Source organism: Microbacterium sp. ZW T5_56, assembly GCF_044987425.1.
GTDB lineage: Bacteria > Actinomycetota > Actinomycetes > Actinomycetales > Microbacteriaceae > Microbacterium.
Window position 1 is genome coordinate 114395 of the sequence record NZ_JBJDRI010000002.1, and the last position, 57671, is coordinate 172065.

At 67.6% G+C, this 57671-nt stretch carries 47 protein-coding genes and 1 tRNA gene (2 of these 48 running past the window's edge); 20 read left to right on the top strand and 28 right to left on the bottom strand.

Annotated elements, in window-relative coordinates; all coding sequences use genetic code 11:
• A protein-coding gene (locus ACI3KU_RS01920; protein ID WP_404920593.1) for an acyl-CoA dehydrogenase family protein crosses the window boundary here: on the bottom strand, nt 1-1290 show its 5' portion. It extends 357 nt beyond the left edge of the window; the window shows 1290 of its 1647 coding nt (coding positions 1-1290); its start codon is at nt 1288-1290; its stop codon lies off the left edge, out of view.
• Between the two features lie 674 nt (nt 1291-1964).
• Here ACI3KU_RS01920 and ACI3KU_RS01925 point away from each other — a divergent pair.
• On the top strand, nt 1965-3425 hold the full coding sequence (locus ACI3KU_RS01925) for a DUF222 domain-containing protein (protein ID WP_404920594.1): 1461 nt from the start codon (nt 1965-1967) through the stop codon (nt 3423-3425).
• 745 nt (nt 3426-4170) lie between these two features.
• Here the strand turns inward: ACI3KU_RS01925 and ACI3KU_RS01930 are convergent.
• Both ACI3KU_RS01930 and ACI3KU_RS01935 read right to left on the bottom strand, forming a co-directional pair.
• A complete protein-coding gene (locus tag ACI3KU_RS01930) occupies nt 4171-4923 on the bottom strand; it encodes a phosphotransferase (protein WP_404920595.1) in 753 nt (250 codons plus the stop codon).
• A gap of 57 nt (nt 4924-4980) precedes the next feature.
• Nucleotides 4981-5628, bottom strand: coding sequence for an NADPH-dependent F420 reductase (locus ACI3KU_RS01935; RefSeq protein ID WP_404920596.1), 648 nt, complete (start codon nt 5626-5628; stop codon nt 4981-4983).
• Between the two features lie 51 nt (nt 5629-5679).
• Between ACI3KU_RS01935 and ACI3KU_RS01940 the strand changes: the two genes are divergently transcribed.
• The 5 genes from ACI3KU_RS01940 (at nt 5680) to cydC (ending at nt 12541) form a co-directional block, all read left to right on the top strand.
• A complete protein-coding gene (locus ACI3KU_RS01940) occupies nt 5680-6315 on the top strand; it encodes an ArsR family transcriptional regulator (RefSeq protein ID WP_404920597.1) in 636 nt (211 codons plus the stop codon).
• A gap of 176 nt (nt 6316-6491) precedes the next feature.
• Nucleotides 6492-7901 (top strand): cytochrome ubiquinol oxidase subunit I, encoded by a 1410-nt coding sequence (locus ACI3KU_RS01945; RefSeq protein WP_404920598.1) that lies wholly within the window; start codon nt 6492-6494, stop codon nt 7899-7901.
• Nucleotides 7902-7910: 9 nt separating this feature from the next.
• The gene (cydB, locus tag ACI3KU_RS01950; RefSeq protein ID WP_404920599.1) at nt 7911-8921 is read left to right on the top strand and encodes a cytochrome d ubiquinol oxidase subunit II; all 1011 of its coding nucleotides are present in this window, start codon (nt 7911-7913) and stop codon (nt 8919-8921) included.
• 13 nt (nt 8922-8934) lie between these two features.
• On the top strand, nt 8935-10797 hold the full coding sequence (gene cydD / locus ACI3KU_RS01955; RefSeq protein ID WP_404920600.1) for a thiol reductant ABC exporter subunit CydD: 1863 nt from the start codon (nt 8935-8937) through the stop codon (nt 10795-10797).
• Nucleotides 10798-10867: 70 nt separating this feature from the next.
• On the top strand, nt 10868-12541 hold the full coding sequence (cydC, locus tag ACI3KU_RS01960) for a thiol reductant ABC exporter subunit CydC (protein ID WP_404920601.1): 1674 nt from the start codon (nt 10868-10870) through the stop codon (nt 12539-12541).
• A gap of 227 nt (nt 12542-12768) precedes the next feature.
• On the opposite strand, the gene ACI3KU_RS01965 is transcribed toward cydC, so the two are convergent.
• Nucleotides 12769-13371, bottom strand: coding sequence for a GNAT family N-acetyltransferase (locus tag ACI3KU_RS01965; protein ID WP_404920602.1), 603 nt, complete (start codon nt 13369-13371; stop codon nt 12769-12771).
• Nucleotides 13372-13427: 56 nt separating this feature from the next.
• Nucleotides 13428-14657, bottom strand: a complete 1230-nt coding sequence (locus ACI3KU_RS01970; RefSeq protein ID WP_404920648.1) for a multidrug effflux MFS transporter — start codon at nt 14655-14657, stop codon at nt 13428-13430.
• Between the two features lie 402 nt (nt 14658-15059).
• On the opposite strand from ACI3KU_RS01970, the gene ACI3KU_RS01975 reads away from it, so the two are divergent.
• Both ACI3KU_RS01975 and ACI3KU_RS01980 read left to right on the top strand, forming a co-directional pair.
• The gene (locus ACI3KU_RS01975; RefSeq protein WP_404920603.1) at nt 15060-16313 is read left to right on the top strand and encodes a hypothetical protein; all 1254 of its coding nucleotides are present in this window, start codon (nt 15060-15062) and stop codon (nt 16311-16313) included.
• Nucleotides 16314-16511: 198 nt separating this feature from the next.
• Entirely contained in the window at nt 16512-17096 is a 585-nt protein-coding gene (locus ACI3KU_RS01980; RefSeq protein ID WP_404920604.1) for a nitroreductase family protein, read from the top strand.
• Nucleotides 17097-17232: 136 nt separating this feature from the next.
• Here the strand turns inward: ACI3KU_RS01980 and ACI3KU_RS01985 are convergent, their stop codons facing one another.
• From ACI3KU_RS01985 to ACI3KU_RS01995, 3 genes are all read right to left on the bottom strand, one after another.
• Nucleotides 17233-18204 (bottom strand): carbohydrate ABC transporter permease, encoded by a 972-nt coding sequence (locus ACI3KU_RS01985; protein ID WP_404920605.1) that lies wholly within the window; start codon nt 18202-18204, stop codon nt 17233-17235.
• Entirely contained in the window at nt 18204-19526 is a 1323-nt protein-coding gene (locus ACI3KU_RS01990) for a carbohydrate ABC transporter permease (protein WP_404920606.1), read from the bottom strand. Before ACI3KU_RS01990 ends, ACI3KU_RS01985 begins: the two co-directional genes overlap by 1 nt.
• Before the next feature lie 104 nt (nt 19527-19630).
• Nucleotides 19631-20974: an ABC transporter substrate-binding protein gene (locus ACI3KU_RS01995; RefSeq protein WP_404920607.1), complete on the bottom strand. Its 1344-nt coding sequence runs from the start codon at nt 20972-20974 to the stop codon at nt 19631-19633.
• Nucleotides 20975-21262: 288 nt separating this feature from the next.
• Here ACI3KU_RS01995 and ACI3KU_RS02000 point away from each other — a divergent pair, with 288 nt between their 5' ends.
• Entirely contained in the window at nt 21263-22273 is a 1011-nt protein-coding gene (locus tag ACI3KU_RS02000; RefSeq protein ID WP_404920608.1) for a LacI family DNA-binding transcriptional regulator, read from the top strand.
• A gap of 116 nt (nt 22274-22389) precedes the next feature.
• On the opposite strand, the gene rplL is transcribed toward ACI3KU_RS02000, so the two are convergent.
• The 6 genes from rplL to ACI3KU_RS02030 all read right to left on the bottom strand — a co-directional run bounded on the left by rplL (nt 22390) and on the right by ACI3KU_RS02030 (nt 27659).
• Nucleotides 22390-22773: a 50S ribosomal protein L7/L12 gene (gene rplL / locus ACI3KU_RS02005; RefSeq protein WP_404920609.1), complete on the bottom strand. Its 384-nt coding sequence runs from the start codon at nt 22771-22773 to the stop codon at nt 22390-22392.
• A 51-nt stretch (nt 22774-22824) separates the two neighbouring features.
• Entirely contained in the window at nt 22825-23313 is a 489-nt protein-coding gene (gene rplJ / locus ACI3KU_RS02010) for a 50S ribosomal protein L10 (RefSeq protein ID WP_231091777.1), read from the bottom strand.
• Nucleotides 23314-23608: 295 nt separating this feature from the next.
• Nucleotides 23609-24616 (bottom strand): sugar phosphate isomerase/epimerase family protein, encoded by a 1008-nt coding sequence (locus ACI3KU_RS02015; RefSeq protein ID WP_404920610.1) that lies wholly within the window; start codon nt 24614-24616, stop codon nt 23609-23611.
• The gene (locus tag ACI3KU_RS02020) at nt 24609-25724 is read right to left on the bottom strand and encodes a Gfo/Idh/MocA family protein (RefSeq protein ID WP_404920611.1); all 1116 of its coding nucleotides are present in this window, start codon (nt 25722-25724) and stop codon (nt 24609-24611) included. Before ACI3KU_RS02020 ends, ACI3KU_RS02015 begins: the two co-directional genes overlap by 8 nt.
• 4 nt (nt 25725-25728) lie before the next feature.
• Nucleotides 25729-26850, bottom strand: a complete 1122-nt coding sequence (locus ACI3KU_RS02025; RefSeq protein ID WP_404920612.1) for a Gfo/Idh/MocA family protein — start codon at nt 26848-26850, stop codon at nt 25729-25731.
• Complete coding sequence (locus tag ACI3KU_RS02030) at nt 26847-27659, bottom strand: sugar phosphate isomerase/epimerase family protein (protein ID WP_404920613.1); 813 nt, start codon at nt 27657-27659, stop codon at nt 26847-26849. Before ACI3KU_RS02030 ends, ACI3KU_RS02025 begins: the two co-directional genes overlap by 4 nt.
• A gap of 104 nt (nt 27660-27763) precedes the next feature.
• Between ACI3KU_RS02030 and ACI3KU_RS02035 the strand changes: the two genes are divergently transcribed.
• The 4 genes from ACI3KU_RS02035 (at nt 27764) to ACI3KU_RS02050 (ending at nt 31826) form a co-directional block, all read left to right on the top strand.
• Nucleotides 27764-28666 (top strand): TetR/AcrR family transcriptional regulator, encoded by a 903-nt coding sequence (locus tag ACI3KU_RS02035; RefSeq protein WP_404920614.1) that lies wholly within the window; start codon nt 27764-27766, stop codon nt 28664-28666.
• A gap of 52 nt (nt 28667-28718) precedes the next feature.
• Nucleotides 28719-29399, top strand: a complete 681-nt coding sequence (locus tag ACI3KU_RS02040; RefSeq protein WP_404920615.1) for a YqaJ viral recombinase family protein — start codon at nt 28719-28721, stop codon at nt 29397-29399.
• A gap of 201 nt (nt 29400-29600) precedes the next feature.
• Complete coding sequence (locus ACI3KU_RS02045; RefSeq protein ID WP_404920616.1) at nt 29601-31328, top strand: MDR family MFS transporter; 1728 nt, start codon at nt 29601-29603, stop codon at nt 31326-31328.
• Nucleotides 31329-31337: 9 nt separating this feature from the next.
• The gene (locus tag ACI3KU_RS02050) at nt 31338-31826 is read left to right on the top strand and encodes a MarR family winged helix-turn-helix transcriptional regulator (protein ID WP_404920617.1); all 489 of its coding nucleotides are present in this window, start codon (nt 31338-31340) and stop codon (nt 31824-31826) included.
• Nucleotides 31827-31889: 63 nt separating this feature from the next.
• Here ACI3KU_RS02050 and ACI3KU_RS02055 read toward each other — a convergent pair whose 3' ends face one another.
• The gene (locus ACI3KU_RS02055; protein ID WP_404920618.1) at nt 31890-33599 is read right to left on the bottom strand and encodes an AMP-binding protein; all 1710 of its coding nucleotides are present in this window, start codon (nt 33597-33599) and stop codon (nt 31890-31892) included.
• Between the two features lie 77 nt (nt 33600-33676).
• The gene (locus ACI3KU_RS02060; protein WP_404920619.1) at nt 33677-34570 is read right to left on the bottom strand and encodes a LysR family transcriptional regulator ArgP; all 894 of its coding nucleotides are present in this window, start codon (nt 34568-34570) and stop codon (nt 33677-33679) included.
• Between the two features lie 70 nt (nt 34571-34640).
• Between ACI3KU_RS02060 and ACI3KU_RS02065 the strand changes: the two genes are divergently transcribed.
• Nucleotides 34641-35297 (top strand): LysE/ArgO family amino acid transporter, encoded by a 657-nt coding sequence (locus ACI3KU_RS02065; RefSeq protein WP_404920620.1) that lies wholly within the window; start codon nt 34641-34643, stop codon nt 35295-35297.
• Between the two features lie 71 nt (nt 35298-35368).
• Here ACI3KU_RS02065 and rplA read toward each other — a convergent pair whose 3' ends face one another.
• From rplA to ACI3KU_RS02090, 5 genes are all read right to left on the bottom strand, one after another.
• A complete protein-coding gene (rplA, locus tag ACI3KU_RS02070) occupies nt 35369-36055 on the bottom strand; it encodes a 50S ribosomal protein L1 (protein ID WP_404920621.1) in 687 nt (228 codons plus the stop codon).
• Between the two features lie 13 nt (nt 36056-36068).
• Nucleotides 36069-36500, bottom strand: coding sequence for a 50S ribosomal protein L11 (gene rplK, locus ACI3KU_RS02075; RefSeq protein WP_404920622.1), 432 nt, complete (start codon nt 36498-36500; stop codon nt 36069-36071).
• A 365-nt stretch (nt 36501-36865) separates the two neighbouring features.
• A complete protein-coding gene (nusG, locus tag ACI3KU_RS02080; RefSeq protein WP_404920623.1) occupies nt 36866-37930 on the bottom strand; it encodes a transcription termination/antitermination protein NusG in 1065 nt (354 codons plus the stop codon).
• Nucleotides 37931-37994: 64 nt separating this feature from the next.
• Nucleotides 37995-38258 (bottom strand): preprotein translocase subunit SecE, encoded by a 264-nt coding sequence (gene secE, locus ACI3KU_RS02085; protein ID WP_404920624.1) that lies wholly within the window; start codon nt 38256-38258, stop codon nt 37995-37997.
• Nucleotides 38259-38295: 37 nt separating this feature from the next.
• Nucleotides 38296-38368 (bottom strand) — tRNA-Trp (locus ACI3KU_RS02090).
• A 296-nt stretch (nt 38369-38664) separates the two neighbouring features.
• Here ACI3KU_RS02090 and ACI3KU_RS02095 point away from each other — a divergent pair.
• Complete coding sequence (locus ACI3KU_RS02095) at nt 38665-40464, top strand: HSP90 family protein (protein WP_404920625.1); 1800 nt, start codon at nt 38665-38667, stop codon at nt 40462-40464.
• An 18-nt stretch (nt 40465-40482) separates the two neighbouring features.
• Nucleotides 40483-43269, top strand: a complete 2787-nt coding sequence (locus ACI3KU_RS02100; protein WP_404920626.1) for a hypothetical protein — start codon at nt 40483-40485, stop codon at nt 43267-43269.
• A 193-nt stretch (nt 43270-43462) separates the two neighbouring features.
• Here the strand turns inward: ACI3KU_RS02100 and ACI3KU_RS02105 are convergent, their stop codons facing one another.
• From ACI3KU_RS02105 to gabT, 6 genes are all read right to left on the bottom strand, one after another.
• Complete coding sequence (locus tag ACI3KU_RS02105; protein WP_404920627.1) at nt 43463-44833, bottom strand: NAD-dependent succinate-semialdehyde dehydrogenase; 1371 nt, start codon at nt 44831-44833, stop codon at nt 43463-43465.
• 16 nt (nt 44834-44849) lie between these two features.
• Entirely contained in the window at nt 44850-46313 is a 1464-nt protein-coding gene (locus tag ACI3KU_RS02110; protein ID WP_404920628.1) for an NAD-dependent succinate-semialdehyde dehydrogenase, read from the bottom strand.
• Nucleotides 46314-46342: 29 nt separating this feature from the next.
• Nucleotides 46343-47926: an APC family permease gene (locus ACI3KU_RS02115; protein WP_404920629.1), complete on the bottom strand. Its 1584-nt coding sequence runs from the start codon at nt 47924-47926 to the stop codon at nt 46343-46345.
• Between the two features lie 3 nt (nt 47927-47929).
• Nucleotides 47930-48805 carry a universal stress protein gene (locus ACI3KU_RS02120; protein ID WP_404920630.1) on the bottom strand — a complete coding sequence of 292 codons (876 nt, stop codon included), beginning with the start codon at nt 48803-48805 and terminating at the stop codon, nt 47930-47932.
• Entirely contained in the window at nt 48802-50160 is a 1359-nt protein-coding gene (locus ACI3KU_RS02125; protein ID WP_404920631.1) for a flavin monoamine oxidase family protein, read from the bottom strand. Before ACI3KU_RS02125 ends, ACI3KU_RS02120 begins: the two co-directional genes overlap by 4 nt.
• Nucleotides 50161-50264: 104 nt before the next feature.
• On the bottom strand, nt 50265-51623 hold the full coding sequence (gene gabT, locus ACI3KU_RS02130; protein WP_404920632.1) for a 4-aminobutyrate--2-oxoglutarate transaminase: 1359 nt from the start codon (nt 51621-51623) through the stop codon (nt 50265-50267).
• A 173-nt stretch (nt 51624-51796) separates the two neighbouring features.
• Between gabT and ACI3KU_RS02135 the strand changes: the two genes are divergently transcribed.
• The 4 genes from ACI3KU_RS02135 (at nt 51797) to ACI3KU_RS02150 (ending at nt 57258) form a co-directional block, all read left to right on the top strand.
• Nucleotides 51797-53326 carry a PucR family transcriptional regulator gene (locus ACI3KU_RS02135; protein ID WP_404920633.1) on the top strand — a complete coding sequence of 510 codons (1530 nt, stop codon included), beginning with the start codon at nt 51797-51799 and terminating at the stop codon, nt 53324-53326.
• Between the two features lie 139 nt (nt 53327-53465).
• Nucleotides 53466-54251: a DeoR/GlpR family DNA-binding transcription regulator gene (locus tag ACI3KU_RS02140; protein WP_404920634.1), complete on the top strand. Its 786-nt coding sequence runs from the start codon at nt 53466-53468 to the stop codon at nt 54249-54251.
• Complete coding sequence (locus ACI3KU_RS02145; RefSeq protein WP_404920635.1) at nt 54248-55192, top strand: 1-phosphofructokinase family hexose kinase; 945 nt, start codon at nt 54248-54250, stop codon at nt 55190-55192. The genes ACI3KU_RS02140 and ACI3KU_RS02145 overlap by 4 nt, the downstream gene beginning before the upstream one ends.
• 29 nt (nt 55193-55221) lie before the next feature.
• Nucleotides 55222-57258, top strand: a complete 2037-nt coding sequence (locus ACI3KU_RS02150) for a fructose-specific PTS transporter subunit EIIC (protein ID WP_404920636.1) — start codon at nt 55222-55224, stop codon at nt 57256-57258.
• Between the two features lie 260 nt (nt 57259-57518).
• Here the strand turns inward: ACI3KU_RS02150 and ACI3KU_RS02155 are convergent, their stop codons facing one another.
• A protein-coding gene (locus tag ACI3KU_RS02155) for an endonuclease domain-containing protein (RefSeq protein ID WP_404920637.1) crosses the window boundary here: on the bottom strand, nt 57519-57671 show its end. The gene runs 774 nt beyond the window's last position; 153 of the gene's 927 nt are visible here — the last part of the coding sequence; its start codon lies beyond the right edge, outside the window; its stop codon occupies nt 57519-57521.

Consider the following 57671-nt stretch of genomic DNA (forward strand, 5'->3'; position numbering starts at 1 on the left):
GAGGGCGATCACGTTCCCGGACCCCTCCCAGACTGCCATCACCGGCTGCTCTCGGTAACGGCGAGCAAGGGGGAGTGCCTCTGTGTACCCGTTCCCACCGAGACACTCCAGTGCCTCGTACGCATGGCCCGGACCGCGCTTGCAGACCCAGTACTTCAAGACCGCCGTGGCCAGGCGCCGGAACGGCTCATCCGCTGCGGGAGCATCGGCGTCATACGCAGCGGCGATGCGGAGCAAGGCGACCGTGGCGGCTTCCGTTTCGATCGACAGGTCGGCCAGCACCTGCGTCATCGCGGGCTGATCGGCGAGAGTAGCTCCGAAGGCGGAGCGGTGCTGTGTGTGCCATATCGCCTCTGCGGTGCCCTGACGCATCCCGGCTGTCGAACCCAGCAGGCAATCCAGCCGGGTCTGGTTGACCATCTCGATGATGGTCCGCACGCCGCGTCCCTCTTCGCCCACCAGCCAGGCGTGGGTGGCGTCGAATTCGATCTCGCTGGACGCGTTCGCCCGATTGCCCAGTTTGTCCTTGAGGCGCTGAATCGCGAACGGGTTGCGACGCCCATCGGGCAACATCCGCGGGAGGAGGAAACAACTGAGACCGCCGGGGGCTCGAGCGAGGACCAGGAAGCCATCGGACATCGGAGCAGAGCAGAACCACTTGTGGCCGCGCAGCAGGTACTCCCCGTTACCGACGGGGACCGCAATCGTGGTGTTGGCGCGGACGTCGGAGCCGCCCTGCTTCTCGGTCATCGCCATGCCGAACAGCGCCGACTTCTTGTCCGCATGCAGCGCCGGGTCGTACTGACGGGAGAGGAGTCGCGGAAGCCAGGTCTGCTGCAGCTCCGGGGAGGCGAACTGCTGGAGCGCCGGGACTACCGCGTGAGTCATGGAGACCGGGCAGGCGTGCCCGGGTTCGATCTGGGCGAAGAGCATGAACTGCGCGGCTCGAGCGACGTGCGCTCCGGGGCGCGGATCCGCCCACGCTGAGGTGTGCGCTCCGGCGGCCACAGCGGCGCCGATGATCGAGTGGTAGGCGGGGTGATACTCCACGTCGTCACGACGATTCCCCCAGCGATCGAAGGCGATCAGTCGGGGCTCCATCGTGTTCGCAAGCTCGGCGTCATGCTGGAACTCCGCGGTGCCGACGAGCTCTCCCGTCTTCGCGAGCTCATCGCGCGCCCAGTCAGCGCCGAACGTGGTGATGCCCTCGACCAGCGGACGATTCAGCAGGTACTCGTTCAGCCCCTCGCGCGGAGGCGCCTGGTTGGTGACGGTGTGGGTGCTGGCCATGGTGCTCCCTCTCGTTCGGTGTTTCGGACGAGGCTACGCCGGGCCTCCGACGTTGAGTCGGAACTGCTGTGGATGGATTCCTGCGTTACGGCGAGGTGCCGTCGCAGAGGGGTTCGCCGGCATCGGTTGGAGTGCCTGTCACCGTTGGGGCACGGGTGGGTCTTTTGTACGCGGGTCGTTCGGCGATCTCCGGTGCAGTTGTCGCACGATGTCGAGCGTCGTGGGATCGTGCCGTCGAGGCGTCGAGGCGTCGAGGCGTCGAGGCCGTCGAGGCCGTCAAGGCGTCAAGGCGTCGAACGTCCGTGCCGTCGTGGTTCGCGCCGTCGCGTCCCTGCCGTCGAGGTCTGTGCCATCGAGGCGCCGCGGCGTGTTGGCTCACGCGGTCGACGAGGCAGGCCGTCGATGCTCCCCGAACGCAGCGCTAGAGGAACACGACGGCCGATCCTCCCGATCTCCCACGAGTTATCCACACCGCCTGTGGATTCGTATTTTTGTACTATTCCGCAGGCCAGAATGGAGACATGACATTCGAACTCCGCTCGCCGGCTAAGTCCGGGGATGCGCCCCTGACTTCAGGCGTCGGCGCCCAGACACAGACCCCGCCCAGCAGACACAAACTCCGGTCCGCCGTGGGAGAGAAGACGTCAGAGACCGGGCCGCCCCGAGGCTTCGCGATGGCCGACGCGGGTGCTGATGTGGGTGTGGTGCGGGCGTATGTGGATGCGATTGCGGCGGTGACGCGGTCGCGGGCGGCGACGGATGCGTTGGAGGTGGCGTTGTTCGCGGATCTTGTCGCACTGTCGGGCGCGTCGGGGGCGTCGTCCGAGTCAGATCTGGAGTTGCGGTCTCTCGCGGCGGAGGTGGGTGTTGCGATTCGGGTGAGTGATCGGACGGTTCAGCGTTGGATGTCGGATGCGTATCAGCTGGTTCATGATTTCCCGGCGGTGCATGCGGCGTTGTCGTCGGGTGAGATCAGTAGGGGGCATGTTCGCGTGATCTTGGAGCATGGCCTCCCGATCGAGGCCGGCCCTGCGCGTGATGAGTATGTGGAGCGTGCGTTGCCGCTCGCTCGGGCTCAGTCCCAGAATCGGTTGAAGGGCATGCTCGCGCGCGTGGCCGAGGAGGTGCGCGACGTCGGGATCACGGAACGTCATCGTGAGGCGCGCCGCGCCCGGGCCGTGTGGGTCACGGACGACCTGGACGGCATGTCTACGCTGCACGCCTTCCTGCCGTCGGTGCTCGCTCATGGCGTGAAGGATCGGTTGGATCAGATGGCGCACGCGCTGCGCGCCGCGAACAAGGACACCGCACGAACCGGCCCTGGCGCGAGCACCGGTGAGGGCACCCCCACGGGCACCACCACCAATAGCCAGTCGGTCACGGGCGCAGAGGCAGGCATCGCACGCGATAGCCAGTCAGTCACGGATGCGGAGGCAGGCAGCGCCAGCGACGATCAATCAGCCACGGGTACGGGCGCGGGTACGGATGCCGCTGCGTGCTGTGATTCGCGGACGGTGGATCAGATGCGCGCCGATATCCTCGCCGACCTGCTTCTGACGAACACCCCCAGCAGTGTGGACACCGCGATCGGTTCTATCCGCGCGACGGTCGCGGTCACGGTCCCGGTTCTCACGCTCATCGGGTGTGAGGACGATGGTGCGGAACTTGACGGTGCTGTCCCGATTGATGCGGACACCGCCCGCCTCCTCGCGGGAGGTGCGCCCGGCTGGGATCGTGTGCTCACGCATCCGATCACCGGTGGTGTCCTCGCCACCGACCGATACCGGCCGACGGCGGAGATGAAACGCTTCCTCACCCACCGCGACCAACACTGCCGACACCCCGGATGCCGTGTCCCGATCCGCTACACCGACATCGACCACAACCAGGACTGGGCCAATGGTGGAAAGACCGACATCAGCAATCTTGCCCCGCTGTGTCGCCGGCATCACACGTTGAAGACCAGCGCCGGCTGGAAGATCACCCCACACCCCGGCGGTGTCGTCGAATACATCACCCCAGCCGGCTACCACTACACCGAAGACCCCGAACCCCGCACCGTCACCTTCACCATGCCCCTTCAATCTGACGACCGCGGCACCAGTGTCCATGAGGATGGTGAACCACCGTGGTGACGCGCGGCCAGCGCCCGTGGCGCCAGTGCGGGCATCTGCAGACTCCGACGCGCTTCGCATCAGTCGAGCCCGTCGGTCTCAAGAATCCCTGGCTTCAGCCACTGAACCGCACACTCTCCCCGATGCGCGCGCACGTGTTGCGAGAGGTTTCGGGCACCGTCCAAATCGAAACACGGGTGCGAAACTGGGTTGGGGATCGTGTCGTTCGTGGCGATGGTGGGCTCCGGCGCCTGCTTGCGTGGTCAGTGCACGCGGCTGCATCCGGAAAGCTCAAACGCAACCCGATCGTCGGAATTCGGATCGCGAGCACGATGGCAAGCGATGAGGCGCGGCTTGCGGCTCACGTGCGTGCCGAGCGCCCGACCATGATCGCGGCCGCGTCCGCTACGGCCGCCGGGCTCTCCGCACCGCCATTGCTCCCTGCTCCCGCACTCGCCGCAGTCGCACTCACCGGCGCCGTCGTGATGTTGGTGTGCGCCCTTCTTTGCCACCACGGGTCGGCCGCCAGGCTGCCGAGGCGGTCGCTCAAAGTCGGGTAGCCACTGACGGGCGAGTCTCGTTCCACGGCACGCCACGCAAGCGGCGGCAGCGACACTCGTGCCCAGCACCACGGCCACGATCGCACTCAGATTCACAGCCACGATCGCACTCAGCCCCACAGCAGTGGTCGTGTTCAGGTCCGCAGCAGTGGTCGTGTTCAGGTCCGCAGCGGCGCTCGCACTCAGCCCCACAGCAGTGGTCGTGTTCAAGTCCGCAGCGCTGCCTGCCAGACATGCTCGCGCTGACGAATCCACTCCGCGGCGGCTGCCCAGAACGCGCCGTGGCCTTCCGCGTACACCCGCGCCCACGGCATCCTGCCGTCCCGATGAGCGTCCGCGAGCATGTCGTGCATGGCCTGAGCCCGGACGGCGAGCAGGGCGGGAAGCTCGCGCCGCAGCGCTTCGTCGGGATCGTAGCCATCCACGATCGCGCGCAGACGCTGGGCACCGACAACCTCATCCGCCTCCGCATGAAGCCCCGCGAATGCCTGCGCCGAGTAGGCGAGATCCCATGCGCGCGTGCTTGGTCCGGCACCATCCCAATCGATGAACACCATGCGCTCCCCGATCACAAGATTCCACGGAGTGAGGTCGTTGTGGCAGATCAGCTCCGGCACGCCGGGCGGGGGAATGATCGCGTCCCACACGGCGTCGGGTTCGAGGGCGTACGCGAGCGACGCGTCATGGATTCGCCGGACGAGCCGACCGATGTCCCGCAGCTCGCTGAGGTCGGGCTCGCGGTCGTCCGCCAGAGCTCCGGGCACGAACTCCAACACCAACCGCCCGGCCTCATCGACGCCCTGTGGACGGGGAGCATCGATCCCCGCCGCACGCATGGCCGACAGGAAATGCGTGGTCGCCGCGCTCGAGGCCACGACGGGCTTGCGCACGGTGTCCCCCACGCGCACCACCGCGGCCGTCGCATTGCCACCCGCAAGCAGGATCTCCATGTCGGCCATCCCCCGATGCTATGCGCAACGCCCCAGCGCCGTCCCGCCCGCGAGCGGACCGCTACGTCAGCGCGCGGCGTCGATCCGCGCACGCAGCTGCGCCGCAGAAACTGCCGCACCGAACACCGGGCCCCGCGGCTCCAGGACACCACTCTCGGCGAGAGTCCCCACCGGCACCGCGTCAAAACCCAGACACCGAATCACGTCCGCCACCGCATCCAGCGCCGCACCCTCGCCCGCAAGGCCGACGCCGATGCGATAGGGCGAGCCGAGCGGCTTCGCGCCCGCCTCCAGGTCCCGAAAAGCCACATGGTTCAGCGCCTTGACCACGCGTGCGTCCACGAAGCGCTCGGCGACCATGGAGCTTGTCGGGTGCGACGGATCGTCGAACTCCGGACGCACACCGTCGGTCTCGGGCCAGTAGTTCATCGCATCGATCACGATCGCCCCGCGCAGGATCGCAGGATCGATGTCGCCGATCGCACTCAACGGCATCGCCAACACCACCACGTCCGCACCCATCACATCGCCGGCACCCACCGTCTCCGCCCCGGGCGCGAACATCGCCACCACCTGACGCGTGCGGATCGCGGCCCCCGAGCCCGCGACGCGCACCGTCATGCCGGCCGCGAGCGCGAGCCGAGCCACCGCGAGCCCGAGCCGCCCGGCACCGATCACACCAAGGACGGTGCCGGCACACACGGGAACACTCATGCAACCGACACTATCGACCCGTTTCTCATCTTCGTCTGCCATGCTGGAGTCATGGCCACGCCCCATGGCTACAGTCCGATCTCCAGCGAATCGCGCGTTCGCATCCTGGCGATGCTCCTCGAAGGCGCCGATCGCACCATCGACGATCTCACCAGCGCCACAGGCCTGCACCCGAACACGGTTCGCGAGCACCTGCAGCGCCTCATGGAGAGCGGATTCGTTCTCGCCGAGGCCGAACACCGCACCACACGCGGCCGCCCGCGCACGCTCTATCGGGCGGCAACAGGCCAGCGCGGCGCGACCAGCCCGATCATCCGGGAGAAGGCGCGCCAGGCCGCGGAGCACGGCGACCTCATGCGCCGCGTCATGCCGGAGACGATCCCCGAGGGCCTGAGCACCGACGAGCTGCACCAGCTCGACGCCATCACCGAGCACCTCGAAGACAGCGGCTTTGACCCCATCGTCGACGAGGAACAGCTCACCGTCGACCTCACCCCGTGCCTGCACGCGACCGATGCGCTCTCGGCCGCCCGCTGCGGGGTCCACATGTCTCTGATCCAAAGCGTTCTCGCCGAGGCCGGAGGTCCGCTCGTCGTCGAGGGGATGCACCCCGCCTGCAACCCCGGCGACTGCGTGATCCAGCTGCTGCGCACCTCGACGAGCACCGCCGCACCCACCGATTCCTGAGAATCGAATAGACAACCCGATCAGGGGTTTTCCTGATCAGCTGAATCGTTCATCCCGAAATCCGGCTCACTACGGTTATTCACGGCCCGAAGCTGAGAATCCGGTTTGAAAGACTGCCTATCGTGGTCGAAGAGCGTGGGTAAGACACGCCCGCGCACGACACGGAGGTCGTTCCCATGGAACTGCTCGATCCGCTGGCGCTGGCGCGCTGGCAATTCGGTCTTACGACCGTTTACCACTACCTCTTCGTGCCCTTCACGATCGGAATGGTGGTCGTCGTTGCGATCTTCCAGACGATCTGGGTGCGCACGGCGGATGTGAAGTGGCTGCACCTCACGCGTCTGTTCGGCAAGATCTTCCTCATCAACTTCGCGATGGGTGTGGTCACCGGAATCGTGCAGGAGTTCCAGTTCGGCATGAACTGGTCGGACTACTCGCGCTTCGTCGGCGACGTCTTCGGCGCACCGCTGGCGTTCGAGGGCCTGCTGGCCTTCTTCTTCGAGGCGACCTTCATCGGCCTCTGGATCTTCGGCTGGAACAAGCTCCCGGCGAAGATCCACCTCCTCACCATCTGGGCGACGGCCGTCGGCTCTGTCCTATCGGCCTACTTCATCCTCGCCGCCAACTCGTTCATGCAAAACCCCGTGGGCTACGAGATCAATGAGGTCACCGGACGCGCCGAGCTGGTCGACTTCATGGCGCTCATGACCAACCCGGTCGCACTGCGCGCGTTCCCGCACACGATCTTCGGCGCCTTCATGTTCGCCGCCGGCATCATCATCGCGGTCTCGGCCTACCACCTGAAGCACGGCAACCACACGGCCACGTTCCGCTCCAGCCTGAAGTTCGGACTGTGGGGCATGCTCGTCGCCGTCGCCGGGACGGTGCTGACCGGCGACCAGCTGGGCCTTGTCATGGTGGAGACGCAGCCGATGAAGATGGCGGCCGCCGAGGCGTTGTTCAACAGTGCGTGCGGTGCCAACGCCTCCTTCTCGGTCTTCACGCTCGGCACCCCTGATGGATCCAGCGAGCTGTTCTCCGTGCGCGTCCCGTACCTGTTGAGTTTCCTGTCCACCCACACCTTCGACGGCTGCGTGGAAGGCATCCGAGACCTCAACGCCGAGTATGGCGTCCGCTACGCCGACACCGGTCTCACCGACTTCAGCCCGATCCTCTGGATCACCTACTGGGCGTTCCGCTGGATGATCGGCCTGGGTCTGGCACACGCGTTCGTCGCCCTGGTGGGTCTGTGGATCACGCGCAAGAAGGCAAAGCCCGTCCAGAAGTGGATGTGGAACATCGCGATCTTCGCCGCTCCCCTGTCGCTGCTGGCCTCGCTGGTCGGGTGGGTGTTCACCGAGATGGGACGCCAACCCTGGCTGGTGTTCGGGCTCATGACAACGAAGGACGGGGTGTCCCCCAACGTGTCCGGCGTCGAGGTGCTGATCTCTCTGATCGCCTTCACCGCCATCTACGCCGCACTCGCGGTGGTCGAATTCGGACTCATCATCAAGGCCGCCAAGACGGGCATCGACGACACGGAGCAACCGGTCGACGACAAGCCGCTCGCGTCGGTCGTCTACTAAGGGGTCATCATGGATCTTCAGACTCTGTGGTTCTGGATCGTCGCCGCACTGTTCGTGGGCTACTTCGTTCTCGACGGCTTCGACTTCGGCGTGGGCATGTCCCTCCCCTTCCTCGGCAAGGACGACATCTCGCGCCGCCACGTGATCAACACGATCGGCCCGGTGTGGGACCTCAACGAGACCTGGGTGATCGTGGCGGGCGCCTGCCTGTTCGCGTCCTTCCCGGAGTGGTACGCATCGCTGTTCAGCGGCTTCTACCTGGCGCTGTTGCTCATCCTGCTGGCGCTCATCCTGCGCGGCGTCTCGTTCGAGTACCGCCACCAGCGCGACAGCGCGAAGTGGAAGCGCGGCTTTGACACGATGATCGTCGTCGGCTCGGCCGTCCCGGCCTTCCTGTGGGGTGTCGCGTTTGCCAACATCGTGCAGGGCGTGCCGCTGGATGCCGGTCACAACTTCACCGGCACCCTGTTCACGCTGCTGAACCCGTATGCCCTGCTCGGCGGCCTCACCACCCTGCTGCTGTTCTTCACGCACGGGGTCACCTTCGTGGCGCTGAAGACGGATGGTGAGCTGCGGACCAGCGCGCAGAAGCTGGCCACGCGCTCGGGACTCATCTCGATCGTCGTCGCTGCCTCGTTCCTGGTGTGGACGGTCGCTGCGCACTTCTCGATCGCCGGGCTGGTCCTCTCCGCCGCAGCCGCCGTCGCCCTCATCGCCTCCGTGGTGATGAACCTGCGCGGCCGCGAGGGATGGGCCTTCGCGTTCGGCGCCGCCACGATCGCGCTGGCCGTGATCGCTCTGTTCGCATCGCTGTTCCCGAACGTCCTGCCCTCGACGGTCGACCCCGCGACGAACAGCCTCACCATCGAGAATGCGTCCTCTTCGCCGTACACCCTGCAGATCATGAGCTGGGCCGCGCTGGTCTTCCTGCCCCTGGTGCTGCTGTATCAGGGCTGGACGTACTGGGTCTTCCGCAAGCGCGTGACTCGCGCGTCGATCGAAGCGGCGGCGGCGCACTGATGCCGGCACCCCGATGACGGACACACCCCGCCGGGGACCCGTGGACCCGCGACTGCTGCGCTATGCCCGCAGCAGTCGCGGGTTCCTCGCGCTCGCCGGCGCGATCTCCTTCGCCCAGGCACTCTGCACCCTGGGCTTCGCCTGGTTCCTGACGTCGGCGATCACGGGCGTGGTCGATCATGGCGTGACCCCCTCTCTCTGGCAGGATCTCGGGATGCTCGGGGCCGTGGTGCTCCTGCGCGCCCTGCTGGTCTGGGCATCCGAACGAACGGCAGCGGGCGCGAGTTCGCGCATCGGCTCCGAGCTGCGCACCGCGATGCTCTCGGCGATCCGCCGGCTCGGTCCCGCCTGGCTGGCGCGACAGAACACCACGCGTCTCACCGTCACCGCGGGGCACGGCCTCGAAGCGCTCGACGTGTACGTGGGACGATTCCTGCCCCAGCTCATCGCCACAGCCATCGTCACACCGATCCTGCTGGCCGTGATCTGGTGGCAGGACTGGGTGAGCGGGCTGACCGCCACGCTGTGCCTCCCGCTCATCCCGATCTTCATGACCCTCATCGGCTGGGCGACCCAGGCCGTGCAGCGCAAGCAGTGGGACACCCTGCAGCACCTCGCCGCACGCTTCGCCGACACCGTCGAGGGTCTGGGAACGCTTCGGCTGTTCGGGCGCGAACGCAAGGCGGTCGCATCGATGGGGGCGATCTCCGACGGCTACCGGCGCGAGACGATGAAGGTGCTGCGGATCACGTTCCTCAGCGGCTTCATGCTGGAGTTCATCGCGTCGATCTCCGTCGCCATCATCGCGGTCTCGATCGGCCTGCGCCTGCTCGGCGGCGAGATCACACTCGCCGTGGGGCTTTTCGTCCTGCTGCTCGCTCCGGATACGTTCCTGCCGCTGCGGCAGGTGGGTGTGCAGTTCCATGCAGCGACCGAGGGAGTCGCGGCCGCCAACGATGTGTTCGCGGTGCTCGACGCGGCTCAGGCTGCGCCGGCACCGGCATCAACCGCAGGACCCGCAGCAGCAGCAACCGCCACTTCCGCACCAGCCGCAGCAGCAACCGCAGCAACAGCAACCGCAACCGCAACCGCAACCAAAGCTCGCGTCGATCCCGCCGGAACAGCGGGCGCACACCTCGAGCTCCGGCAGGTTCGCGTGAACCGCGATGTGCTCCTGCCTCCCGTGTCTTTCACGGCGACGCCGGGCTCGCTGACGCTCCTGCACGGACCGTCCGGCACCGGCAAATCGAGTCTGCTGGCCGCGCTGCGCGCTGCCGCGGAGTACGAGGGCAGCATCAGCGTCGACGGCACGGATGCGCGAGAGCTCGACCCCACGACCTGGCTCGCGTGGGCAGGACAGCGTCCGGGACTGATCGCCGGGACGATCGCGGAGAACATCGCGCTCGGCGATCACCGAGACAACCACGACAACCACGACAACCACGACAACCAAGACAACCAAGACAACCAAGACAACCAAGACAACCAAGACAACCAAGACAACCAAGACAATTCCATCGTGGCTTGGGCGTTGCGGGTTGCCTGCGCCGACGATCTCGACCCGGATCTCACCCTGGGCGTGCAGGGCGCGGGACTCTCCGGCGGCCAGGCGCAGCGCGTCGCCGTGGCACGAGCGCTGTACCGCTACCGCCGCGGGCACGCGCGCGTTGTCGCCCTGGACGAACCCTCGTCCGCACTCGACGCCGACACCGAAGCCCGCCTCTGGCACCAGCTGCGCACCGTGGCGGATGCCGGTGCGACGATCCTCCTCGTCTCGCACCGCACCTCCGCGGAGGCCATCGCGGATCAGACGATCGGGCTGTCGGCGCCCACCAGCGTGGACCGGGAATCCGTGGATGCGGAGGCGCAGCGATGATGGGCACCCTCCGCCGGACGAACTCCACCTCTGCGGGCCCGAACCCGACGGCGAAAGCGGAGGTGCTGTGATGACCACGACCCGTGACGTGCTGCGCATTGCCCAGCCCCCGCTGCGTCGCTTCCTGCCCGGAGTGCTCTGGGGGCTGGCATCAGCGGCGGCAGCCGTCGCCCTGCTCGCATGCAGCGGGTGGCTGATCGTCAGCGCCTCGGTGACAGACACTCTCGTGACCCTCAACGTGGCCATCGTCGGCGTGCGGTTCTTCGCCGTCTCGCGCGCGGCGTTCCGTTACCTGGAACGTCTCACGGGACACGATGCCGCGCTGCGGCAGCTGGCGACAACACGGTCGGATCTGATGCGTCGACTCGTCCCGCTCGCGCCCGATGGAGTCTCGCGCACGGACCGAGGGTCCGTGCTGTCGAGCCTCGTCGATGACGTCGAAGAGCTGCAGAACCTGCCGCTTCGCGTGGTGCAGCCAGTCGTGATCGGCTCGCTCACGGCGATCGGATCGGTCGTCGCGATCTGCATCATCCGCCCCGCCGCCGGTCTCGCCTTGGCCGTCTGTCTGATCACGGCTGCCGTCGCGGCCGTCGGATGGGGATGGCTGGTGGGCTCCCGCGCTGAGCGCGAGATCGCCCCGGCCCGCGCGCGACTGACCAGCGCGCTCACCGACTACATCGGCAGCTTCGACGTGTTGGTCGCGTTCGGCGCCGAGGAGCGCGCCCGCGCGCAGGTGCTGTCCGCCGATCAGTCGCTGCGGCGTCTGGTCACCCGCACCACGAGCGCGCAGGGGGCGTCTTCGGCCGTGCTGTCCGCGCTGGCCGGAATCGCCTCGCTCGCCGCTGTGGCCGTCACCGCGCCGACAATCACCGACCCCGCGTCCGGTGCGTGGCTGGCGGTGGTGGCCCTCGTCCCGATGGTCGTGTTCGAGACCTTCGCGACGGTGCCGCTGGCTGCGTCCTCCTGGCGACGCGTGCACTCCGCCGCCGGACGAATCGCCTCCCTGCTCCCCGCCGACCTGCCCCCGGAACTGGCACCGGATCTGCCGGACGAATCCGAAGATCGCATCCGAATCGGCATCGGTGTGCGTCTGCGCGACGTCCGAGCCGGGTGGCCCGACCGCACCGGTCGAGATGTGCTGCGCGGAGTGGACCTCGATGTCGCTCCCGGTGAGCGCATCCTGGTGACGGGCCCGAGCGGGGCGGGCAAGTCGACGCTGGCCCACGTTCTCGTGCGGTTCCTGGAGTCGCGCGGCAGCTACACGGTCGACGGCGTGGATGTGCACGATGTCGCCGGCTCGATGATCCGTCGCACCGTCGGAATGAGCGAGCAGCAACCGCACCTGTTCGACGAGGACATCCGCCAGAACCTGTTGTTCGCGCGTCCCGACGCTTCCGATGCCGAACTGGAAGCGGCAGTGGAGCGTGTGGGTCTCGGTGACTGGCTACGGCAGCGCGGCGGACTCGACGCCCGCGTCGGCGAACGCGGCGCGCTCGTCTCGGGCGGTCAGGCTCAGCGACTCGCGTTGGCCCGCGCTCTGCTCCACGATGTGGATGTCCTCGTCCTCGACGAGCCCACCGCAGGAGTGGATCCGGCCATGTCCGACGCGCTGCTGCGCGACCTTCTCGGCGCGACCGCCGGCGAGAGCAATCGGGCCGTCGTCCTCATCTCACACGTCGACGTGCCCGCGGAGCTCATCGACCGCACGCTTCGGCTGGAGGACGGTCGGCTGATTTCGGCGTGATGCAGGACCGTGATGCAGAACCGTGATGCAAGACCGTGATGCAAGACCGTGATGCAAGACCGTGATGCGGGACAGAGCCTGAGACGACGTGCCGGACCCCGGTCCGTCGGGATGATTCAGCAGGGACTGGATGCGTCCTGTACAGCGCACACTCGTACGTCCCGCTCAGTCTCCTCGCCGGGCTCGTCCGGTTCTGTTCAGTCCGGTTCAATTCCGCGGTGTCCGACTCAGTCGAAGCGGCGACCGAACGCCTGCGCTCCCGGTGCCGACGGCAGACGGGTGAAGCCGAGCCGGTCGTAGAAGCCGAGCGCGTTCTCGTTGCGTGACGACGCGACGAAGTGCAGGCCGCGAACGCCACGTCGTCGCAGCTCCGTCTCCATCGCCTCGATGAGGCCGCGACCGAGACCGCCGCCCTGCCCCTCGGGAAGAATGTCGATGTGCAGATGCGCCGGGTACTCCGCCGCATACTCGATCGGCTCCGTGCCGACGCGCTCTGCTCCCGCCAGCATCACCGCGTCGCGTTCGGCGACCTTGTCGCCCGCGTACGTGTCGCGTACCGACGGCCACCACTCGTCGTGGAACCACCGGTTGAACGACTCGGTGTCGTCGGTGGCGATCACGTAGCCGATCGCCCGTCCGTCGCCGTCGTCAATGACGAACGCGAGATCGGGATGGCGCACCACGTAGGGCACAGCGTAGATGTCGCCGAGGAGGGAGTCGCGACGATACAGACCCTCCGCGTTGGCCCCGGAGTCTCCGGTCTTCACACAGATGTCCGACATCGCGGAGCGGTCGGAGTCGCGGTAAGGGCGGATGGTGCGAACAGTCATGCTCTCATCCTTTCAGCACAGGGCGGGAGACGAGGGAATCAGCGGGAAGCCCGGTGTTAGGGCGTCAGCATCGCGACCGTGCGGGGGCGCACGATGAACCACAGCGCGAGAATCCCGATCACCGCACAGCCCACCATCACCGCCGCCATGGTGGTCGGGGTGATGCCGGCGTCGGCCGAGATGAGCCCCACGAGCGGGGACACCAGCGCGGCGATGACGTTGTTCGACATTCCCAGCACGCTCGCCGCCGTACCGGCGGCCTTGCCATGACGATCGAGCGCGAGCACCTGCACGCACGGGAAGGTGAAACCGCACGCGGACATGAAGAAGAACAGCGGGATGATCGTGCCCCACATGCCGAGGTTCAGCATGTCGCACACCACGATGCCGAATCCGCCCAGCAGCATCGCCAGGGTGGAGCCGGCGAGCACCCACTGCGGACCGATGCGTGCGGCCAGCCGCGAGGCGATCTGGTTTCCGATCACGAGACCGACGGAGTTGGCGGCGAAGAGCATGCCGTACTGCAGCGGCTCGAAGCCGTAGGTCTGCTGGAAGAGGAAGCTCGAGGCGGACAGGTAGGAGAACAGCCCGCTGAAGGTCATCGCACCGATGATCAGCACGCCGATGAAGACGCGGTCGCTGAAGACGCTCGCATACCGCTGCCAGATGGTGCTGGATCCCTTGCCCTGCCGTCGCTCCTTCGGCAGCGTCTCGGGCAGGAAGAAGATGGAGCACACGAACATCAGCACGCCGTAGGCGGCGAGGAAGACGAAGATCCCGCGCCACGGCATCACCGTGAGCAGCGCGGAGCCGATCAGCGGCGCGACCACCGGTGCCACACCGGAAACCAGCGCGAGCCGCGAGAGCATGATCACGAGGCGCCTGCCACCGAACAGGTCGCGCACGATCGCCATCGCCACGACACCACCCGCGGCAGCGCCCATCCCCATCACCACGCGGGTCACGCCCAGCAGCAGCAGGGTCGGCGCGATCACGGCACAGATCGACGCGGCAACGTGCAGCGCCGTCACCACGAGCAGCGGAACGCGCCGGCCGACCTTGTCACTCAGCGGTCCGACGATCAGCTGCCCGAGACCGAAACCGAGCATCGTGCCGGTGAGGGTGAGCTGAATCGCCGCGGCCGTGGCATCGAACTCGTGCTCCAGCTGCACGAATGCGGGGAGGTACAGATCGACGGTGAATGGACCGAGCGCGGTCAGCGCCCCCAGCAACAGCACGTAGAGCGCGCGACGACGAGCGGGAATGGCATCGCCGGGGTGGAGCATGATCGGCGCCGTCGCCGGGTTCGACCCCAGCGTCCGAATGGCCGCGGTGGGCGACGACGGCAGACGGATCGACCCGGTCAGCGTGCGAATCGACCCGGTCGGAGTGCGGGTCTCCCCCTCCCGAAGCTCGGATTCGGAGCGCGCGGATTCCGGGGACGCGGAGGCGGGGTCGGTGTGAGAGGTCACGGGAGCTTCCAGCAGGGGGGTGGGCGTGGCGATCGGTCAAACAGCTCGAATCGATTCGAGGTCGACCCATCAACTCTACTCCCCCTGGGCTCTGGGCGTGAGGCGGGCAGGCACGGCGGCGCGCGGATGCGTACGGTGGCGCGCGCGGAGGCGTACGGTCGGAGTCGTGACGTCAGCGCGGTGCAGATCCGCATCGCTCATCCCGGGAGGTTGCTCATGAACGTGATGGTCGGGGCAGCGCGAACGGACATCCCCGTTCCCGCTGGCACAGCCCTGAGCGGGTATGCCGCACGCACGAGCGGAGCTACTGGAACCCACGATCCGCTGACCGTTCGCGCCCTTGCCGTTGGTGAGATCGTGTTCATCGCGGTCGACTGCTGCGCCCTGCACGAGGACTCCTGTCGGCTGATCCGCGATCAGCTCATCGCGGCGGGTGCCGCCGAAGCGGTGATCGCCGCCACCCACACGCACGCCGGTCCCTGCATCGGACGCGGACGCGTCGGCGTGGATGACGCTGCCGTTCGTGTCGCCGTTGAGCGCGCAGCAGTCGAGACGGGCTCGCGTTCGCTCACCACCGCTCGCGCCTGTCACGTCGGTGTGCGTGAAGCGGTGGGGGTCGGGGTCGCGCGTGATCGACGACACCTCGACACCGTCATCGATCCCCCGGTGCAGGGTCTCATCTTCCGCGACGTGGTCGATGAGGCAGCGGTCGCAGCCCTGGTCACCTACCCCTGTCACCCCGTTGTGCTCGGTGCCGCGAACACACGTGTCAGTGCCGACTATGTCGCGGCGCTGCGAGACGAGGTGGAGTCTGCGCTGGAGGGGGCGCTGTGCGTCTTCCTGACCGGCGCTGCCGGCGACGTCAACGACGGACACGCTGCGACGGCATCGTTCCGCGCCGAGGCCGCCACGGGCCGGGACTTCGCCACGGCCGCGGCCCGCGGGGAGCGGATCGCGCGGGCTCTTCTCGACGCGAAGGAGCGCGAGATCGACGTCGACGCCGCCCGATTCTCGGCCGTCCCGGTGACGCCCGCCCTGACCCCGGTCGACCGCGACCTCATCGCCTTGCAGCGCGAGCGCTGGCTGCGTGAGCGACAGTCGGCGACTCCGGATCTGCGCGCGCTGCTCGACATCTGGATCGCGTGGGCCGACTCCGTCCCTGCCGACCCGCCCCATCGCTGGCACGGCCGCGTGAGCTGCACGCGGATCGGGCCGGTGCGCATCGTGGCCCTCCCCGGAGAACCGTTTCTCGTCGCGGCGGACCGCCTTCGATCGAGCACGTCCGATCCGGTGTTCGTGCTGGGATATGCGGACGGTGTGCCGGGCTACTTCCCCGACCGGGCCGCCTACCCCGAGGGAGGCTACGAGGTGGACGACGCACACCGCTACTACGGCATGCCCTCCCCCTTCGCCGCGGGCTCCCTCGAGGAGCTGGTCGCGGCCGCGCACGCGCTGATGCACGCGGAGTGACTCGGCCGGGTCTGCCGAGGCCAGCACCTGGCGCACTCCCTCGCTCGCGCAGCAGACGCATCGTCTCGCGCGCTTCCCGCACGACCGAACGAGCGGGGGCGGACATTCGGGGAATATTCACGCACATGGATCGTTGGAGTCTCCAGACGGACGATGGGGTCCGGTGTCAGAACCATTGATCCGAAAGGCCTCATCCCCATGAGCACACCCACCCCCGGCCGCACCGCAGTCACCGATGCCCCGATCCTCGACATCCTCGCCGAGCGTTGGAGCACCCGTATCTTCGATCCCTCGTCCACGATCGACGAGGAAGCTCTCGCCAGCGCGCTCGAGGCCGCCCGTTGGGCGCCGACTGCCGCCAACACGCAGCCGTGGCGCGTGATCGTGGCCCGCCGCGGATCCGAGGCTCACGCGAAGGTGCTCGGCACTCTCGCCGGCTTCAACAGCGCCTGGGCCGGCGATGCCGCGCTTCTCGTCGTGTTCGTTGCCGAGACGACCCGCGACGACAAGCCCATGACCTGGGCCCTCTACGACACCGGCCAGGCCGCCGCGCACTTCACGGTGCAGGCGCACGCCAACGGCCTCTCCACGCACCAGATGGGCGGCTTCGACCGCGACGCGATCTCCACCGCGTTCGAGCTGAGCGCCGACTTCACCCCGATCTCGGTCATGGCCGTCGGCGAGCTCGGCGACATCCGCACCGCATCGGAGGAGCTGCAGCAGCGCGAGAACGCCCCGCGCGAGCGTCGCCCGATCGCGGAGACGCTGATCGTCAACGACTGAATCCGACAGGTCTCAGTCGTCGCACTGCCCTGATCACGACGACCTCCTGAGCGACCCGCCTGGCTGGCACCACCGGGGAGCAGACGACAATGCCCGCCGGCTCCGAGGAGCCGGCGGGCATTGTCGTTGAACGCGTTCAGCCCTTGGTCGCACCGGCCAGGAGGCCGCGGACGAAGAAGCGCTGCAGGGCGAAGAACACGATCAGCGGGACGATGATCGAGATGAATGTACCCGCGGACTGCAGGAACCACCTGTTGCCCCAGGTTCCCGATAGCGAGTTCAGCGCCTGCGTGATCGGCAGGGCACCCGGCGACGCGAAGATCGTCGCGACCAGCAGATCGTTCCAGACCCAGAGGAACTGGAAGATGCCGAACGAGGCGATCGCCGGCATAGCCAGCGGCAGGATGATCCGGAAGAACACCTGACCGTGACCGGCGCCGTCGACACGCGCCGCCTCCACGACCTCACCCGGAATCTCCGAGATGAAGTTGTGCAGCATGAACGTCGCCAGCGGCAGCGCGAAGATCGCGTGCGCGATCCACACGCGGGCGAAGGAGTAGCTCACGTCGTTGAGACCGAAGCCCGGGAAGATCTGCACGCCGTTGAGCGTGAGTCCCTCGGAGAACAGGCTCAGCAGCGGCACGAGGGCCATCTGCAGCGGCACGATCTGCAGTGCGAACACGAACACGAACAGCAGGTTGCGGCCCTTGAAGTCGATCCAGGCGAACGCATACGCCGCCAGCGCCGCGATGACGATCGGGAACACCGTCGCCGGAATCGTGATCGCCAGCGAGTTGACGAACGCCGATGCCAGCGTGGTGGAGGTTCCACCCGCGGTCAACGCTTCGACGTAGTTCTCCAGCGTGAAACCCGGGTTGGTGAACACGGTCCACCAACCGGTGGACTGGGTGTCTGCACCCGGACGGAACGACGTGACGAACAGGCCGAACGTCGGGATCGTCCAGAAGATCGCGATGATGACCGCCGCGATGGTGGCGCCCTTGGACGTCAGCTTCTTCTGGGCGACCGCCTCGTTGCGACGCGTGTCGCGGGCGACCTGACGCTTGGTCCGGTTGTCTGCCGTGATGACGGCTTGCGTGGCACTCATCAGCGGATCTCCCTCTGCTTGCGCATCGATCGGGCGTTGTAGATGATGAGCGGCAGCACGAACAGGAACAGCACCACAGCCAGTGCCGAGGAGTGTCCGTAGCTCTGGAAGCGCTGCTGCTGGTTGACCATCTCGAAGCCGAGCACGGTGGTGTCATCACGACCACCGGTCATCACGGCCACGATGTCGTACACCTTCAGCGAGGCGATCGTCACCGTGGTGAGCACGACGATCAGCGACGAGCGGATGCCCGGAACGGTCACGTTGGTGAAGCGCTGCCATGCATTGGTGCCGTCCAGTTGCGCGGCCTCCAGCTGCTCCGTCGGAACAGCCTTGATGGCTGCCGAGAGGATGACCATCGCGAATCCGGTCTGCGTCCAGATGAACACGATCAGCAGCATCAGGGTGTTGATCAGCGGCTTGACCGCCAGCCAGTTCACCGGATCTCCGCCGAACATCGTGACGATCGCGTTGAGCAGGCCCAGCTGGTCGCCCTGACGGTAGTCGTACATGAACTTCCAGATGATGCCGGCGCCCACGAACGAGATCGCGACGGGCATGAACACCAGCACTTTGAGCACCTTCTCGCCGCGGGCACGGTCGATGAAGACGGCGTAGGCCAGTCCGATGGCCACCGAGATCGTGGGTGCCAGAATGGCCCAGATCAGGGTGTTGACCACCGAGACCCATCCGGCCGAGTTTGTGAAGACCCACTCGTAGTTCGCCAGGCCCACGAACACGTCGCCCTTCTTGTCGAAGAACGACTTGAAGAACGTCGAGACGGCCGGGTAGATAAGGCCGAGCAGCAACATCAGAGCCGCCGGCGTCATGAACAGGATCAGCTGGAACAGGTATCCGGCTCCCTGACGGGAACGGAAGTCGGCGAAGAAGAGCAGTGCTCCGGCGAGCAGCGCGATGGCGACGACGTAGAGCACCGCGTTGGAGTAGGGGCGCAGCAGCATGAAGCCGAGCACCGGAATCGCAAGGCAGGCGACGAGTCGCATGATCAGATAGCCCCGCCCCGGTCGGGGTGCGAACTCGATCAGCACGAGCACGATGCCGACGACCACGGCGAAGATCACCAGGACGATCGGAATCTGCACGAGCGGGTGAAGTCCACCCATCCAGAGGAAGAGCTGGTTGAGCGAGAACCCGATGGAGATCCGCTGGGGATCCTCCACCGGCGTGCTGAAGATCAGCACCAGGAAAAGCGCGACGATGATGGCGAAACCGATGACGACGAGGGTGCGGGTGAGCGCGCGCCCCTTCGCGTCGGTCCCGTGCGTCGTCGTCGGCGGACTGACGGCGGTCTGCTGGGACATGGAGACCCCTTCTGAGTGCTTCGGCGCACTCGGTCGGTGCTGAGAGATGCGGGGCCGGGCCCCCAGGACCCGGCCCCGCATTCGATCAGCGGGTTGCGATCAGATTAGTTCTCGTAACCGGCCTGGATGTCGCTGAGCACCGACTTGGTGTCCTTGCCATCGATCCAGTCGACCATGCCCTTCCAGAACGAGCCGGAGCCCACGGTGGCCGGCATCAGGTCGGACGCGTCGAAACGGAAGACCGTGCTGTCATCCTGGAGCGTCTTCATGGCGTCCTGCAGGAACTCGCTGGAAGCCAGCGTCGGGTCGGCGTTCTTGTTCGCGGAGATCACACCGCCGAGCTTGACGCGGGCGTCAGCGAACTCGGGCGAAGCCATGAACTCCAGCACCTTCTGGGTCGACTCGTCGGTGGAGAAGCCGGCGACGAACTCGCCGCCACCCTCGACCTGGAGGGCACCCTCGGTCACACCCGGCAGGATGAACGCGTAGACGTCGCCGTCGGGGGCGACCTTCGGCGTCTCACCAGCGGCGTTCTTCACGTCGAGGAAGTTGGCCGACAGGAACGAAGCCTGGTGCGTCAGCGCGCAGGAGCCGTCGGCGACCTTCGCGGCCACATCGGCGAATGCGGTGGAGTTGATGCTCTTCACATCACCGAAGCCGGCGTTGACGTAGTTCGGGTCCTTCAGGATGGAGCCCACTGCGTCGAAAGCCTTCTCGATGTCGGGGTCGGTGAACTTCACGTCACCGGAGACCCACTTGTCGTAGACATCGGGGCCGGCCTGGCGAAGCACGAGGTCCTCGATCCAGTCGGTTCCGGGCCAGCCGGAGGCGTCGCCCGAGGCGAAACCGGCGCACCACGGTGCCGCGCTGGTCTTCTCCTGGATGGTCTTGGTGAGCGTCATCATCTCGTCCCACGTCTTCGGAACCTCGACACCCCACTCCTTGAACTTCGCCGGCGAGTACCAGACGTAGCCCTTCAGGTTGGCGAGCATCGGTGCCGCGTAGAACGTGTCGTCGAACGTGCCGTAGCTCTTCCAGTCCTTCGACCAGTTCTCATCGACGGCCTTCGAGACGGCATCCGGTGCCGCCTCGACCTTGCCGGTGTCGACGAGGGTCTTCAGCAGACCGGGCTGCGGGACGATGGCGATGTCGGGTGCGTCGCCACCGGTCACCTTGGTGACGATGTTTCCCTCGAAGCTCTTGTCACCGGTGTACTCGACCGTGATGCCGGTGTCTTTGGTGAACTGCTCGAACGATGCGTTGAGGTCATCCGCCTCGGAGCCGGTGATACCGCCCGAGATGCGGACGGTCTTGGTCGTGCCGCCGTCTCCGCTGCCGGAGCCTCCTCCGGTGCCGCCGTCGCTCTCGGCGCAGCCCGCAAGTGCGAGACCGAGGATGCCTGCGAAGGCCAGGGGTGCAAGCACCCGACGTCGCTGAGACATGCCCATTCGTTCCTCCTTTGGATCGCGCGGGGAGCCCTTCCTCGCGCTCGGGTTCAATCAGGAACCGCTTCCAGGCGAACGTAGTCCGTTGCGGCGTGAATCACAACATTTGGGAAGTCACAACTCGATAACCCCCCGATACGGTCCGCGGGAGCGCTCCCAAATGCAATTCAACCCTCATGCCACTGGGTCCGGACTCCACAACCGGTTCCACATCAGTGCTGGTATGGATTACAGTTGACCGACACGGGACCGCGGTCGGGGCCTGCGAGCACAGAACACGGAGGGCGTGCCATGAGTGGAATCGCCGAAGTGGCGCGCCGCGCGGGCGTGTCGAAATCCACTGCCAGTCGTGCACTGAGCGGCCGTGGCTACGTCTCCCCCGCCACCCAGGAGCGCGTGCAGCAGGCCGCAAACGCCCTCGGTTATGTTCCGTCGACCAATGCCGTCAGCCTCGCCACCGGCCGCACGCAGACGATCGGCGTGATCGTCCCACACGCGAACCACTGGTTCTTCGGTGAGGTGCTGGAAGGCATCCAGCGCGCGCTCATGGAGCGCGGCTTCGACCTCGCCCTCTACTCCGCGCAGCCCGGAAGCCTGGAACGCTCCCACGTGTTCGAGACCTATCTCGGTCGCAGCCGATTCGACGGGTTGATCACGGTGGGCATCGAGCCCGATCAACAGGAGCTGGAGCGCATCGCGGAGCTGGGGAAGCCCTTCGTCTCGATCGGCAGCTACGACATCGGAAACAGCGCTGTCTCCATCGACGACGTCGCATCGGCTCGAATCGCGACAGACCACCTCCTGGCGCTCGGCCACACGGACATCGTCTTCCTCGGCGGCGAGGACAACAAGACCTGGCTCAGCTTCGGCGACGCGCACCGGGTCACCGGCTATGCGGCAGCAATGCGGGCAGCAGACCTGGAGAGCTCCATCAGACTGGTGCCGTGCGGGGTGTCCATGCCCGCCGGCTACGACGCCGCCGTCGACCTCCTGAGCGACGCGCGCACCCGCCCCACAGCGATCGTTGCCGTCGCCGACGAGGTCGCCATCGGCTCGATCATCGCGGCGCGACGCATGGGGATCTCCGTGCCCGCGCAGCTGAGTGTCGTGGGCATCGACGATCACGAGAACGCCGAGATGTTCGCCCTCACCACCCTCCGCCAGAACCCACGCGAGCAGGCGGCGCTGGCCGTCGAGCTGCTGGAGGAGCACATCGACAGCCCGGACGCTCCCCCGCGGCGCATCTGGGCTCCCACCCGCTTCGTGATCCGCAACTCCACCGCCGCCCCCGCCGACCACTGACTCGCGGGCTCACGCGCGGCGGGTCCCGCGACGGGGCAGGAACGCCGAAGGCCCCCGGAGTGAACCGGGGGCCTTCGTGGAACGGTGTGCCGGCGAGCCGGCGAGCGTTCAAGAAATTACTTGACGGAAACCGTCGCGCCAGCCTCTTCGAGGGCAGCCTTGGCCTTCTCAGCGGCCTCCTTGTTGGCGCCCTCAAGGACAGCCTTCGGAGCGCCGTCGACGACAGCCTTGGCCTCACCCAGGCCGAGCGAGGTGAGCTCGCGGACGACCTTGATGACCTGGATCTTCTTGTCGCCAGCAGCCTCGAGGATGACGTCGAAGGAGTCCTTCTCCTCTTCCTCGACAGCGGCAGCGCCCGCACCAGCGGCACCGGCAACGGCGACCGGAGCGGCAGCGGTGACGTCGAACTTCTCCTCGAACGCCTTCACGAACTCGCTGAGCTCGATGAGCGTGAGGCCCTCGAACTGCTCGAGCAGCTCTTCGGTGGTGAGCTTCGCCATGATGTATCTCCTACTGAGTGTTTGTGGTTTGTGAAAGAGAGCGCGAACCGCTTACGCGGCCTGAGCGCCCTCGAGCTTCTCGCGAAGAGCGTCGATGGTGGCGGCAGCCTTGCCCATCGTCGCCTTCATCATTCCCGCTGCCTTCGCCAGCAGAACCTCACGGCTCTCCAGCGACGCGTACTTCTCGACCTCGGCAGCGCTGAGGGTGTTGCCCTCGAAGACGCCACCCTTGATCACGAGAAGCGGGTTGGCCTTGGCGAAGTCACGCAGAGCCTTCGCGGTGGCGACGAAGTCGCCGTGCACGAATGCCACAGCCGACGGACCCTTGAGGTCGTCGTCCAGAGCGGTGATCCCTGCGTTGTTGGCAGCGATCTTGGTCAGCGTGTTCTTCACCACGGCGTACTGCGCGTCCTGACGGATGCTGTTGCGCAGCTGCTTGAGCTGGGCAACCGTCAGACCGCGGTACTCGGTCAGCAGGACGGCGTTCGAGTTCTCGAAGTTCTTCGTGAGCTCGGCGACCGATGCATCCTTCTGCGCCATGGTCACTCCTTGATGTGCTTGTGACATCACGCGGGTGCGTGGTGTCCGCCTCGACCGCTCGCAGTGCAAACAAAAACGCTCCGGCGCAAGCGCACGGAGCGTGATCCCAGAAGGGAGAATCTCAATGACACCTGCGCGGGCCCCTGCTTTCGCAGTGCTTCGATCCTCGAAAGGACGACCAGCGGTCTATGGCTTCCACCAGCCTAACAGCGCACGACACACCCGCCAAATCGAGGCCGGCCCGACAGATACGAGGGGCCCGCGCAGATGACGCGGGCCCTTCGTATCGTTCACCTCACTGGTTGCTGAACGCGGCGTCGAACGATGCCGTCGGCTGCGGCCACAGCAGCGAGCGGACGAAGCCGACCGCTTCGGCGGCACCGTGCAGGCGGTCCATGCCGGCATCCTCCCACTCGATGGAGATGGGACCGTCGTAGCCGATCGCGTCGAGAGCGCGGAACGAGTCCTCCCACGGCACGTCGCCGTGACCGGTGGACACGAAGTCCCATCCGCGACGCGGGTCAGCCCAGGCCAGGTGCGAGCCGAGCACCCCGGCGCGACCGTTCTGCGGCCGCAGACGCGTGTCCTTGCAGTCCACGTGGTAGATGCGGTCCTGGAAGTCCCAGATGAAGCCGACCGGGTCGATGTTCTGCCACATCATGTGGCTCGGGTCCCAGTTGAACCCGAAGGCGGCACGGCGATCGATCGCCTCCAGGGCGCGCACGCTGCTCCAGTAGTCGTATGCGATCTCACTCGGGTGCACCTCGTGCGCGAAGCGCACGCCCTCGGCATCGAACACGTCCAGGATCGGGTTCCACCGCTTCGCGAAGTCCTCGAACCCGGCGTCGATCACGTCCTGCCCCACGGGCGGGAACATCGCCACATACGGCCAGATGGAGGATCCGGTGAAGCCCACCACGGTGTCGACGCCGAGCTTGCGCGCCACCCGGGCCGAGCGCTTCATGTCTTCCGCGGCACGCTGGCGGACGCCTTCGGCGTCACCGTCGCCCCACACGTAGTCGCGAAGGATCGCCTGGTGGCGGAAGTCGATCGGCGCATCGCACACCGCCTGCCCGGCGAGGTGGTTGGAGATCGCGAACACACGCAGTCCGTGGCGATCGAGGATCTCCTTGCGACTGGCGACGTAGTCGTCGTCTTCGTCGGCGCGCTTGAGGTCGAGGTGGTCACCGGAGGCGGCGATCTCCAGACCGTCGTATCCCCAGGATGCGGCAAGCCGGGCCACTTCTTCGAAGGGCAGATCGGCCCACTGACCGGTGAACAGTGTTACGGGACGCTCAGCCATGCTGTGTCTCCTTCTCATCAACATCGGGGATGCTCACCCAGGCTCGGGTGAGCGCGGATTCCAGGACCGCGGCAGTGACCCGGGCCGCACGCAGCCCGTCACGGAAGGTGGGAAGCGCGTCGGAGGCCGCACCGCGCACGGCGGCGTAGGCATCGGCGACGAAGGCGTTGAACGCATCCTGGTAGCCCATCGGGTGACCTGAGGGAACCAGCGACAGACCGTCGTCGCCGGGATTCTCCGGATCCCGGAGCACGAGCTGCGAACCGCTGAGCGCGCCGATCCACAGCTCCTCGGACCGCTCCTGTGCGAACCGCACAGACTGGGCCGTGCCGTGCACCTCGAGCGTCAGCCCGTTCTTGCGCCCCGGCGCCATCTGCGACACGAGGAGCGTCGCGAGTGCGCCGTTGTCCAATTCGGCGACCACGGCGACGAGATCCTCGGTCGTCACGGGCACTCCCCCGCGTTCGGGGAACACGGTGCGCGTCCGCGCGGACACTGCTCGAATGCGGTGGCCCGTGACGAACTCCAGCAGGTCGCACAGGTGCGACCCGATATCCGCGAACGCCCGGGAAGCCCCGCCCGCTGCGGAATCCACCCGCCAGTTGGAGTCGGTCTCACGCAGCAGCCAGTCCTGCAGGTACGCGCCGTCGACGCTCAGCACCGTGCCGACGGCACCGGAACGCACCAGTTCACGTGCGTGCCGCACCTGCGGGTGGTAGCGGTAGACGAACGGCACCGCACCGGCCACACCGGCGGCGTCCGCCGCGTCCACCACCGCGAGCGCGTCAGACACCGTGGTGGCCAGGGGCTTCTCGCAGATCACATGGCGCCCCGCGGCGAGCAGTGCGATGGTCTGTGCGGCGTGGTCGCGGTTCGGCGTGCAGACGTGGACGATGTCGCTCAGCTCGGCGACCTCCGTCACGTCGACAGCTCCGCGCTCCACGCCCAGCTCGGCCGCAGCCGCCGCGCCGCGCTCCGGCGTGGAGCTGGCGAGAGCCACCAGCCGCGCGCGGGCCGCACGGGCAGCACGGGAGTGGACCGCGGCCATGAAGCCGCCGCCCAGGAATCCGGCGCGGAGCGCGGTGAGTGGCACGTCGTTCATCGACATGTCCCTAGAGCGTCGCCGCGAACGGATCGCGGTCTTCCGGCACGAACGGGATCTCCCCCACCGTGCTCTCGACGGTGACGAATTCGCCCGACGCGACCGACTCCTCGATCGCGGTGAGGGTGTCGAACACGTGGTAGCCGATCTCTCCGGTGGCGATGTGAGCGGTGCCGCCGCGAATGGCGCGAGCCATGTCCAGCACACCGAGCCCACGCCCGGATTCGATCCCCACCGGAGCGAGGGTCTCGTACTGCGGCCCGTCACCCATGCGGTCGATCGAGGGAGCGCGTGTGATCTGCACATCACCGCCGAACGTGTTCGGGTCGGGGATGATGAGGGTGCCCTCGGTACCCGTGATCTCCACCACGCCCGTGCGGGCGAGGGGCGAATCGAAGCTGAACACGCTCTGCGACTGCTGTCCCGACTCGAAGCGCGCGATGGCCTGCACCAGCGTAGGCACCTCCACGGGGAACTCCTCACCGGTGCGCGGACCGACCTGGACCGTGCGGCTCTCGCGGCCCCGCAGACCCACGGCGGCGACCGCGTCGACCGGGCCGAAGAGGTGGACCAGCGCCGTGGCATAGTACGGACCCATGTCGATGAGCGGACCCGCTCCGCGCGCGAACAGGAAGTCGGGGTTCGGGTGGAAGATGTCCGGCCCGATGTACTGCATCGCGGTCTGCGCGGCCAGCGGCACCCCGATGTCGCCGCGGGCGATGGCACGCCGCGCGGTCTGCAGGCCGGGGCCGAGCACGGTGTCGGGCGCGACTCCCACGCGCACGCCCGCAGCATCCGCGGCGGCGAGCATCGCCTTCGCTTCCTCACGACTCACGCCGATCGGCTTCTCACTCCAGACGTGTTTGCCCGCGGCGATCGCGGCGAGACTGACCGGAACGTGCGCCTGCGGAATCGTGAGGTTCAGGACGAGGTCGACCTCCGGGTGGGCGAGCACCGCATCGGGGTCACCGCTCTCCGTGACGCCGTACTTCTCCGCCTGTGCGGCGGCGCGCTCGGTGTCGAGGTCGCCGATGATGACGACGCGGATGTCCGGGAACTTCGTGAGGTTGGTCAGGTACTGGTCGCTGATCATGCCGGCTCCGATGAAGCCGATGCCGAAGGGTGCGCTCATCGCACGCCCTCCTCGCGCAGGAAGGCGGCGCTGGCGTCGATCGCGCCGAACAGATCGCCGTCATAGGTGTCGAACTCCACCACCGCGAACTCGGCAGCGGGCGCGGCCGCGAGCACCTCGCGCAGCGGGACCTCGCCCGTGCCCGCGATGCGCTGCTGCAGAGTGACCGACGTCGGGTCGGCGGCGCGGAACGGGTCCTCACCGAGGATGCCGTCCTTCATGTGCAGAAGGCGCACACGGTCGCCGAGACGACCCAGCAGCGCGGGAACATCCTGTCCGCCGATGGCCGCCCAGTAGACGTCCACCTCGAGCACGATGCGCGGATCCAACAGCGCGGTGAAGGCCTCCAGAGCGCTGACGCCGTCGAAGGAGGCGATGAACTCCTGGGAGTGGTTGTGGTAACCGAGGCGGATGCCGCGCGCCTCGGCAGCGTCGACATAGCTGTTGAGGCGATCGGCGGTCGCGCGGATCGCCTCGATGCTCTTCCAACGATCCGGCGAGACCATCGGGTCGATCAGGGTGGTCGCCCCCAGCGTCTCGGCGTCGTCGAGCACCTGCTCGAACGGCGGGTTGACGATCACGGTGTCGCCGTAACGGACCTCATCCGTGAGGAAGCCGGCGTGCGCGCTCGGGGAGACGAGGCCAGCGGTATCGAACGCCGCACGAAGCTCCGCAGCACGACCGACGAAACCGAACGCCTCCACGTTGCGGAATCCAAACTCGGCCAACCGCGCCAGCGTTCCGGGGGTGTCCTCAGTGAGCGCGTCGCGCACCGTGTAGAGCTGGACCGAGAGTTCCGGTGTGGACATGGGGAGCCTTCCTCGTCTTCGAGAAGCAGTCGTTGAATTCGACCTGTGGTTGGGTTTTGTCAACATCGTAGCCTCAAAACTCGACCAGCGGTAGAGTTTCCGACATGACTTCCCGACCGACACGCGGCGCAGACCCCGACGGCTCTCCCGACGCACGATCAGCACACGGAGTCGCCGCAGACGCAGCGCGAGGGATCGGCGCGGGTGCTGGACGAGAGATCGGGGCAGGTGCCGCGCGAGGGGTCGCCGCAGACACAGCGCACGGGGTCAGCGCGGGTGCGGCGCGCGGGATCGGTGCCGGCATCGCGCACGGGGTCAGCGCGGGTGCGGCGCGCGGGGTCAGCGCGGGTGCGGCGCGCGCGATCGGTGCCGGCATCGCGCAGGGAATCGGGTCGGGCGCAGCGCGCGGACCGTATGCGAAGACGGAGCAGTTCCGCCTCGATGTGCTCGACGCGGCGCTGCGGATCCTGGCCGAGCGGGGCTTCGACGCCACCACGCTGCAGCTCATCGCCGACGAAGTAGGCCGCTCGAAAGCGGGCCTGCTGCACCATTTCGGCTCGCGTGAGGCTCTCATGCTGGAGATCGTGCGGCACCGCGATGCCGTCAACCGCCGCACCTTCCCCGCCGTTCCCGGAGATGACTTCGCCACAACGCTCGACCTCGTCACGCACAACACCACGGTGCCGGGGCTGGTGGCGCTGTTCAGCATCACGGCGGCGCTTGCCGCTGGCGACCCTGACGACACTGACCGCCGCGCGTACTTCCGCGAGCGCTATGAGCGCAATCGCGCGGGTTTCGCTCGCCGGCTCACCGAAGCACAAGCGGCGGGAACGGTCCGTGACGACATTCCCGCGGCAGATATCGCCAGCCTGTTGCTCGCGGCGATGGACGGGCTGCAGATCCAGTGGCTCCTGGACGACGGCGTCGACATGGCCGCACAGCTGTCGTCGTTCATTCGCCTCGTTCAGCCGCCGAATCCTGAACCGGAAACACAGCGCGGGTCCTGACGCGCCGGGATCGGTGTCCGGCAGAGTCGGTGGCGGGGCGTAGCCTCGAGTGGTGACTCCGGAACTTCAGGCGCGCATCATCGCGGACTCCCGCGACCGCGTCGGCTGGCTCCGCGCACGATCCCGCGGCATCACCGCCACGGACGTCGCCACCCTCACCACCGAGCGGTCGATCGCACGCGCCGCGGATGCGAAGCTCGGCGGCGGATCACGCTTCGGCGGCAACGCGTACACCGACCACGGTCGGCGGCGCGAGCCGGAGATCGCGGCCTGGGTCGCGGCGACACACGGCATCTCTCCCTCCAGCGCGCTCTTCTGCGCCGAGGTGGAGAAGCGCCACCTCGCCACGCCGGACGGGATCGGACTGGATGAATCCGGCGCCGTCGTGCTGGCGGAGATCAAGACGACGAACAAGTCGTGGAACTCAATCCCGCGCAACTACCTTCGTCAGGTGTGGTGGCAGCAGCACGTGCTGGGCGCGGAACGCACGCTGTTCTGCTGGGAGGAGCACGAGGACTTCGTGCCGCTGCACGACGAGCCGCGAGCCGTGTGGATCGATCGCGACGACCGCGAGATCGCGAAGCTCGTGCGCCTGGCCACCGGACTGATCGACGAGCTGCATCGTCGCACCCACCCCGACACCACTCTGTTGCCCCCGCGCCCCACGGCGGCCGGCCCGAGGCAGACCCCGCGCGAGCGCGACATCTTCCGCGCCCTCGCCCTCGCCGACTGACCCGAAACACCCAAGCAAGGCCGAGAAACCCCGCGTTGCGGGGTTTCTCGGACTTGCTTGGGTTTCTCGCGCATGAGGACGGGCGTAGCTGGGCGTTTCATCTGAACCGCGGCGACCCGGCGGGAATAGTTGGCGTTCGTCAACCATTTCCCTTATCGTTGACTCTTCTCAACTACTTGAGCGAATTACACGAAAGCCGCAATGTCAGCCATCACCGCACCTCCCGCCGCTCCGGCGAAGATGACACACCGCCAGGTTCTCGAGGCCCTCTCCGGCCTGCTCCTCGGCATGTTCGTGTCCATGCTCGCCAGCACCGTCGTCTCCTCGTCGATGCCCGTCATCGTCTCCGACCTCGACGGCGACCAGACCGACTACACCTGGGTGATCACCTCCACGATGCTCACCACCGCGATCTTCACCCCGATCTGGGGCAAGCTCGCCGACCTCACCAACCGCAAGCTGCTGATCCAGATCGCCCTCGTGATCTTCGTGGCTTCCTCTGCAACGGCCGGCTTCGCGCAGAACCCCGAGATGCTGATCGCGTCCCGCTTCGTGCAGGGCGTGGGCGCAGGTGGTCTTGCCGCGCTCAGCCAGGTCATCATGGCCGACATCATCAGCCCGCGCGAGCGCGGTCGCTACATGGGTCTGTTCGGCGCCGTGATGGCCGTCGCCACGGTCGGCGGCCCGCTGCTGGGTGGCTTCATCACCGACGTCGCCAACTGGCGCTGGAACTTCTTCATCGCGGTCCCGTTCGCCGTTCTCGCGCTCATCCTGCTGCAGACCACGCTGCACCTGCCGAAGCAACCCAAGCGCAAGGTGAGCATCGACTACCTCGGCATCGTGTTCCTGGCGGCGTCCGTGTCGCTGCTGCTGATCTGGGTCACCGAAGCGGGCACGCAGTTCGAGTGGGCCAGTGCCGAGACGGCCTGGATGACCTCCATCGCCGGTGCCGCCGCGATCGCCTTCGTGGTGACCGAGCTGCTCGTCAAGGAGCCGCTCATCCCGCTGTCGCTGTTCAAGAACCGCACCTTCACGCTCTCGGTGATCGCGTCGATCTCCATCGGTGTGGCCATGTTCGGCACCTCGGTCTACCTCAGCCAGTACATGCAGATGTCGCGCGGTGCCACGCCCACCGAGGCGGGTCTGATGAGCATTCCGATGATGGCCGGCGTGCTGGTGAGCTCGATGCTGATCGGTCAGATCATCACCCGAACCGGCAAGTGGAAGCGCTGGGTGGTGCTCGGCTCGATCATGCTGCTGGTGGGCATCACGATGCTGGCGACCATCCGCTACGACACCAACTACTGGCTGCTGTCGGTCTACATGTTCCTCACCGGCGCGGGCGTCGGCATGGCGATGCAGAACCTCGTGCTCGTGGTGCAGAACACCGCCCGCCCGCAGGAGATGGGTGCGGCGTCCTCGGGTGTCGCGTTCTTCCGCTCGCTCGGCGGCACCGTGGGTGTGTCCGTGATGGGTGCCATCGTCGCGTCGAGCGTGACCACCCTGTTCACCGACAACAAACAGCGCCTCGCCGATGCCATCACGACGGTCGCGAAGAACGAGGGCACCAACACCGCGCAGAAGATCAGCGACATCATGACGAGCGGCAAGCTGCCGGTGGTGCATGAGCTGCCCAACCCGTTCCGCGGCGTGTTGGAGGACCTGTACGCACAGGCCATCTCGCACTCCTTCATCATCGGCATCCCGCTGGCCGCGATCGCCGTGGTGGCGATCATCTTCCTCCCGAACATCTCGCTCACGCGCCAGACCACCACCGAACGTCTGGCCGAGGACGAGGCGGGCATGGTGGCCGTCACCACCGGCATGGCCACCACCGGACCCATCCCGGTTGTCACCGGTGCCACGTCGACGGTGGCCCACGACGGCGGGGACCCCCGCTCGTCGCGGTCGGATTCGCCCCGCGACTAGGCAACCACGATGATGGAGAGCGTGACCAGCGAGATGGACCGGCCCGCAGCGGCCGACGTGCGCACCGCGGCGATGCGCGCCCTGGAGTCGGAGTTCAGCGGACTGATCGCCCGCATGCGGCACCTGTACATCGAATACGCGAACCGCGTCTCACCGGGGATGCTCCCCGGCACGTACAAGGTCTTCTCCATCATCGCGCGGCGGGGGCCCATCACGGCCTCCGCCGTCGGCGAGACGCTGATGATGGACAAGGCACAGATCAGCCGCATCACGCGCGAGCTGTCGGAGCTGGGACTCCTCGAGCGCACGCCTGACCCGAAGGACGGCCGCGCCAGCCTACTGTCGGCATCCGAGGAGGGACAACGCCGCATCCGTGCCGCCATGGACTCCGGCGACAACCACCTCGTGCGATCACTCGAGGACTGGGACATCGCGGATATCAGTCGCCTGACGGTTCTGCTCCATGCGCTCGGCGAGGGTCGGCCTCCGGCCCCCTGACGCGGTGATCTTTCGCGCACCGGGCTCCTCTTCGAACGGAAGAGGAGCCCGGTGCGCTGTGGCCTACGGACGAAGCCCGGGGAAGTCTGCGTCGCGGAACTCGGGACCGCGCTCCCCCGCGGCGGCGCGCTCGCGCTCGCGGGCTCGCAGCTCGGCGCGTCGGATCTTGCCGGAGATGGTCTTGGGAAGCTCCTCGACGAATTCCACTCGACGCACGCGCGTCCACGGTGCCAGGTGCTCGCGCGCGTAGCGCAGCACCTGCTCGGCGGTGGCCGCATCCGATGCCGCTCCGGCCACCAGCGTCACGTACGCCTTGGGAACCGCCTGGCGCTCGGCATCGGGAGCAGGAACCACCGCGGACTCCGCGACGATCGGGCACTCCAACAGCACCGATTCCACCTCGAACGGCGAGATCTTGTAGTCCGAAGCCTTGAAGACATCATCGGTACGGCCCACATAGGTGACGTATCCGTCGGCGTCACGGGCGGCGATGTCGCCGCTGTGGAAGAAGCCGCCGGCGAACGACTGTGATGTGCGCTCCGCGTCTCCCACGTATCCGGTCATCAGCGCGAGGGGGTGCTGGGAGAGGTCGAGGCAGATCTCCCCTTCCCCGACTCCGTCCACCACGAGTCCGGTGTCGGGATCCACCAGCACGGAGGGAACACCCGGCAGCGGCATCCCCATGGACCCCGCACGCACCGGCGTTCCCGGCGGGTTGCCGAGCTGCGCGGTGGTCTCGGTCATGCCATAGCCGTCGCGGATCTCGAGTCCCCACGCGTTCTTCACCTGCGCGATGACCTCGGGATTCAACGGCTCGCCGGCACCGACCAGCTCCCGCAGCGACGCGGGTCGCGCACCGAGATCGGCCTTGATCAGCATGCGCCACACCGTCGGCGGCGCGCAGAGGGTGGTCACGTGTCGCTCGCGCAGCTGCGCCAGGAACGCCGCCGCATCGAACCGGGCGTAGTTGTAGACCAGCACGGTGGCCTCGGCGATCCACGGCGCGAAGAAGCTCGACCACGCGTGCTTGCCCCAGCCGGGTGACGACACGTTCAGGTGCACATCGCCGGGTTGCAGCCCCAGCCAGTACATCGTCGACATCATGCCCACCGGGTACGACACCTGGGTGTGCTCGACCAGCTTCGGACGCGACGTGGTGCCGGAGGTGAAGTACAGCAGCAGGCGATCATCCGGTGCCGTGCCCGGGTGCTCGGTCGGCCCAGCCGGAGTTGCGAACGCCTCCGAGAACGAGACCCAGCCCTCGCGTGCGCTGGTGCAGATCCGAACGGCGTCTCCCGCGATGGCGTCGAACTTTCCGGCGTCCGCGTCGTTGCAGATCACCGCGCACGCCTCGCCACGCTCGATCCGGTCGGCAAGATCCGCCGGTCCCGCCGCCGTCGCGGTGGGCATCAGCACCGCTCCGAGCTTGATCACCGCGAGCATCGCCACCCACAGTTCCACCTGGTTGTTGAGCATCAGCAGCACCGAGTCGCCGCGGCCGATCCCGTGCGAGCGCAGGAACGCGGCCACCTGGTCAGAGCGAACCGCGAGCGCGTCGAAGCTGTACGACGCCTCCGAGCCGTCGGCTTCGACGATCACCAGCCCCGGGCGCTCATTTCCCCGCGCGAACGCGTCGAACCAGTCGATCGCCCAGTTCCATCTCTGCCCCACGTCGGGGAAACGGAACTCGGCGGTCGCGCGTGCACGATCGGCGCGAAGCGCGAGCAGCTGATCCCGCGCGATCCGGTACTCGTCGGTGGGCGATGCGGCCATGCAACTCTCCTTCAGGTCTGTGACGATCGTACGCTTCGTTCCTCGAGCGCCACCGGCTCCTGCCGGCTCGGCTCCCGCTAGGAAACGGGGATGAGCACGGCCCGCGCACGGGCGACCACGGCGTCGCCGACTTCGTCCAGCAGCGCGGAGCGCAGGTGCCACTGCTGCCAGTACAGCGGGACATCGATGCCCACGTCCGACAGCGGCCGGATGCGCCCGCTCGCGTGCGGCTCATCGGACTGAAACGGCAGCAGCTGCCCCCACCCCATCCCCATCAGCACGGCATCGGCGAAGTCGGCCGATGCCGGCACCCGCTGTCGAGGCGGCAGCGCCGGATCGACCCCCTGGCGCACCAGCCACCGCGTCTGCAGATCGTCACGCCGGTCGTAGTCCACCAGCGGTGCCCGCTGGAGTGCGCGGGTCGTGACGCCCTCGGGGAACCAGCGATCGTGGAAGGCGACGGTGGCGAACGGGACGTAGCGCATCGCGCCGAGCGGGGTCACCCGACACCCGGCGATGGGCTCGGCTCGCGAGGTGACCGCGGCGATCACCGTCCCCTCCTCCAGCAGCCGCACGGTGAAGTCCTGGTCGTCGCGATGCAGGTCGAACACCACCGGGAGGCGAGCGCTCAGCTCCGCGATCGCGGGAAGAAACCAGGTCGACAGAGAATCCGAGTTGACGGCGATGGGCAGACTCGTGAGGCTTCCCTCCTCGCGAATGCCGATGGCCGACATCGCGTCGGCCTCCAGATGCGCCAGCTGGCGGGCATAGCGGATCACCGCTTCACCGGCCTCCGTCGGGCGGACCGGGCGGGAGCGGACCAGCAGCACCTGCCCGAGCAGCGACTCCAGCGTGCGCAGTCGCTGACTCACCGCCGGCTGTGTGATGCCGAGCACCGTCGCCGCCGGTTCGAACCCGCCCTCCGACACCACGGCGGCCAGCGTGAGCGCGAGATCGGGCGGAATTCTCATATAAACAATGCTAATGATAATGAAGATTTCATGCCTGGTGTTTGTTGTGAGAGATTCCTAGTCTGGAGCCATGCCCTTCCTCACCGGTCTCGGAATCGGACTCTCCCTCATCATCGCCATCGGTGCCCAGAACGCCTTCGTGCTCCGTCAGGGCATCCGACGCCAGCACGTCTTCGTCGTGGCCCTGATCTGCGCGGCCTCCGACGCGGTGCTGATCTGCGCCGGCGTCGTCGGCGTAGGCGCCGCTCTGGAGACGGTGCCCTGGCTCGTCACCGCGGTGCGATGGGTGGGCGTCGCCTTCCTTCTGACCTACGCATTCCTGGCCCTGCGTCGGGCGTCCAAGCCTTCCGGGGATGCGCTGGAGGCTGCTGCCGATGCACCGCCGCACGACGGTCAGGCCGGAGGCGGAACGGCACTCGCCACCCGCACGGCAACGTCCTCGCTGCTCGCCGTGGTCGGCGCGACGCTCGCGATCACGTGGCTCAACCCGCACGTATATCTGGACACCGTGATCTTCCTCGGCTCGGTCGCGCAAGCACAGAGTGGCGCGCGCTGGATCTTCGCCGCCGGATGCATCACCGGCAGCTTCCTGTGGTTCTTCGCACTGGCGTACGGGGCACGTCTGCTCGGGCGCTGGCTGAGCAGCCCACGCGCCTGGCGGATCCTCGACGTCATCGTCGCCGTGTTCATGCTGGTCATCGCCGGCATCCTCGCGTTCGGACACTGACACCCCGCCAGGAGAGCACCAACGACGAAGGCCCCCACCTCGCGGTGGGGGCCTTCGCACGATTCAGCGCATCAGATGGCGTTGACATCCAGCGGGATGCCGGGGCCGAACGTGGTCGACACCGAACCCTTCTGGATGTAGCGACCCTTCGAGCTGGACGGCTTCAGACGAACGATCTCGTCGAGCGCGGCACGCAGGTTCTCGTTCAGGGCGTCAGCCGAGAACGATGCCTTGCCCACAACGAAGTGGACGTTGGCGTGCTTGTCGACGCGGAACTCGATCTTTCCGCCCTTGATCTCCTCGACGGCCTTGGCCGGGTTCGGGGTGACCGTGCCGGTCTTCGGGTTCGGCATGAGGCCACGCGGACCCAGGACCTTACCGAGGCGTCCGACCTGACCCATGAGCTCCGGGGTGGAGACGGCGGAGTCGAAGTCGGTCCATCCGGCGGCGACCTTCTCGATGAGCTCGGTGCCACCGACCTCGTCAGCACCGGCGGCGATGGCGGCCTCAGCAGCCGGGCCGTTGGCGAAGACGATGACGCGGGCGGTGCGGCCCGTGCCGTGCGGCAGCATGACGGTGCCACGGACCATCTGGTCCGCCTTGCGCGGGTCGACCGAGAGCTTGAGCGCGACCTCGACGGTCGAGTTCATCTTCGACGAACCGGTCTCCTTTGCGAGCTCAACGGCCTCGCTCGGAGTGTAGAACTTGCCAGCCTCGATCTTCTCGACGGCGGCGATGTAAGCCTTGGACTTAGCCATGTTGGTCTTCCCCTCAGCCCTCAACCGTGATGCCCATGGAACGGGCGGTGCCGGCGATGATCTTCGAGGCAGCCTCGATGTCGTTCGCGTTCAGGTCGGCCTGCTTCGTCTCGGCGATCTGACGAACCTGCTCCTGGGTGAGCTTGCCCACCTTGACGGTGTGCGGGGTCGACGATCCCTTGGGGACACCGGCAGCCTTCTTGATCAGCTCAGCCGCCGGGGGCGTCTTGAGGATGAACGTGAAGGAGCGGTCCTCGTAGACGGTGATCTCTACGGGGATGACGTTGCCGCGCTGCGACTCGGTCGCGGCGTTGTACGCCTTGCAGAACTCCATGATGTTGACGCCATGCTGACCGAGCGCGGGGCCGATCGGCGGCGCCGGGTTGGCTGCACCGGCGTTGATCTGAAGCTTGATCAGGCCGGTCACCTTCTTCTTCGGTGCCATTTCCTCTTCCTTTCTCCGAACGGACCAGACGGCCCGCTCTCCCGCGGATCCGGCGGTTCCGGAGCGCGGTGCAGGTTCGCGCACGATCGAAGAACGCGCACAAACCACAAAAGTCTACCGCATCCGCCCGACTGCTCCCGCATCCGGTGTGGCGGCGTCGGTGGCCCACCCCGCCTTCGTGGTCTCAGAAGGCGTCGGCGGCCGTCGCTGCGCCGACATCTTCTGAGACCACGACGAGAGGTGGTCTCAGAAGACGCGAGTTCCGACGTCCTGGGCAACCGCTTCTGAGATCAATCGCCGGACGCCGCGGCGAGCAAACACAGAACCCCCGCGGCGATGCCGCAGGGGTTCGTGAAAGACGGTTGTCAGATCATCTTGGTGACCTGGTCAAACGACAGCTCCACGGGGGTCTCGCGCTCGAACAGGGAGACGAGCACGGTGAGCTTGCCGCTCTCGGGCTTGATCTCGGAGATCGTTCCGGGAAGACCGGCGAACGAGCCCTCCTTGATGGTGATGGTCTCGCCGATCTCGAAGTCGATCTCGGCCGCGACGCTGCGCACCGGAGCAGATCCGCCGGCACCGCCGGACTTCGCCGATCCGGACTCGCGTACCTCGACGAGGGACTTCAGCATGTTGAAGGCCTCTTCGAACCGCAACGGGGTCGGGTTGTGGGCGTTGCCCACGAAGCCGGTGACGCCCGGGGTGTGGCGAACGACGGACCAGGTGTCCTCGTTGAGCTCCATGCGAACCAGCACGTAGCCGGGGATACGGACGCGCGTGACCATCTTGCGCTGACCGTTCTTGATCTCGACGACGTCCTCCATCGGGACCTCGATCTGGTAGATGTCATCCTCGACCTCGAGCGTCGCCTTGCGCTGCTCGATGTTCTGCTTCACCTTGCGCTCGAACCCGGCGTAGGAGTGGATGACGTACCACTTACCCGGGAGGGTGCGAAGCTCCAGCTTGAAGGCCTCGTACGGGTCCTCGTTCGCCGCCTCGGCGTCATCCTCATCGGACTCGGCCTCCGCGACTGCGCTGCTGTCCTCGGCGATGGCGTCCACCTCGGCCGATGCGTCGCGCACCGACTCCGTGAACTCCGGGTCGAGCACGGGCTCATCCGGCTCGCCGTTGATGTCGGGACCGTCGTACGGGGTCACGTCCACGTCCTCCTCCAGAGCAGGGTGCGCATCCAAGAACGCGTCGGCTTCCGCCTCCAGCACCTGCTCGTTGTCATTGTCGAAATCATCGCCCGAGGCATCTGCCTCGTCATCGCCGTCCTCGTCGTCGATCACGTGGATCGCGGCGGTCTCGGCGGCATCACTGGCGCGGTCTTCGACCAGATCGATGTCACCGGTCTGGTGTTCGTCAACTTCGCTGGACTGCTCGGCCGCGGGGCCCCAGTCGGCGTCGTCGTGGAATCGTTCGGACACGGACTCTCCTTCGGTCACATCAGCCGGTCATCCGCAGTCGCACCGTGCGGGATTGCTCGGAATCTTACTCCGGCGAGCCGAACACGTACTGGGTGAGCAGCGTGAAGAGCGTGTCGAGGCCGTAGACGAGGGCCATCATGACGACCACGAAGCCGAGCACCACGAGGGTGTACTTGACCAGCTCCTGCCGGGTCGGGGTGACAACCTTGCGAAGTTCGCCGAAGACCTGACGAATGAAGAGCGCGATGCGAGCGAAGACATTCATCTTCTTCTCACGGGTGGCGCCGCTGGTCGTCGCGACATCGTCGCGCGAAGCGTCTTGATCCATCCTGCATGCACCTTTCATTGCCAGCGTGCGCTGAGCGCAGGGCGGACAGGAATCGAACCTGCAACCTGCGGTTTTGGAGACCGCTGCTCTGCCAATTGAGCTACCGCCCTAGAGATCCGGGATCTCAGGGGAGATGTCGGCATCTGCTGTGCGAGGCACAGCGAAACAATGCAGACATCAACTGCGTATCCCAGCATAGGGCATGCACACGGCGGTGGCGAACCGAGGGCGGTTGTAGCCGCGTCCCGCGCGTGTCGCCTGCGCCGCGATCTCCGGCGCGCCGGATCTGTCCGCGCAGCGCGAAACCGCGCGCTGGGACCGGGGCGCAAGGCTCCCTCGCTGATAGGCTCGCCGTTCCGGCGGAGCGGGGTCTCCGTCGCCTGTTTCCGACGAATCCGAGGGTGGCGTGAGCGCAGACGAGCAGCACTTCCAAGTCGACTTGCGCGGTGTGGTCGATCTGCTCAGCCGACACATCTACTCCGGTCCCCGCGTGTACTTGCGCGAGCTGCTGCAGAACGCACGAGACGCGATCACGGCGCGCGATGAGGTCGACGGTGCCGGGGGACGCATCCGCATCACCCCCCTCAGCGATCGCTCGGACGAGTTCGTGATGCGTGATGACGGCGTGGGACTCACCGCCGACGAGGTGGGCGAACTTCTCGCCACGGTAGGACGCAGCTCGAAGCGAGACATCTTCGACCTGCCGCGTCACGAGTACCTGGGCCAGTTCGGCATCGGCCTGCTCAGCTGCTTCATGGTGGCCGACGAGATCGTCATCCGTTCCCGCAGCGCCCGCGGCGGCGAGCCCGTCGAATGGTCCGGTCGCACCGACGGCACCTTCACCGTCTCCCCCGGTCCCGCAGACACGCCCGTCGGCACGAGCGTGCACCTGCGCCCGCGCTTCGGATCCGAGGATCTGCTGCGGACGACATCCGTGATGCAGTTGGCGCAGACGTTCGCGGAGTTCCTCGGCGTGCGCATCGACATCGACCTGCCCGGCGGCGGGGAGAGTCGTATCGATCGCGCGGCGCCGTTCCTCGATGCCCGCAGCACACCGGACGCCGCCGTCGAGTACGGTGCCGAGCTGCTGGGCACCGCACCCTTCGCTGTCGTGCCGATCGATGCCGCAGGCACGGGAACGCGCGGGCTCGCGTACGTGCTTCCCTATGCGCCGCCTCCCGGATCGCACCAGGCTGCGCGGGTATACCTCAATCGGATGCTGCTCAGCGAGCGCGTGGACGACCTGCTGCCGGACTGGGCGTTCTTCGTCCGCGCCGTCGTGGATTCCACCGCGCTCTCCCCCACCGCGAGTCGAGAGTCGCTCGTGGAGGATGACGCTCTGGAGAACACGCGCACCGACCTCGGTCAGGCGATCCGGCGCTGGATCCTGGATCTCGGCCTGTCCGCTCCCGAGCGACTCGCTCAGTTCGTCGCGATTCACGAGGTGTCCCTGAAGGCGCTCGTCCGCCACGACGACGAGCTGGCGCGCTTCATCACCCGCTGGCTGAGCGTGGAGACGACGAGCGGGCGGATGACCATCGGCGATCTCGTCACCCGGTTCCCGTCCGTGCGCTATGCCGCCACGGTGGACGAGTACCGCCAGGTGGCAGGGCTCGAGAGCGGTGTCGGCCCGCTGGTGAACGGCGGCTACCTGTACGACTCCGAGATCATCGAGCTGCTGCCTGAGCTGTTCCCTGCCGTCACCGTCGAGCGCGTCGACGTGCTCACCGAGTTCGAACGACTCGACCCACCCCCCTTCGACGATCGCCCGTCGGCGATCTCTCTGGAGGATCGCGCCACCGCGGCGCTGTCGGATGTGGACTGCACCGTGATCGTCCGCTCGCTCGAACTCGACGATGTCCCTGCCGTCTACGTCGCCGACCCCGCCGTGCTGCGCCGTATCGACCGCGGACGCGCGCGCGGCGCAACCGGCGGACTGTGGTCGTCGGTACTGAACACGATCGATGACGCCACCGCGGGCATGCAGGAGGATGCGGCCACGAGCGCGCGGCTGTGCCTGAACTGGGCGAACCCGATCGTGCAGGGTCTGATCCGCGCCTCGGGCGAGCCGTTCGATCGCACCGTCCAGCTGCTCTACGTGCAGGCGCTGCTCGCTGGTCACCGACCGCTGGCCCCGCGCGATCGGGCCCTCATGACGCGTGCCCTTGGCGCGATGATCGACCTGTCCGCGCGATCCGCGGACTGAACACCACGCAGGAGTGACATGACCCAGGCCAGCACCCGCATCCGCGAACTGTTCGCACAGATCGACATGACCCCGTGGGGTCCCGAGGAGCAGTCGCTTGTTGCGGAAGCGGTGAAGCTGTCGGTCGAACTCGGCGATGAAGAACTGGAGTACCGCGCGCGCATGCGGCAGACGTCGTCGGCGAACATGGCCGGCGACACCGAGCTCACCCTCAGCTCCTTCGCGTGGTGTCTCGCACGCCACGATGCCGATCCGGTGCGCTTCCCCACCGACATCGGATCGGGTGCCGATCTGATGTGGCAGTTCAAGTGGATGGCCGGATCGCTGCGCTGCTCCCCTGCCTTCAGCGAAGAGCAGATCGACGCGGTGCTGGACGACATGGAAGAGCACTACCGTCGTGAAGGTCTCGGCCTCAGCGGCGTGTGGATGGCGCGCTTTGAGAGCTCCTGGTCGCGGGGACGACTCGACGACGCGGAGAAGTACCGCACCCTTCTCACCAGCACGCCACGCGACGAGCACAGTCACTGCGATGCGTGCACGCGCAGCCAGCTCGCCGGATTCTTCGTCGATCAGGGACGTGCGGACGAGGCGCTGGCCCTCATCGATGAGCTGGTGGAGGGGGGCTTCAGCTGCGCTGAGGAGCCGGAGCACGCCCTCGCCCGCGGACTGTTGTCATACCTGCGCGCCGGGCGCCTGAACGACGCGGTCCTCGCCCACCGCCGCAGCTACCGGCTCGCGCGCACCGATCCCGACAACCTCGCGATCGTCATGCTCAACCTGCAGTTCGTCGTGGTCACGGCGAACTACCCGCGCGCGTTGGCGATGGTGGAGCGGCACCTGGGCTGGCTGGCACACGACGGTCTCAACGACGACGCGCACGCTGTCGCTCTCGCGACGATCGCGCTGGCGCTGGAGGCCGTCGACCGCGACGGCCACGGCGACGCCGTGGTGCGAGGTGCGGAAGCATCGTCGCTGGTTCGCTTCTTCGGCGAGCACGAGGGCACCTGGACCGCGGCGGAACTGGCCGAGGCAGCCGGCGGCGGGGCCGATCGGATCGCGCGACTGTTCGATGCGCGCAATGGCAACACCAGCTTCAGTGAGCGCATCGCCGCGATCCGCGACCTCCGCGATGAGCGCATCGAGGTACCGCTGGGCTCCGAGGGATACGCCCCGCAGTCCGCGACGGAGGAGCCGAACAGTCCCGAAGGCCGACTGCACCGCGCCGTGTGCTTGGCGGACTGGGGAGCCGCCCCCGAGGCTATCGCCGCCGCCACCGCCGCGCTGACGGATGGGCTCGATGTCGCGCGACTGCACGGCATCATCGTGGGCGCCCATGCCGCACGCGACGACTGGGACGCGGCCGCGGCGGCTCTGCCCGCACGGATCGACGCGCTGCGCGCCGCTGGTCGCGAGACGCAGGCAGACGTGGAGGCGATCGCGGGGCTCGCCCTGTACGGACGGACCCAGGAAGGCGACGCGGAGAGCATCGCGGCGCTCCTGACCCGTCAGGACCTGCCCGACGAAGCACGCGGCGACCTGGAGCTCGCCGTGGCATCGGAGCGCGTGGACGACGCCGACACGGAGGGTGCGATCACGCACACCCTCTCCGCGATCGGTGCCTTCCACGACGCCGGTCTCGAGGATCGCGTGGCAGCCGCCGAGATGGTGCTGCTGTCGCTGCGCGCCGGCAGCGGCACAGCGGCGCTTGACGACATCGACGCACTGCTGGAGCGACCTGCGCTCACCGCGGGCAGTCGCGGGCGGCTGCTGGAGCTGCGGGCACGGCTGCGCGGAGCTGCCGGGGACTACCACTCCGGAGCGCTCGATGCCGATGAGGCCAGTCGCATCGCGGCATCGCTGGGCATCACGGCGGATGTGTACACGGTCTATGGCCTCGCGGCGATGCTCTTCCACGATGCCGGAGCACCCGCCGAAGCGGCCGTCCGCTATCGTGTGGCGGCGCGGCTTGCGGAGTCCGACGGCAACCCGCAGCAGTACCTGACGCTGCGGTATCAGTTGGGCGTCTCACTCATGAACGCCGGCGACGCCGGGGAATCAGCGGACGTCCTCGCCGACACGCTGAACCGCGAGACGGAGATCGGCGTTCCCGACGCCTCCCGCGGTCAGACGGCGGGAGCTCTCGCTCAGGCGCTGGAGCTCGATCAGCAGTTCGAGGACGCGATCGGCGCCTGGCAGTATGCCGGCGAGCTGTTCGCAGCCGGCGACGACCACGTCATGTCCGCACACTGCCACGTGCACGCCGGTCGGCTCTTCGGGAAGTTCGGCATGCACGAGGAGTCCGTGGAAGAGCTCACGGAGGCCGTGTCGATCGCTCGCGCGCATCCCGATGAGGACGAACTCCTCATGCGCTCCCTGCACCTGCTCGGCCAGGCCACCGGGGCAGCGGGTGACCCCGGGTCGGATGCGCATCTGGACGAGGCGTACGCGATGGCCGAAGCGGAGGGCAATGGCTGGACGATGGCCGACATCACGGACTCCCGCGCCCGCGCCCGCGCGGCCCGTGGGGACGTGGATGGTGCCGTCGCGGCCGCGCTGCAGGCAGCCGACGCCTTCGTCTCGGCGGGAGACTCGGACGGCGCCGCCGGGAGCGAGCTGTTCGCGGGCCGCGTGCTGGCCGGCAACGGTCGAGCCGCCGACAGCGTCCCCGTGTTCCGTGCCGCGCTGGAGCACGCCGATCCCGAGGGTCCGCTGCGTCAGCTGTCGGCGATCGAGTTCGGTGAGGTCCTCGCCTCCCTCGGCCGCCACGGCGAAGCCGCCGAGGTCCGCGGCATCGCCGACGCCTGAGACGAGCAAGACCCAAGGGACGCGAGACGCAGTGCTCCTTGGAAGCCTCGCAACACGTGACGCCACCGTGCATCGGTTGCTGAGCGAGCGCAGCGAGACGAAGTGCCGCCGCAACATGTGCTGAGCGAAGTCACCTGAGCGAAAGCAGCGACGCCCGCCGCGAATGCGGCGGGCGTCGTGCTCGGGAATCGGGTCAGGCGGTGCGGATGAGCTTCTTGTTCACGAACTCGTCGGCGGCGAGGGTGCCGAGCTCACGACCCGTGCCGGAGGACTTCACACCGCCGAACGGGAGCTCGGGGGCGTCGGCCAGCACCAGGTTCACGTACACCATGCCGACGTTGAGTCGGTTGGCGACGCGGTCGGCCTGCTCGGCGTCTGTCGTGAACACGTACGAGCCCAGACCGAACGGCGTGTCATTCGCCAGGTCGACAGCGGCGTTCTCGTCGGCCACACGGTAGACCACGGCCGCGGGACCGAACAGCTCCTCGCGGTACACGTTCATCTCCGGCGTGACGTCCGTCAGCACAGCGGGGTGGAAGTACGCGCCCTCGCGCTTGCCTCCGACGGCCAGCGTTGCTCCCTGTGCCACGGCCTCGTTCACCTGCGCCTCCAGACGCTCCGCCGCGACGAGCGACGACAGCGGACCGAGAACCGTGTCCTCCCCCGTGGGATCGCCCACCACGGCATCGCGCATGGCTGCCGTGAACTTCTCCAGGAACGCGTCATACAGGCCGTCCACCACGATGAATCGCTTCGCGCCGTTGCAGGCCTGACCGGTGTTGTCCAATCGAGCGTCCACGCCGGCTGCGACGACCGCATCCAGGTCATCCGCGGAGAGGACGATGAACGGGTCGGAGCCGCCGAGCTCCAGCGCCACCTTCTTGAGGTTGCGTCCGGCGACCTCCGCCACCGCGGCACCAGCGCGCTCCGAGCCGGTTATCGAAACACCCGCGACGCGGCGATCGGCGATGATGTCCGCCGACTGCTCGTTCGTGGCGCGGATGTTGACGTACGCACCCTCCGGGAAGCCGGCGTCGAGGAAGATCTGCGCGATCGCCTCCGCGGATTCCGGGCACTGCGGAGCGTGCTTCAGGATCACGGTGTTGCCGTTCATCAGGTTGGGCGCGGCGAATCGGGCCACCTGATAGTACGGGAAGTTCCACGGCATGATGCCGAAGATCACGCCCAGCGGCGCCCGACGGATCACGGCGGAGCCCTCACCACCGGAGACGAGCTCGATCGGTTCATCGGCGGTGAGCTTCTCGGCCATGTCGGCGTAGTACTCGATGATGTCGGCGGCGAACTCGGCCTCGCCCACGGCGGCGGCCTTCACCTTGCCCATCTCGCGCACGATGATGTCGCCGAGCTCCTCGGCGCGCTCACGGTGCAGACGAGCGGCGTTGCGCAGCAGTCGCGCGCGCTCCGCAGCGGACGTGGTCACGGTCCAGTCGCGGAAGGCGGTCGAGGCGGCGGCGACAGCAGCGTCGACCTCCGCAGCCGTGGCGGTGGCGTACTCAGCGACGGTCTCACCCGTGGCCGGATTGACGACAGCATATTCGGTCATCGGTTCATCCTTTCGATCAGCTGACGGGAATCAGGGTGTACTTCGTGGACAGGTACTCGTGGATGCCCTCGAGTCCGCCCTCGCGACCCACGCCGGACTGCTTGACACCGCCGAACGGGGCAGCCGCATTGGAGACGACGCCCACGTTGAGACCCATCATTCCGGTCTCGAGCTTGTCGATCATGCGCTGTCCGCGCGCGAGGTCCTGGGTGAAGACGTACGACACCAGGCCGTACTCGGTGTCGTTGGCGAGGCGCACGGCTTCGTTCTCGTCCTCGAACGTGGCGATCGCGAGCACCGGCCCGAAGATCTCCTCGCGGAGGATGTCGGAGCCTGCCGCCACACCGGTGACGACGGTGGGCTGGAAGAACGAGCCCTCACCCGCGATGGCCTGGCCCCCCGTGGTGACGGTGGCGCCGCGCGAGACCGCGTCTTCGACGAGCTCGACGGCCTTCGCGACCGCGTCATCGTCGATGAGCGGACCGATCGCCACACCGTCCTCGGTGCCGCGGCCGATCTTCATCGCCGTCACCCGCTCCGTGATGCGGTGCGAGAACTCCTCCGCCACGGAGGAGTGCACGATGAAGCGGTTCGCGGCCGTGCAGGCCTGGCCGATGTTGCGGAACTTCGCCGCGAGCGCGCCCTCGACCGCCTTGTCCAGATCGGCGTCGTCGAAGACCACGAACGGCGCGTTGCCGCCGAGCTCCATCGACACCCGCAACACGCCGTCGGCTGCCTGCGCGATGAGCTTGCGACCCACCTCCGTGGAGCCGGTGAAGGAGAGCTTGCGCAGTCGCGGGTCGGCAAGGATCGGGGCCGACAGCGCCGACGAACGCGACGTCTGCACGACGTTGACCACACCGGCCGGGAGCCCAGCCTCCTCCAGCAGCTTCACGAAGAACATCGTGGTGAGCGGGGTGAGTGCCGGCGGCTTGATCACCACGGTGCACCCCGCCGCGAGCGCCGGCGCGATCTTGCGCGTGGCCATCGCGAACGGGAAGTTCCACGGCGTGATGAAGAAGCACGGACCCACCGGACGCTGCGAGACCACCATGTTGCCGGTGCCCTCGGGGTTCAGCCCGTAGCGGCCCGCGATACGCACCGCCTCCTCGCTGAACCAGCGGTTGAACTCGTTGCCGTAGGTGACCTCGCCCTTCGCCTCGGCGAGGGGCTTGCCCATCTCGAGGGTCATCAGCAGGGCCAGGTCGTCCGCACGCTCGCGCACCAGGTCGAAGGCGCGGCGCAGAATGTCGCTGCGGGTGCGCGGGGCCGTCGCCGCCCAGGAGTCCTGGGCGGCGACAGCGGCGTCGAGCGCACGCTTGCCATCGGCGGCACTGGCGTCGGCGATGACCTTGATGACCGCGTTGGTGGCGGGATCACGAACCTCGAAGGTGCGCCCCTCCTCCGCCGCTACCCAGGCGCCGTTGATGTACAGGCCGTCGGGAACGTCGGCGAGGAGAGCTGCTTCGCGCTCAGTCATGGGAATGTCTCTTTCTCGTGGGGGGATCGTCAGCGGGCGGCACGCTGGCTGGGCGGTGCATCCATGCTCAGCGTCTTTCCTTGGAAGAACGCGGGAGACAGGGCGCGCTGGACCAGCATGAGCACGCCGCCGAAGACCAGCAGGCCGATGCCGATGAAGAACACGATGCCGATGCCACCCTCACCGTCCGCGTTGGCTCCGATCGCGATCGAGCCGTAGTCGGGTGCGAGGCTGTCGATGGCGGTGATGACGAACAGCACCAGCAGGATCACGCCGCCGACCAAGGGGCTGGCGAACTTGAAGAAGAAGTCCTTGCCCGAGTCGAACCACTGGTGGCGGAAGTACCAGACGCACGACAGCGCGGTGATGCCGTAGTAGAAGCAGATCATCATGCCGAGGGCGAGGATCGTGTCCCACAGCGCATCTTCGCTGAGGAAGCGCATCACCGCGTAGAAGCCGCCCGCCACGATGGCCGAGGCGATCGTCGCGAAGCCCGGGGTGAAGAAGCGCGGGCTCACGCCGGAGAACTTCTTCGGCACTGCGCCGTAGTGGCCCATCGCCAGCAGCGTACGTGCGGGCGAGATGAAGGTCGACTGCAGCGAGGACGCAGACGAGGTGAGCACCGCGAGCGACAGCAGGAACGCCAGGCCGCCCATCACGGGACCGGACAGCGCGAAGAACACGTTGCCGCTGATGTCCTCATTGGTCAGTCCGAGGCCGGTGTCTCCGATGCCGGAGTACATCAGGCTGCTGATTGTGAGCAGCATGTAGATCGCGATGATGGAGATCACCGTGAGCATCGCGGCGCGTCCGGGAGTGCGCTCCGGGTCCTTCGCCTCCTCGTTCATCGTGAGGGTGACATCCCATCCCCAGAACATGAAGACCGAGGCCGACAGGCCCATCACGATCATGGAGATGCCACCGTCGATCGCGAACGGGTTGAACCACGAGAACTCGGGCAGGTGCGGGTCGAAGCCGCCACCGCCTGCCACCTGCACGATGGCCATCACGGCGAACACCACGAGGATGACGATCTGGAAGGCGACAAGACCATACTGCAGCTTCTGTGACGTGGACACGTCACGGTACGACACCCAGGCGGCCAGCGCGACGAACACCAGACACACGCCCACGTTGACGAACGGGTTGCGAGTGATCTCCGCGATGGCCTCGTTGCCGGAGATCTGTGAGATCAGCAGGAAGAGGAAGTCCACCGCGATACCGGCGAGATTGGACAGCACCAGGATGGTCGCGACGATCAGTCCCCAGCCGGCCATCCAGCCGACGTAGGGACCGAAGGCGCGCGTGGCCCAGGTGAAGCTGGTGCCCGAGTCGGGCATCGCCTTGTTGAGCTCGCGATAGCCGAACGCGACCAGCAGCATCGGGATGAATCCGAGCAGCAGGATCGCGGGCACCTGGAACCCGACAGAGCCCACGGCCCCGCCGATTCCTGCGGTGTACGTATATGCCGGCGCGATGCAGGAGATGCCCATGACGAGAGCACCGAGCACGCCGACCGTTCCGACGCTGAGGCCCTTGCGGGAGATTCCCCCGGTGACCGGATCCGGTTCACCGGCGGACTGGGAGAGCTGAGACTTCGTTGAATCGCTCATGCGTCATGCTCCTTCGGGACGTTCGCGGGGCACGACGATCATCGGCACCGGCAGTTCGTGCAGCATGCGCGCTGCGGTGGAGCCCAGGAACAGCCGACGCGGCTGTGCCAGGCGGCTGGAGCCGACGAGAGCGATCTCGTTCGCATCCCAGTCGAGGTGTTCGACGGCGTCCTCGATGCTGCGTCCGCGTGCCACCTCGACGGCGACGGTCTGACCATCGGGCAGGTTGGCCGTCGCCTCGGCCTGGATCTCGTCGGCACGATCGCCGGCGGCGATTCGCGCCTCGTCGGCGGACATGCCACCGGGCAGATCGATGGCGGCCAGGGACAGCAGCCGCAGCTCCGCCTCCAGCGTGCGAGCCAGGGTGACGGAGCTCTCCAGGAGGTAGTCGGCACCGGGACGGTTGCCTACGGCGCAGGTGATGCGGGAGATCGGGTGATCCGCGTCCACGCCGCCGGAGGTGGCCAGCGCCACCGGAACCGGCGAGGAGTGCAACAGCTGCTGAGCGACGGAGCCCAGCGTGTAGCGGCCGAACCGCCCATCGCCCGCGCCACCGATGACGATCATCGAGGCGGCGAACTCTTCGGCCGCGGCGATCAGGCCCTCGCCGAACGACTCGGCAAAGCGCACGTGGGCGCTGCGGGTGACACCGCTGGGAACGTGCACGACCGCATCGCGCAGCCACTTCTCGGCCTGTGAGCGCAGGTACTTCTCGTACGACTTCTCCGGCGGCACGATCGGGCTGCGGGTGCCCTCGTTCGGCAGCACGATGACCAGGTGAAGCGTCGCGCCGAGCCCCGCGGCGAAGCGGGAGCCCAGACGCAGCGCGTCGCGGCCGGCGTCGGTTGCGGTGTATCCGACCACCACCGACCCGCTCATGCGCGGACCCGGGCGACGATCTGCTCGGCAACCAGGCGACCCATGCGGATCGCGCCGTCGACGTGCTGGAATCCGGCACCGGCCATGTCGGAGCAGGCGAAGTGGATCGGTCCGACCGCTTCGCGCAGGTCCTTGCCGTAGCGGCTGAGACCACCCAGGTCGAAGCTGGCGGCGTACGCGCCACGCGTCCACTCCTCCGAACCCCAGTCGCTCTCGTAGTAGACCACCGGGTTCTTCGCCTCCTCGCCGTAGTAGTGCGAGAGGGACTCGAGGATGCGGGCCTTGCGCTCGTCGGCGCTCAGCTCGAACACACCGTCCGCGTTGAGGTCGGAGACGAAGCCCACCAGGGTGCCGCGCTCGTCGCCGTGGTTGGTGTTGTCGTACGCCTCGTGCGAGAGCTCGTAGGGGCTGAACGCGGTGCCCGACAGGCCCATGTCGCGCCAGAACGGGGTTTCGTACACGGCGTGAACCTTGATGACGAAGCCCATCGAGATGTGCTGGTGCATCTGGTGCTGGCGGCGCGGGAGCGCGGGCACGAAGGAGATGCGGTCGTACAGCACGGGAGCGTGAGCGAGCAGCGCCTGGCGGGCGTGGACGATCATGCCGTCCGCACGTGCGGTCACGCCCTCATCGCCCCACTCCAGGAAGCGCACCGGCTGCTCGAGGAAGACGTCGTCGCCCAGTCGCTCGGCCAGCAGGATCGGAACCTGCTGCAGGCCGCCGACCACGCGCTTGTCGAGGATGAAGTCCGCGTCCACCAGGTGCGAGTAGCTGCCGGCGGAGGCGGCCATGTGCAGCGACTGCAGCAGTGAGACGGTCGCCACGGGCTTGGTGAGCATCGCAGAACCCGTCGGGAAGGCGAGATTGCGAATGGCCTCATCGTCAGAGGTCTGCGCCTTCAGCCACTCCAGCCAGGAGATCGAGTCCCACTCGGCGGCCTTCGGGTGCGCCCAGGGACGATCCGCGTCGACCTCGGCCGTCATGGCGTCCAGCATCTCGGTGACGCGGTCGATCTCACGACCGGTCTCCTCCGACACCGGGAAGTGCTCACCGGTGAAGCGGGACACCGTGCCGTCGGGTCCGACGTAGACGCTGTCACCTTCGCGGTAGCGGTCGTAGGTGGAGAGCCCGAGCTCGGCCACCGTCTCCTGCAGCGCGGTCTGATCCGGGCTGACCCACTGTCCGCCGATCTCCAGCATCGCGCCGTCGATCACGTCCGTCCACAGCCGTCCGCCGACGCGGTCGCGCGCCTCCAGGACAGCGACGGACAGGCCCTGCTTGCGCAGCTCGTTCGCTGCGGTGAGGCCGGCCGCGCCGGCTCCGATGATGACGACATCGCGAGTGATCTCGTTCATGAATGCTCCCTTGCTCTCATACTGCGAATTGCGGGGTGCGCATGTCGGCTGCGCGGGTGTCGGATCCCGTCCCGGCGCCCCCCAAGAGCGCCGGGACGGGCGTATCAGGCTGCGGCGAGTGCGCCGAGCACGACGTCCAGTCCCTCGTTGAGAAGGGCGTCGTCGATCGACAGCGGCGGCAGGAAACGGATCACGTTTCCGTAGGTGCCGCAGGTGAGGACGATGACGCCCTCCGCGATCGCACGCTTCGCGATCGCACCGGCCAGAGCTGCGTCGGGTGCTCCGGTGGCCGGGTCCACGAACTCGACGCCGATCATGGCACCGAGCCCGCGCACCTCACCGATACGGGGGTCGCTTGTGGCGGCCTCCTGCATGCGGCCGACCAGGATACGGCCGATCTGCACCGCACGGTCTGCGAGGTTCTCCTCCTGGTACGCCTCGATGGTGGCGAGGGCTGCGGCGCACGCGACGGGGTTGCCGCCGTAGGTGCCGCCCAGGCCGCCGGTGTGGCTGGCGTCCATGATCTCGGCACGGCCCGTCACACCGGCCAGCGGCATACCGCCGGCGATGCCCTTGGCCGTGGTGATGAGGTCCGGCTCGATGCCGAAGTGCTCGCTGGCGAACATCGCGCCGGTGCGGGCGAATCCGGTCTGCACCTCATCGGCGATGAACACGACGCTGTTGGCGCGGCACCAATCCACGACAGCGGGGAGGTAGCCATCGGCCGGGACGATGAAGCCGCCCTCACCCTGAATGGGCTCGATGATGACAGCGGCGAGGTTGTCTGCACCGATCTGCTTCTCGATCATCGAGATGGTCTTGGCCGCGGCCTCGGCACCGGTGAGCCCGTCGCGGAAGGGGTAGGACGCGGCAGCGCGGTACACCTCGGGGGCGAACGGGCCGAAGCCGCTCTTGTAGGGCATCGCCTTCGCGGTGAGCGCCATCGTCAGGTTCGTGCGTCCGTGGTAGCCGTGGTCGAAGGCGAGGACGGCCTGGCGACCGGTGTGCTTGCGGGCGATCTTGATCGCGTTCTCGACGGCCTCGGCGCCAGAGTTGAACAGCGCGGTCTTCTTCGCGAACGAGCCGGGGGTGAGCTCGTTGAGCTTCTCGGCGACAGCGACGTAGGACTCGTACGGCGCGATCATGAAACAGGTGTGCGCGAACTGGGCGATCTGCGCCTGCACGGCGGCGACCACCTTCGGGTGCGCGTTTCCGACGGTGGTGACGGCGATGCCAGCACCCAGATCGATGAGCGAGTTGCCGTCGGCATCGACGACGACTCCGCCACCTGCCGCCACGGCGGCTACCGGGACGGTGTGTCCGACACCCGAGGGAACGGCTGCGGCCTTGCGGTCCAGCAGATCCTGCGAGCGCGGGCCGGGAATGGAGGTGACGAGGCGACGCTCCTGCGGGAGCGAAGGTCCGCCGAGGGGGGTGGTGTGGGTCGCGTCGATGAGGCTCATGGGGCCGAGCGTACGACGGGCGATTCCGCATCGCACTATCCAGTGTGTACATTCTTTTCAGCACCGCTGTACACATTGGATATGAGGGTGGGTCACCATGCCTGAGCAGAGCATCGTTCCCACCGTGCGCACCAGCATGAACTCAGGAACCCACCGCCACGTCGGAGTCAAACATGCCTGAGCAGAGCATCGTTCCCACCGTGCGCACCCTTCTGGGTCGCGCCGATCTGCGACTGACTCTCATAGGCTCCCCCGAACAGCAGCCGGACGGGGACCTGGATCGCCCGGTGCGGTGGGTGCACAGCTCGGACCTGATCGATCCGACGCCGTTCCTCTCCGACGACGTCGTGCTCCTCACCACGGGGCGGCAGTTCGAGGAGAACGAGGACCCTGCCGCCGACGTCGACGGCTATGTCCGCCGCCTCGTCGGGCGCGGAGTGCTCGCGCTCGGGTTCGGTGCCGGCGTTGTGCGTCCGGGTGTCCCGGATCCCCTCGCGGATGCCTGCGCGCGGCATCGACTGGTGCTGTTCGAGGTGCCGTACCGCACACCGTTCATCGCCGTCGCCCGCGCGAATGCCGAAGCGGTTGCCGCGCAGGCGTACGAGCGTCGGTCCTGGGCGCTGTCCGCGCAGCGCGCCATATCCCTCGCCGCCCTCCGCCCCGACGGCCTCGCGCGCACGCTCATGGAGCTGGGGCACCAGCTGGACACCTGGGTGGGGTTGTACGACGCTGCCGGGGTGCTGCTGCGGGAGCACCCGACTCACGCGCTCTCCCCGACGGTGTCCGCGACGGTGGATGCCGAGGCCGAGGCGGTGCTGCGCCGCGGCGCCCGCGCCGCCTCGGCCATCACCGTCGAGGGCGAGCCCTTCACCCTGCAGACGCTGGGCCGCGGTGGCCGACTCCGCGGCGTCCTCGCGATCGGCTCGGCCGAGCTGGATCACGAGGGTCGCGGCGTCGTCACCTCCGTGATCGCGATGGCGGGCCTGGCGATGGAGCAGCAGGAGGGTCTGCAGCGCGCACGGTCGCGGATTCAGGCGGGCATGGTGGAGCTGCTCCTCGGCGGCCAGACGACTCTCGCCCGCAGTGTCGCGCGCGAACTCACGACGCCACTGCCGGCCGGTCCGGTGCAGATCGCGCTCGCTGAGGGCGCAGGTCGCACGCTCGCCATCGCGGAGTGGCTGGAGCTGTACGCCGCCGACCATGGCGGTGAGGTGTTCGCCGGACGTACCGGCAACGATCTGATGCTCGTCGTAGCGGACGGATCCCCGGCACCGATCGAGGTGGCCACCCGCTTCGACACCCGGGTGGGACTGTCCGAGCCGTTCGCATACAGCGAGGTCGTGACGGCAGTGGAGCAGGCCCGTGCCGCACTGCACGCGACGGGCGATGGCCTGCTGCCGTTCCGCGACCGACGTGCCCGTGGCGTGCTGGACTCGCCGTCGACCGACGCACTGACGGTCGCGCGGGCAACTCTCGCTCCCCTGCGTGAGCACGACGCGCGCACCGGGTCCGACCTCACCCGCACACTGCGCGCGTTCCTGGAGAACGACGGATCGCACGAGGCCACGGGCCGTGCGCTTGCCGTGCACCGGCACACCGTGCGTGCCCGCATCCAGACCGCCCAGCGCCTGCTGGGCGTGGATCTGGCTTCCTTCCCCGCGCGCGCCGAGCTATGGGCGGCTTTCCGCGCGACGGAGGACTGACGCCCACCGAAAGCTGGAAAACGCTCCTTGTATCGCGCTGCGGGGAGCGTTTTTCATCTCCGCGGCACGATTCATTCTTTGTTTATGTTGCTTTTTCTGTGATTGCTTCGTATTCTGTGGGAACCGGCAAGGAGGCAGGATGTACGCGAGCGAACGGCAGGACGAGATCCGCGCGGTGCTGCGAGAGGACGGACGCGTATCCGTCCTCGCGCTGTCCGATCGGTTCGACGTCACCCCGGAGACGATCCGACGCGATCTAGATCTGCTCGAGAGCGAAGGCTTCGCCACCCGCGTTCACGGCGGTGCCGTCCTCGGGGCACGAACCAGCCGGGTCGAGGTTCCCCTGACCGAACGATCGCACCGGGTGCCGGAGGCGAAGCAGCGCATCGCCTCCCGCGCGCTCCAGGCCCTGAAGCCGGGCTTCCGCGGATCGCTGTACCTCGACGCAGGCTCCACGACAGCACAGGCAGCCGCGCACCTCGACGCGCATCTGGAGGGCATCGGCGGCCGTGCCGAGGTGGTCACTCACTCCATGCAGCTCGCGGCCGCGCTCTCCGGAGGCGAGAACATCGCCCTCACCGCCATCGGCGGACGAGTGCGGGGCCTTACGGCGGCCGCTGTGGGGGGCGAGACGATCCGCGCGATCGGCGCGCTGCGTCCGGACATCGCCTTCCTCGGCACCAACGGGCTGTCCGCAGACTTCGGCCTGAGCACGCCCGATCCCGACGAGGCCGACGTGAAGGCCGCGATCGTGGCGGCCGGCCGCCGGATCATCGTGCTCGCCGACGCTGAGAAGTTCGAAGATGACCTGCTCGTCCGCTTCGCCTCGCTGTCAGACATCGACGTCCTGGTGACGGATGCCACACCGCCACAGCCGCTGGCGGACGCACTCGATGCGGCGGGCGTGGAGGTGTGGATCGCATGACCATCGTGACCCTCACCCTCAACCCCGCGCTGGATCAGACCGTGCGCCTCACCGAAGCGCTGCAGCCCGGCGAGGTACAACGCGCCGAGGAACAGCGCACCGACGCCGCAGGCAAAGGCGTGAACGTCGCCCGCACCATCGCCGCGGCGGGCGGTGCCGCCATCGCGGTGCTTCCGCTCGCCGACGACGACCCCTACGGTCCGCTGCTGCGCTCCACCGGGCTCGTCATCCGCGCGGTTCCCGTGAGCGCCCGCGTGCGCACCAACCTCACTCTGACCGCGCCGAGCGGGGAGACCACGAAGATCAATCTGCCGGGCGGCGCACTGGACGACGCTGAGCTCGACGCGATCATCGCCGTCGTCATCGCCGCTGCGCGCGGGGCCGAGTGGCTGGTGCTGGCGGGCTCGCTTCCGCCCGGGGTTGCGGAGGACGTGTACGCCCGGATCGCAACCGCGGTACGCGGATCACTGCGTCCCGCCCCGCGCATCGCCGTGGATACAGCAGGCCCCGCGCTCGCCGCGGCGGTGCAGGCTGAGGCCGGTGGCCGCCCCGACCTCATCAAGCCGAACGAGGACGAACTCGCCGAGCTGGTGGGTGCTGCGGCGCTCTCCGGCGAGGACGAGGTGGCCGCGGCCGCCACCGAACTCGTCCGTGCCGGGGTCGCGAACGTCCTCGTGACGCTCGGCGGCGCGGGGGCGATCCTCGTCGACGCGGAGGGGGCGCTGGCAACGCCCGCGCCGCGCATCCAGGTGAGGAGCACCGTCGGCGCGGGTGACAGCGCGCTTGCCGGTTACCTGCTTGCCGACACCGCCGGCGCGGGTCGTGAAGAACGATTGCGCCAGGCCATCCGCTACGGGTCGGCAGCAGCCACCCTGCCCGGAACCCAACCCCCTTCTCCCGCCGATCTCGGCACCGAACAGCTTCCCGTACGCGCGCTCTGAGAGCGCGCCCTCGACCAACGGAGGTCATCATGGTTTCAGCAATCACTCCTGAGCTGGTGTCGCTCGACGTGCCCCTGGGCACGGACAAGAGCGCCGTCATCACCGCTCTCGCCCAACGCGTGGCCGACACCGGTCGTGCCACCGATGCGGCCGGCCTCTACTCCGCGGCGTGGGCTCGCGAGGAACAGGACGAGACGGGACTTCCCGGCGGCATCGCGATCCCGCACGCCAAGACCGCGGCAGTCGCGGTGCCCTCCCTCGCGTTCGCCCGCCTGAATCCGGGCGTCGACTTCGGTGCCGACGATGGTCCGGCGGATCTGGTGTTCCTCATCGCGGCGCCCGCCGATGCCGACGAGGCACACCTCGGCATGCTCTCGAGCCTCGCCCGGGCGCTCATGACCGACGAGTTCACGGACGCGCTGCGCGCCGCTGCCACACCCGACGACGTGGTGTCCCTGGTGCGAATCGCCGTCGGCGAAGAGGAGAAGCCAGCGGCGGCGGTGCGTACCACGGCAGCAGCGCCGGTGTCTACCGCAGCACCCGCGGCTGTCGCCGCATCCGTGGATGACGCGCTGATGATCGACGGGCGTCCGGCACGCATCGTCGCGGTCACGGCCTGCGCCACCGGCATCGCGCACACCTTCATGGCCGCCGATGCGCTTGCCGCGACCGGCGCCGAGCTGGGCATCGATCTTGTCGTCGAGCCCCAGGGTTCCAGCGGGTACAAGCCGATCCCCCAGCAGGTCATCGATGACGCCGACGCCGTGATCTTCGCGGTGGACGTCGATGTGCGCGGCCCCGAGCGATTCGCCGGAAAGCCGGTCATCCGGTCCGCGGTGAAGCGTGGCATCGAGCAGCCGAAGCAGATGATCGCCGAGGCCGTCGCCGCGAGCCACGATCCGCAGGCGGCGCGTGTGGCCGCCACGTCGCAGACGAGCACGGCAGACACGAGCGGCGAGAGTGCCGGAGCCGCCGTGAAGCGCTGGCTGCTCACCGGCGTCAGCTACATGATCCCCTTCGTCGCCGGCGGCGGCCTGCTGATCGCGTTGGGCTTCCTCCTCGGCGGGTACAACGTCACCGACGACGCGGCGAAGGTCATCACCGAGAACTCGCTGTGGCAGCTTCCTGCGGGTGGACTCGGGCAGTATCTGGGTTCGGTGGCGTTCATGATCGGCAAGACGTCGATGAGCTTCTTGGTGCCTGCACTCGCCGGATACATCGCCTTCGCGATCGCCGATCGTCCGGGTATCGCACCCGGCTTCGTCGCGGGAGCCGTGGCCGTGCTGATGAACGCGGGATTCATCGGCGGCATCGCCGGCGGTCTGCTCGCGGGTTGGATCGCCTGGTCGCTCGGACGGCTTGACCTGCCTCGCTGGCTGCGTGGTCTGATGCCGGTGGTGATCGTCCCGCTGATCGGCTCGATCGTGGCCTCAGGCATCATGATCCTCTTCCTGGGTCGTCCCATCGCCGCGCTGATGGACGCTATGACCAACGGACTCAACGACCTCGCCGGCACCGGTGCGATCGCCGTGGTGGGACTGATCGTCGGCGTCATGATGTGCTTCGACCTCGGTGGCCCGGTGAACAAGGTGGCGTATGCCTTCGCCGTGGCTGGTCTCGGTACAGCGACGACGGCGAACAGCACGCCGTACCTGATCATGGCCGCGGTGATGTGCGCTGGTATGGTCCCGCCGCTGGCGATGGCGCTCGCTTCCACTGTTCTGGCTCGTCGCCTGTTCTCCCCCGTGGAGCGTGAGAACGGCAAGGCGGCATGGCCGCTGGGCCTCGCCTTCATCTCCGAGGGTGCGATCCCGTTCGCCGCCGCCGACCCGTTCCGCGTGATCCCGGCGTCGATGATCGGCGGCGCGATCACGGGCGTGCTGAGCATGCTGTTCGGCGTCACCTCCCGCGCACCGCACGGCGGCGTCTTCGTCTTCTTCGCGCTGGACCCGTTCTGGGCGTTCATGCTGTCTCTTGCCATCGGCACCGTCGTGTCGGCGCTGGTGGTCGTTGCGCTGAAGAAGTGGGCCCGCCGTGCTCCTGTCGCGGAGGTCGTCGCCGCCTGACACGAGACGCGACGGCGCCGCTCGGATGTACTCCGGACGGCGCTGTCGCGTCCCTGTCTCCCCCGCCGCGTATCGTGCGCCTTCCCGTGCCGCCGATGCCGGTGGCGGATGAAAATGGCACCGCGGCCCGGCACCGGGGATGCGGTTTCCATCTCCGACACCAACAGTGCGTGGCCGCAGCACCTGGCTCGAACACACGGCCATGGCAGCGAGAAAACGCACCGGGGACCGCCAGCGATCCGAGCGGCGTTTTCCAGCTCTCAGTTCCCGCGAGAGACCATGGCACGGCGAACCGACGCCAGCAGCTCCGACCCACCGGACACCAGATCCAGGTGGGTGAGCCGGATGACGATCCACCCGCGTTCCTCCAGTGCACGCTGACGCTGGATGTCCCGTCGCCATTGCGGTGCATC

Coding starts and splice junctions, on each gene's coding strand:
- ACI3KU_RS02030 (WP_404920613.1), bottom strand. CDS start 27,659: ATGTCCACACCGGAACTCTCGGTCCAGCTCTACACGGTGCGCGACGCG.
- rplK (WP_404920622.1), bottom strand. CDS start 36,500: ATGGCACCGAAGAAGAAGGTGACCGGCCTGATCAAGCTTCAGATCAAC.
- ACI3KU_RS01995 (WP_404920607.1), bottom strand. CDS start 20,974: ATGGGCATGTCTCAGCGACGTCGGGTGCTTGCACCCCTGGCCTTCGCA.
- ACI3KU_RS02110 (WP_404920628.1), bottom strand. CDS start 46,313: ATGACTGAGCGCGAAGCAGCTCTCCTCGCCGACGTTCCCGACGGCCTG.
- ACI3KU_RS01980 (WP_404920604.1), top strand. CDS start 16,512: ATGAGCACACCCACCCCCGGCCGCACCGCAGTCACCGATGCCCCGATC.
- ACI3KU_RS02145 (WP_404920635.1), top strand. CDS start 54,248: ATGACCATCGTGACCCTCACCCTCAACCCCGCGCTGGATCAGACCGTG.
- ACI3KU_RS01930 (WP_404920595.1), bottom strand. CDS start 4,923: ATGGCCGACATGGAGATCCTGCTTGCGGGTGGCAATGCGACGGCCGCG.
- ACI3KU_RS02015 (WP_404920610.1), bottom strand. CDS start 24,616: ATGGCTGAGCGTCCCGTAACACTGTTCACCGGTCAGTGGGCCGATCTG.
- ACI3KU_RS02025 (WP_404920612.1), bottom strand. CDS start 26,850: ATGAGCGCACCCTTCGGCATCGGCTTCATCGGAGCCGGCATGATCAGC.
- secE (WP_404920624.1), bottom strand. CDS start 38,258: ATGGATCAAGACGCTTCGCGCGACGATGTCGCGACGACCAGCGGCGCC.
- cydB (WP_404920599.1), top strand. CDS start 7,911: ATGGATCTTCAGACTCTGTGGTTCTGGATCGTCGCCGCACTGTTCGTG.
- ACI3KU_RS01925 (WP_404920594.1), top strand. CDS start 1,965: ATGGCCGACGCGGGTGCTGATGTGGGTGTGGTGCGGGCGTATGTGGAT.
- ACI3KU_RS02135 (WP_404920633.1), top strand. CDS start 51,797: ATGCCTGAGCAGAGCATCGTTCCCACCGTGCGCACCCTTCTGGGTCGC.
- ACI3KU_RS01975 (WP_404920603.1), top strand. CDS start 15,060: ATGAACGTGATGGTCGGGGCAGCGCGAACGGACATCCCCGTTCCCGCT.
- ACI3KU_RS01965 (WP_404920602.1), bottom strand. CDS start 13,371: ATGACTGTTCGCACCATCCGCCCTTACCGCGACTCCGACCGCTCCGCG.
- ACI3KU_RS02050 (WP_404920617.1), top strand. CDS start 31,338: ATGATGGAGAGCGTGACCAGCGAGATGGACCGGCCCGCAGCGGCCGAC.
- ACI3KU_RS01970 (WP_404920648.1), bottom strand. CDS start 14,657: ATGCTCCACCCCGGCGATGCCATTCCCGCTCGTCGTCGCGCGCTCTAC.
- ACI3KU_RS02140 (WP_404920634.1), top strand. CDS start 53,466: ATGTACGCGAGCGAACGGCAGGACGAGATCCGCGCGGTGCTGCGAGAG.
- ACI3KU_RS02120 (WP_404920630.1), bottom strand. CDS start 48,805: ATGAGCGGGTCGGTGGTGGTCGGATACACCGCAACCGACGCCGGCCGC.
- ACI3KU_RS02115 (WP_404920629.1), bottom strand. CDS start 47,926: ATGAGCGATTCAACGAAGTCTCAGCTCTCCCAGTCCGCCGGTGAACCG.
- gabT (WP_404920632.1), bottom strand. CDS start 51,623: ATGAGCCTCATCGACGCGACCCACACCACCCCCCTCGGCGGACCTTCG.
- ACI3KU_RS02045 (WP_404920616.1), top strand. CDS start 29,601: ATGTCAGCCATCACCGCACCTCCCGCCGCTCCGGCGAAGATGACACAC.
- ACI3KU_RS02150 (WP_404920636.1), top strand. CDS start 55,222: ATGGTTTCAGCAATCACTCCTGAGCTGGTGTCGCTCGACGTGCCCCTG.
- ACI3KU_RS02100 (WP_404920626.1), top strand. CDS start 40,483: ATGACCCAGGCCAGCACCCGCATCCGCGAACTGTTCGCACAGATCGAC.
- ACI3KU_RS02060 (WP_404920619.1), bottom strand. CDS start 34,570: ATGAGAATTCCGCCCGATCTCGCGCTCACGCTGGCCGCCGTGGTGTCG.
- cydD (WP_404920600.1), top strand. CDS start 8,935: ATGACGGACACACCCCGCCGGGGACCCGTGGACCCGCGACTGCTGCGC.
- cydC (WP_404920601.1), top strand. CDS start 10,868: ATGACCACGACCCGTGACGTGCTGCGCATTGCCCAGCCCCCGCTGCGT.
- ACI3KU_RS01935 (WP_404920596.1), bottom strand. CDS start 5,628: ATGAGTGTTCCCGTGTGTGCCGGCACCGTCCTTGGTGTGATCGGTGCC.
- ACI3KU_RS01940 (WP_404920597.1), top strand. CDS start 5,680: ATGGCCACGCCCCATGGCTACAGTCCGATCTCCAGCGAATCGCGCGTT.
- rplA (WP_404920621.1), bottom strand. CDS start 36,055: ATGGCTAAGTCCAAGGCTTACATCGCCGCCGTCGAGAAGATCGAGGCT.
- ACI3KU_RS01985 (WP_404920605.1), bottom strand. CDS start 18,204: ATGAGTGCCACGCAAGCCGTCATCACGGCAGACAACCGGACCAAGCGT.
- ACI3KU_RS01945 (WP_404920598.1), top strand. CDS start 6,492: ATGGAACTGCTCGATCCGCTGGCGCTGGCGCGCTGGCAATTCGGTCTT.
- ACI3KU_RS02125 (WP_404920631.1), bottom strand. CDS start 50,160: ATGAACGAGATCACTCGCGATGTCGTCATCATCGGAGCCGGCGCGGCC.
- ACI3KU_RS02035 (WP_404920614.1), top strand. CDS start 27,764: ATGACTTCCCGACCGACACGCGGCGCAGACCCCGACGGCTCTCCCGAC.
- ACI3KU_RS02065 (WP_404920620.1), top strand. CDS start 34,641: ATGCCCTTCCTCACCGGTCTCGGAATCGGACTCTCCCTCATCATCGCC.
- rplJ (WP_231091777.1), bottom strand. CDS start 23,313: ATGGCGCAGAAGGATGCATCGGTCGCCGAGCTCACGAAGAACTTCGAG.
- ACI3KU_RS01990 (WP_404920606.1), bottom strand. CDS start 19,526: ATGTCCCAGCAGACCGCCGTCAGTCCGCCGACGACGACGCACGGGACC.
- ACI3KU_RS02055 (WP_404920618.1), bottom strand. CDS start 33,599: ATGGCCGCATCGCCCACCGACGAGTACCGGATCGCGCGGGATCAGCTG.
- ACI3KU_RS02105 (WP_404920627.1), bottom strand. CDS start 44,833: ATGACCGAATATGCTGTCGTCAATCCGGCCACGGGTGAGACCGTCGCT.
- ACI3KU_RS02020 (WP_404920611.1), bottom strand. CDS start 25,724: ATGTCGATGAACGACGTGCCACTCACCGCGCTCCGCGCCGGATTCCTG.
- rplL (WP_404920609.1), bottom strand. CDS start 22,773: ATGGCGAAGCTCACCACCGAAGAGCTGCTCGAGCAGTTCGAGGGCCTC.
- ACI3KU_RS02000 (WP_404920608.1), top strand. CDS start 21,263: ATGAGTGGAATCGCCGAAGTGGCGCGCCGCGCGGGCGTGTCGAAATCC.